The 56,049-nt window shown below is 57.7% G+C and carries 55 protein-coding genes and 1 pseudogene (1 of these 56 only partly in view); 32 read left to right on the top strand and 24 right to left on the bottom strand.

Annotated features, from left to right (window positions below):
* Positions 1–156: 156 nt before the first annotated feature.
* A complete protein-coding gene (locus AC0V6O_RS03435) occupies positions 157–1,446 on the top strand; it encodes a dipeptidase (protein WP_486141552.1) in 1,290 nt (429 codons plus the stop codon).
* A 41-nt stretch (positions 1,447–1,487) separates the two neighbouring features.
* Here the strand turns inward: AC0V6O_RS03435 and AC0V6O_RS03440 are convergent, their stop codons facing one another.
* Both AC0V6O_RS03440 and dapD read right to left on the bottom strand, forming a co-directional pair.
* Complete coding sequence (locus AC0V6O_RS03440) at positions 1,488–1,640, bottom strand: hypothetical protein (RefSeq protein WP_472640718.1); 153 nt, start codon at positions 1,638–1,640, stop codon at positions 1,488–1,490.
* A gap of 88 nt (positions 1,641–1,728) precedes the next feature.
* On the bottom strand, positions 1,729–2,565 hold the full coding sequence (gene dapD, locus AC0V6O_RS03445) for a 2,3,4,5-tetrahydropyridine-2,6-dicarboxylate N-succinyltransferase (RefSeq protein WP_486141554.1): 837 nt from the start codon (positions 2,563–2,565) through the stop codon (positions 1,729–1,731).
* A 224-nt stretch (positions 2,566–2,789) separates the two neighbouring features.
* Between dapD and AC0V6O_RS03450 the strand changes: the two genes are divergently transcribed.
* Positions 2,790–5,189 carry a S8 family peptidase gene (locus AC0V6O_RS03450; protein WP_486141556.1) on the top strand — a complete coding sequence of 800 codons (2,400 nt, stop codon included), beginning with the start codon at positions 2,790–2,792 and terminating at the stop codon, positions 5,187–5,189.
* 63 nt (positions 5,190–5,252) lie between these two features.
* On the opposite strand, the gene AC0V6O_RS03455 is transcribed toward AC0V6O_RS03450, so the two are convergent.
* The 4 genes from AC0V6O_RS03455 to AC0V6O_RS03470 all read right to left on the bottom strand — a co-directional run bounded on the left by AC0V6O_RS03455 (position 5,253) and on the right by AC0V6O_RS03470 (position 10,326).
* Complete coding sequence (locus AC0V6O_RS03455) at positions 5,253–6,344, bottom strand: phosphotransferase family protein (RefSeq protein ID WP_486141558.1); 1,092 nt, start codon at positions 6,342–6,344, stop codon at positions 5,253–5,255.
* The gene (locus AC0V6O_RS03460) at positions 6,344–7,432 is read right to left on the bottom strand and encodes a Zn-dependent alcohol dehydrogenase (protein WP_486141560.1); all 1,089 of its coding nucleotides are present in this window, start codon (positions 7,430–7,432) and stop codon (positions 6,344–6,346) included. The genes AC0V6O_RS03455 and AC0V6O_RS03460 overlap by 1 nt, the downstream gene beginning before the upstream one ends.
* A 24-nt stretch (positions 7,433–7,456) precedes the next feature.
* Positions 7,457–8,791, bottom strand: a complete 1,335-nt coding sequence (locus AC0V6O_RS03465; RefSeq protein WP_486141562.1) for an acyl-CoA dehydrogenase family protein — start codon at positions 8,789–8,791, stop codon at positions 7,457–7,459.
* A 98-nt stretch (positions 8,792–8,889) separates the two neighbouring features.
* Positions 8,890–10,326, bottom strand: coding sequence for an MFS transporter (locus AC0V6O_RS03470; protein ID WP_486141564.1), 1,437 nt, complete (start codon positions 10,324–10,326; stop codon positions 8,890–8,892).
* Positions 10,327–10,585: 259 nt separating this feature from the next.
* Between AC0V6O_RS03470 and AC0V6O_RS03475 the strand changes: the two genes are divergently transcribed.
* From AC0V6O_RS03475 to AC0V6O_RS03490, 4 genes are all read left to right on the top strand, one after another.
* Positions 10,586–11,764 carry an acyl-CoA dehydrogenase family protein gene (locus AC0V6O_RS03475; protein ID WP_486141566.1) on the top strand — a complete coding sequence of 393 codons (1,179 nt, stop codon included), beginning with the start codon at positions 10,586–10,588 and terminating at the stop codon, positions 11,762–11,764.
* Positions 11,765–11,847: 83 nt separating this feature from the next.
* Positions 11,848–12,987: an acyl-CoA dehydrogenase family protein gene (locus tag AC0V6O_RS03480; RefSeq protein WP_486141568.1), complete on the top strand. Its 1,140-nt coding sequence runs from the start codon at positions 11,848–11,850 to the stop codon at positions 12,985–12,987.
* A 26-nt stretch (positions 12,988–13,013) separates the two neighbouring features.
* Positions 13,014–13,817, top strand: coding sequence for an SDR family oxidoreductase (locus AC0V6O_RS03485; protein ID WP_486145480.1), 804 nt, complete (start codon positions 13,014–13,016; stop codon positions 13,815–13,817).
* Positions 13,818–13,907: 90 nt separating this feature from the next.
* Positions 13,908–14,552, top strand: coding sequence for a hypothetical protein (locus AC0V6O_RS03490; protein WP_486141570.1), 645 nt, complete (start codon positions 13,908–13,910; stop codon positions 14,550–14,552).
* Between the two features lie 42 nt (positions 14,553–14,594).
* Here AC0V6O_RS03490 and gmk read toward each other — a convergent pair whose 3' ends face one another.
* From gmk to AC0V6O_RS03505, 3 genes are all read right to left on the bottom strand, one after another.
* Positions 14,595–15,254 (bottom strand): guanylate kinase, encoded by a 660-nt coding sequence (gmk, locus tag AC0V6O_RS03495; RefSeq protein ID WP_472640726.1) that lies wholly within the window; start codon positions 15,252–15,254, stop codon positions 14,595–14,597.
* Between the two features lie 66 nt (positions 15,255–15,320).
* The gene (locus AC0V6O_RS03500) at positions 15,321–15,728 is read right to left on the bottom strand and encodes a hypothetical protein (RefSeq protein ID WP_486141572.1); all 408 of its coding nucleotides are present in this window, start codon (positions 15,726–15,728) and stop codon (positions 15,321–15,323) included.
* A 55-nt stretch (positions 15,729–15,783) separates the two neighbouring features.
* The gene (locus AC0V6O_RS03505; RefSeq protein WP_472640728.1) at positions 15,784–16,287 is read right to left on the bottom strand and encodes an SspB family protein; all 504 of its coding nucleotides are present in this window, start codon (positions 16,285–16,287) and stop codon (positions 15,784–15,786) included.
* Positions 16,288–16,409: 122 nt separating this feature from the next.
* Here AC0V6O_RS03505 and hisB point away from each other — a divergent pair, with 122 nt between their 5' ends.
* The 12 genes from hisB (at position 16,410) to pal (ending at position 24,677) form a co-directional block, all read left to right on the top strand.
* A complete protein-coding gene (gene hisB / locus AC0V6O_RS03510; RefSeq protein WP_486141575.1) occupies positions 16,410–17,015 on the top strand; it encodes an imidazoleglycerol-phosphate dehydratase HisB in 606 nt (201 codons plus the stop codon).
* Positions 17,008–17,634, top strand: a complete 627-nt coding sequence (gene hisH / locus AC0V6O_RS03515) for an imidazole glycerol phosphate synthase subunit HisH (protein WP_486141577.1) — start codon at positions 17,008–17,010, stop codon at positions 17,632–17,634. The genes hisB and hisH overlap by 8 nt, the downstream gene beginning before the upstream one ends.
* Positions 17,635–17,776: 142 nt before the next feature.
* The gene (gene hisA / locus AC0V6O_RS03520; RefSeq protein ID WP_486141579.1) at positions 17,777–18,505 is read left to right on the top strand and encodes a 1-(5-phosphoribosyl)-5-[(5-phosphoribosylamino)methylideneamino]imidazole-4-carboxamide isomerase; all 729 of its coding nucleotides are present in this window, start codon (positions 17,777–17,779) and stop codon (positions 18,503–18,505) included.
* Positions 18,502–19,284 (top strand): imidazole glycerol phosphate synthase subunit HisF, encoded by a 783-nt coding sequence (gene hisF / locus AC0V6O_RS03525; RefSeq protein WP_486141581.1) that lies wholly within the window; start codon positions 18,502–18,504, stop codon positions 19,282–19,284. Before hisA ends, hisF begins: the two co-directional genes overlap by 4 nt.
* A 16-nt stretch (positions 19,285–19,300) precedes the next feature.
* The gene (locus AC0V6O_RS03530; RefSeq protein ID WP_486141583.1) at positions 19,301–19,621 is read left to right on the top strand and encodes a phosphoribosyl-ATP diphosphatase; all 321 of its coding nucleotides are present in this window, start codon (positions 19,301–19,303) and stop codon (positions 19,619–19,621) included.
* Positions 19,622–19,625: 4 nt separating this feature from the next.
* Positions 19,626–20,003 carry a histidine triad nucleotide-binding protein gene (locus AC0V6O_RS03535; protein WP_486145482.1) on the top strand — a complete coding sequence of 126 codons (378 nt, stop codon included), beginning with the start codon at positions 19,626–19,628 and terminating at the stop codon, positions 20,001–20,003.
* Positions 20,004–20,103: 100 nt separating this feature from the next.
* On the top strand, positions 20,104–20,571 hold the full coding sequence (locus tag AC0V6O_RS03540; RefSeq protein WP_486141585.1) for a YbgC/FadM family acyl-CoA thioesterase: 468 nt from the start codon (positions 20,104–20,106) through the stop codon (positions 20,569–20,571).
* Positions 20,568–21,278: a protein TolQ gene (tolQ, locus tag AC0V6O_RS03545; RefSeq protein ID WP_472640735.1), complete on the top strand. Its 711-nt coding sequence runs from the start codon at positions 20,568–20,570 to the stop codon at positions 21,276–21,278. Before AC0V6O_RS03540 ends, tolQ begins: the two co-directional genes overlap by 4 nt.
* A 139-nt stretch (positions 21,279–21,417) precedes the next feature.
* Complete coding sequence (locus tag AC0V6O_RS03550) at positions 21,418–21,864, top strand: ExbD/TolR family protein (protein WP_486141587.1); 447 nt, start codon at positions 21,418–21,420, stop codon at positions 21,862–21,864.
* 12 nt (positions 21,865–21,876) lie between these two features.
* Entirely contained in the window at positions 21,877–22,683 is an 807-nt protein-coding gene (locus AC0V6O_RS03555) for an energy transducer TonB (protein WP_486141589.1), read from the top strand.
* The gene (tolB, locus tag AC0V6O_RS03560) at positions 22,683–24,089 is read left to right on the top strand and encodes a Tol-Pal system beta propeller repeat protein TolB (protein ID WP_486141591.1); all 1,407 of its coding nucleotides are present in this window, start codon (positions 22,683–22,685) and stop codon (positions 24,087–24,089) included. Before AC0V6O_RS03555 ends, tolB begins: the two co-directional genes overlap by 1 nt.
* Positions 24,090–24,149: 60 nt before the next feature.
* Positions 24,150–24,677 carry a peptidoglycan-associated lipoprotein Pal gene (pal, locus tag AC0V6O_RS03565; protein ID WP_486141593.1) on the top strand — a complete coding sequence of 176 codons (528 nt, stop codon included), beginning with the start codon at positions 24,150–24,152 and terminating at the stop codon, positions 24,675–24,677.
* Positions 24,678–24,728: 51 nt separating this feature from the next.
* On the opposite strand, the gene AC0V6O_RS03570 is transcribed toward pal, so the two are convergent.
* A complete protein-coding gene (locus AC0V6O_RS03570; RefSeq protein ID WP_486141595.1) occupies positions 24,729–24,854 on the bottom strand; it encodes a hypothetical protein in 126 nt (41 codons plus the stop codon).
* A gap of 263 nt (positions 24,855–25,117) precedes the next feature.
* On the opposite strand from AC0V6O_RS03570, the gene AC0V6O_RS03575 reads away from it, so the two are divergent.
* Complete coding sequence (locus tag AC0V6O_RS03575) at positions 25,118–25,651, top strand: J domain-containing protein (RefSeq protein ID WP_486141597.1); 534 nt, start codon at positions 25,118–25,120, stop codon at positions 25,649–25,651.
* Between the two features lie 3 nt (positions 25,652–25,654).
* A complete protein-coding gene (locus AC0V6O_RS03580; RefSeq protein ID WP_486141599.1) occupies positions 25,655–27,352 on the top strand; it encodes a serine hydrolase in 1,698 nt (565 codons plus the stop codon).
* Positions 27,353–27,357: 5 nt separating this feature from the next.
* Here the strand turns inward: AC0V6O_RS03580 and AC0V6O_RS03585 are convergent, their stop codons facing one another.
* The 3 genes from AC0V6O_RS03585 to AC0V6O_RS03595 all read right to left on the bottom strand — a co-directional run bounded on the left by AC0V6O_RS03585 (position 27,358) and on the right by AC0V6O_RS03595 (position 30,148).
* The gene (locus AC0V6O_RS03585; protein WP_486141601.1) at positions 27,358–28,152 is read right to left on the bottom strand and encodes an SDR family NAD(P)-dependent oxidoreductase; all 795 of its coding nucleotides are present in this window, start codon (positions 28,150–28,152) and stop codon (positions 27,358–27,360) included.
* A 54-nt stretch (positions 28,153–28,206) separates the two neighbouring features.
* Positions 28,207–28,707 (bottom strand): hypothetical protein, encoded by a 501-nt coding sequence (locus tag AC0V6O_RS03590; RefSeq protein ID WP_486141603.1) that lies wholly within the window; start codon positions 28,705–28,707, stop codon positions 28,207–28,209.
* Positions 28,708–28,798: 91 nt separating this feature from the next.
* Complete coding sequence (locus tag AC0V6O_RS03595; protein WP_486141605.1) at positions 28,799–30,148, bottom strand: cystathionine gamma-synthase family protein; 1,350 nt, start codon at positions 30,146–30,148, stop codon at positions 28,799–28,801.
* Between the two features lie 449 nt (positions 30,149–30,597).
* On the opposite strand from AC0V6O_RS03595, the gene AC0V6O_RS03600 reads away from it, so the two are divergent.
* Positions 30,598–31,338: a DNA/RNA non-specific endonuclease gene (locus AC0V6O_RS03600; RefSeq protein ID WP_486141607.1), complete on the top strand. Its 741-nt coding sequence runs from the start codon at positions 30,598–30,600 to the stop codon at positions 31,336–31,338.
* Positions 31,339–31,515: 177 nt separating this feature from the next.
* Here AC0V6O_RS03600 and AC0V6O_RS03605 read toward each other — a convergent pair whose 3' ends face one another.
* The 4 genes from AC0V6O_RS03605 to AC0V6O_RS03620 all read right to left on the bottom strand — a co-directional run bounded on the left by AC0V6O_RS03605 (position 31,516) and on the right by AC0V6O_RS03620 (position 37,784).
* Positions 31,516–31,848: a hypothetical protein gene (locus AC0V6O_RS03605; RefSeq protein WP_486141609.1), complete on the bottom strand. Its 333-nt coding sequence runs from the start codon at positions 31,846–31,848 to the stop codon at positions 31,516–31,518.
* A 241-nt stretch (positions 31,849–32,089) separates the two neighbouring features.
* Entirely contained in the window at positions 32,090–35,032 is a 2,943-nt protein-coding gene (locus AC0V6O_RS03610; protein ID WP_486141611.1) for a beta strand repeat-containing protein, read from the bottom strand.
* 260 nt (positions 35,033–35,292) lie between these two features.
* Positions 35,293–36,876, bottom strand: coding sequence for a bifunctional AfsR/SARP family transcriptional regulator/alpha/beta hydrolase (locus tag AC0V6O_RS03615; RefSeq protein WP_486141613.1), 1,584 nt, complete (start codon positions 36,874–36,876; stop codon positions 35,293–35,295).
* Positions 36,877–37,145: 269 nt separating this feature from the next.
* Positions 37,146–37,784 (bottom strand): TetR/AcrR family transcriptional regulator, encoded by a 639-nt coding sequence (locus tag AC0V6O_RS03620; RefSeq protein WP_486141615.1) that lies wholly within the window; start codon positions 37,782–37,784, stop codon positions 37,146–37,148.
* A 67-nt stretch (positions 37,785–37,851) separates the two neighbouring features.
* On the opposite strand from AC0V6O_RS03620, the gene AC0V6O_RS03625 reads away from it, so the two are divergent.
* The 5 genes and pseudogenes from AC0V6O_RS03625 to AC0V6O_RS03645 all read left to right on the top strand — a co-directional run bounded on the left by AC0V6O_RS03625 (position 37,852) and on the right by AC0V6O_RS03645 (position 42,617).
* The gene (locus AC0V6O_RS03625) at positions 37,852–38,901 is read left to right on the top strand and encodes a phosphotransferase family protein (RefSeq protein WP_486141617.1); all 1,050 of its coding nucleotides are present in this window, start codon (positions 37,852–37,854) and stop codon (positions 38,899–38,901) included.
* A 10-nt stretch (positions 38,902–38,911) separates the two neighbouring features.
* A complete protein-coding gene (locus tag AC0V6O_RS03630) occupies positions 38,912–39,649 on the top strand; it encodes an SDR family NAD(P)-dependent oxidoreductase (RefSeq protein WP_486145484.1) in 738 nt (245 codons plus the stop codon).
* Between the two features lie 50 nt (positions 39,650–39,699).
* Positions 39,700–40,948: pseudogene (locus AC0V6O_RS03635) on the top strand (acyl-CoA dehydrogenase family protein).
* A gap of 27 nt (positions 40,949–40,975) precedes the next feature.
* A complete protein-coding gene (locus AC0V6O_RS03640) occupies positions 40,976–41,995 on the top strand; it encodes an NADPH:quinone oxidoreductase family protein (RefSeq protein WP_486141619.1) in 1,020 nt (339 codons plus the stop codon).
* Between the two features lies 1 nt (position 41,996).
* Complete coding sequence (locus AC0V6O_RS03645) at positions 41,997–42,617, top strand: glutathione S-transferase family protein (protein ID WP_486141621.1); 621 nt, start codon at positions 41,997–41,999, stop codon at positions 42,615–42,617.
* Between the two features lie 304 nt (positions 42,618–42,921).
* On the opposite strand, the gene AC0V6O_RS03650 is transcribed toward AC0V6O_RS03645, so the two are convergent.
* The 3 genes from AC0V6O_RS03650 to pdeM form a co-directional block, all read right to left on the bottom strand.
* On the bottom strand, positions 42,922–44,451 hold the full coding sequence (locus tag AC0V6O_RS03650) for an SLC13 family permease (protein WP_486141623.1): 1,530 nt from the start codon (positions 44,449–44,451) through the stop codon (positions 42,922–42,924).
* Between the two features lie 195 nt (positions 44,452–44,646).
* Positions 44,647–45,165: a translation initiation factor IF-3 gene (gene infC, locus AC0V6O_RS03655; protein WP_472640750.1), complete on the bottom strand. Its 519-nt coding sequence runs from the start codon at positions 45,163–45,165 to the stop codon at positions 44,647–44,649.
* 98 nt (positions 45,166–45,263) lie between these two features.
* Complete coding sequence (pdeM, locus tag AC0V6O_RS03660; protein ID WP_486145486.1) at positions 45,264–45,998, bottom strand: ligase-associated DNA damage response endonuclease PdeM; 735 nt, start codon at positions 45,996–45,998, stop codon at positions 45,264–45,266.
* A gap of 151 nt (positions 45,999–46,149) precedes the next feature.
* Here pdeM and hemF point away from each other — a divergent pair, with 151 nt between their 5' ends.
* Positions 46,150–47,007 (top strand): oxygen-dependent coproporphyrinogen oxidase, encoded by an 858-nt coding sequence (gene hemF, locus AC0V6O_RS03665; protein ID WP_486141626.1) that lies wholly within the window; start codon positions 46,150–46,152, stop codon positions 47,005–47,007.
* On the opposite strand, the gene AC0V6O_RS03670 is transcribed toward hemF, so the two are convergent.
* Positions 47,008–47,586, bottom strand: coding sequence for a Crp/Fnr family transcriptional regulator (locus AC0V6O_RS03670; RefSeq protein WP_486141628.1), 579 nt, complete (start codon positions 47,584–47,586; stop codon positions 47,008–47,010). It abuts the gene before it with no gap.
* Between the two features lie 70 nt (positions 47,587–47,656).
* Here AC0V6O_RS03670 and AC0V6O_RS03675 point away from each other — a divergent pair, with 70 nt between their 5' ends.
* The gene (locus tag AC0V6O_RS03675) at positions 47,657–48,403 is read left to right on the top strand and encodes an SDR family oxidoreductase (RefSeq protein WP_486141630.1); all 747 of its coding nucleotides are present in this window, start codon (positions 47,657–47,659) and stop codon (positions 48,401–48,403) included.
* A complete protein-coding gene (locus AC0V6O_RS03680) occupies positions 48,396–48,971 on the top strand; it encodes a hypothetical protein (protein ID WP_486141632.1) in 576 nt (191 codons plus the stop codon). Before AC0V6O_RS03675 ends, AC0V6O_RS03680 begins: the two co-directional genes overlap by 8 nt.
* A 2-nt stretch (positions 48,972–48,973) precedes the next feature.
* Here AC0V6O_RS03680 and AC0V6O_RS03685 read toward each other — a convergent pair whose 3' ends face one another.
* Complete coding sequence (locus tag AC0V6O_RS03685; RefSeq protein WP_486141634.1) at positions 48,974–50,374, bottom strand: patatin-like phospholipase family protein; 1,401 nt, start codon at positions 50,372–50,374, stop codon at positions 48,974–48,976.
* A 125-nt stretch (positions 50,375–50,499) separates the two neighbouring features.
* On the opposite strand from AC0V6O_RS03685, the gene AC0V6O_RS03690 reads away from it, so the two are divergent.
* The 3 genes from AC0V6O_RS03690 to AC0V6O_RS03700 all read left to right on the top strand — a co-directional run bounded on the left by AC0V6O_RS03690 (position 50,500) and on the right by AC0V6O_RS03700 (position 54,929).
* A complete protein-coding gene (locus AC0V6O_RS03690; protein WP_472640758.1) occupies positions 50,500–52,590 on the top strand; it encodes a RelA/SpoT family protein in 2,091 nt (696 codons plus the stop codon).
* Complete coding sequence (locus tag AC0V6O_RS03695; RefSeq protein ID WP_486141637.1) at positions 52,590–52,949, top strand: VOC family protein; 360 nt, start codon at positions 52,590–52,592, stop codon at positions 52,947–52,949. Before AC0V6O_RS03690 ends, AC0V6O_RS03695 begins: the two co-directional genes overlap by 1 nt.
* A gap of 135 nt (positions 52,950–53,084) precedes the next feature.
* Complete coding sequence (locus AC0V6O_RS03700) at positions 53,085–54,929, top strand: methyl-accepting chemotaxis protein (RefSeq protein ID WP_486141639.1); 1,845 nt, start codon at positions 53,085–53,087, stop codon at positions 54,927–54,929.
* Between the two features lie 21 nt (positions 54,930–54,950).
* Here the strand turns inward: AC0V6O_RS03700 and AC0V6O_RS03705 are convergent, their stop codons facing one another.
* Both AC0V6O_RS03705 and AC0V6O_RS03710 read right to left on the bottom strand, forming a co-directional pair.
* Positions 54,951–55,271 carry a DUF1905 domain-containing protein gene (locus AC0V6O_RS03705; RefSeq protein ID WP_486141641.1) on the bottom strand — a complete coding sequence of 107 codons (321 nt, stop codon included), beginning with the start codon at positions 55,269–55,271 and terminating at the stop codon, positions 54,951–54,953.
* Positions 55,268–56,049, bottom strand: the 3' portion of a protein-coding gene (locus tag AC0V6O_RS03710) for a peptidylprolyl isomerase (protein ID WP_486141643.1). It continues 283 nt past the right edge of the window; the window shows 782 of its 1,065 coding nt (coding positions 284–1,065); the start codon falls outside the window, past its right edge — the gene reads right to left on this strand; its stop codon occupies positions 55,268–55,270. The genes AC0V6O_RS03705 and AC0V6O_RS03710 overlap by 4 nt, the downstream gene beginning before the upstream one ends.

Genomic DNA, 56,049 nt, shown 5'->3' on the forward strand with positions numbered 1-56,049 from the left:
TACGCTCTGAGGTGCCGTTTGCGCGAGGCTGCCTTTCTTGTGAATTACTGATTGGTCATTCCCCGCCGCTTCGCAGAAAGCCGCTTCCCTTCGCCCTACTGCTTGCTAAGACAATGCATAGCTGATCTGGTCCATGCTTAGGAGCTGTTATTTGTCATGAAATACGCCGCCGCCTTGCTCGCCGCTTCCCTGCTGATCTCGCCGCTTGCCGCGCAAGAAGCTGGGAGTGATGCAGCCGTGCCGGATCCTGCAGAAGCGCTTGCCACGGCTGCGCTTGAGGCTGCGCCCGTGTTTGACGGGCACAACGATGTGCCGATCCAACTGCGCTCGCGGTTCGACAACCAGATCAATGATTTTGACTTTGTCGATACCACAGGCACCGGCGCGACCCATCCAGAGGGGCGGGCGATGCATTCTGACCTGACCCGCCTGGCCGAAGGTAAAGTCGGCGCGCAATATTGGTCGGTCTATGTGCCAACCGGGATCAGTGAACCAGAAGCCGTCCAAATGACGATGGAACAGATCGACGTGATGAAGCGTCTGATCGCGCGTTATCCCGATCAATTGCAGTTTACACTGACTGCCGACCAAGCCGAAAGCGCCATGGCGGAGGGACGGATTGCTTCATTCTTGGGAATGGAAGGCGGGCATTCGATTGGCTCCAGCCTGGCAGTCCTGCGGCAAATGTATGCGCTGGGCGCGCGCTATATGACGATCACCCATTCCAAGAACACGCCGTGGGCAGACAGCGCGACCGATGCGCCTGAACATGGCGGCTTGACCGAGTTCGGCAAAGACTTGATCCGTGAGATGAACCGCATTGGGATGCTCGTCGATCTGAGCCACGTCAGCGAAGACACGATGATGGACGCGCTTGATACGACTCGCGCTCCGGTGATCTTTAGCCATTCTGGCGCGCGTGCGATTAACGGTCATGCGCGCAATGTACCCGACAGCGTGCTTGAAAGATTGCCTCAAAATGGCGGTATTGTGATGGTCGTTGGTTTGCCTGGCTTTCTCAACGAAGAACGCCGCCAGTGGTATAGCCAGCGCGAGGCAGAGCTGGCGCGGCAGGAATCGCTCAACCAGGGGCAGCCGAGCATTGTTGAGGCGGCAATGACAGAGTGGGATGCAGCCAATCCAGAACCGCAGACGCCGGTTAGCCAGATGGCCGACCACATCGATCATATCCGCTCCGTCGCGGGCGTTGAGTATATTGGTATCGGGGCGGATTTTGATGGTATGCCAACCGGGCCGATCGGTATGGAAGATAGCGCAGGCTATCCTGCGCTCTTTACTGAACTGGCCCGCCGCGGCTACTCGCAGACAGAGCTGGAACTCATCTCAAGCCTCAATGCGATGCGCGTTCTGCGCGCGGCCGAACGTTATTCGAGCAGTGTTTCAAATATGCCGCCGATTGAAACACTGATTGAGCCTGGCGAGTGATCCTGTAAGGTGCCCGCCAGGGCGAAGTGCAAAACTGGTAATTAGCCGTAGATTGCGGGAATGACCCAGACGAGGGTCATTGCGACAACCGCTGCGGCCAAGCTGATGCCCAGAACCCAGCGCATCACACCTGTCGTTTGCGCGCCGCGTGCGTCATCATCTTCGATATGAATTTCATCGCCTTCCTTATGCATAAAACTCTCCGCAAAATGAGACTATAGGTAAATTAACGGAGAGAGTCAGCAATCGTTCCGGGCTCGCTAGGCTGGCTAGGTCTACAAACTACTCGCGTAGCAGCTCATTGATGCCGGTCTTGGAGCGTGTTTGTGCATCCACCGTCTTCACGATCACCGCGCAATAGAGCGACGGGCCGGGGCTGCCATCAGCCAAAGGCTTACCCGGCAATGCGCCTGGAACAACCACAGCATAGGGTGGAACTTCGCCGCGGTGAACCTCTCCTGTGGCGCGGTCGACAATCTTGGTCGATGCGCCGAGGTAGACACCCATTGATAGCACCGCACCCTCTCCAACGCGCACGCCCTCTGCCACTTCGCTGCGTGCACCAATGAATGCGCCGTCGCCAATGATCACGGGTTCCGCCTGCAAGGGTTCCAGCACGCCGCCAATTCCAGCGCCGCCGGAAATATGCACGTTCTTGCCGATTTGCGCGCATGATCCGACGGTTGCCCAAGTGTCGATCATGGTCCCTTCGTCAACAAATGCGCCAATGTTTACAAAGCTTGGCATGAGGACAACGCCCTTGCCGATATGGCTGCCGCGTCGAACGACTGCCCCAGGGACGACGCGAAATCCAGCGTCGTTGAAACGGTTCTCGCCCCAACCTGCAAACTTGGTTGGGACTTTGTCATAGGCTGCTTCGCCGGCAGAGCCTCCCTCCATGACGTGATTGTCACGCAGGCGGAATGAGAGAAGCACTGCTTTCTTGAGCCATTGGTTGACACGCCAACTGCCATTGCCATCAGGTTCCGCCACTCGGGCTTGGCCATTGTCGAGCAATGCCAGGGCATCATTCACCGCATGACGCACATCGCTACCCGGTGTGATGTCGGCGCGTGATTCCCACGCAGCTTCGATTTGGGTGATCAACTCTTGTGACATAATTTCTCCAAAATGATTGCTCTTGAATTTGCCTTAAGCCGGAAAATTCGCCGCAGTCTTCATCGGTTTTCAAGGTTGGTGTGCTGCTAGCCCGGTGGGGTCTTAGTCACAAGGGCTCTCAACGGGGGACTGTTATTTTGGGGTCTTTGCCGCATTCGTCTTGCGTTGTCATTTGCTTTGGTTTTAAGCCCTACAGCTAGAAGGGTATATGAAGGATAATCTTGATGGAAAAGAGTCCCAATTGCCCGATCAGCTGGAAAATTGTTGTCGCTGCAACCGCTTGCGCCGCACTAAGTGCTTGCGGTGGCAGCCCAGGCGGTGCTGGCGGAGGCGGGCCAGTTTCTGCCCCGGCTCCCTCTCCTCCGCCTCCACCACCGCCCCCGCCGCCACCTCCGCCTCCGCCGCCACCACCGTCCACCACCAATTTCAATACAGCCGAATTCCGTCGCTCCGACGGACCTGAATTTCACGGGGCTATCTCAGCCTGGGAGCAGGGGTTCACCGGAGCCGGAGAGATCATTGCTGTTATCGACACCGGTCTGGACACTGACAGCCCCGAATTCGCAGGCCGAGTGAATGCAAACTCTGCTGATGTCGTCGGAAATCGTGGGGTCGATCCAGAGGATGACCACGGCACAAATGTTGCATTGGTCGCCGCGGGTGGGCGCGATGGCATCGGCGTGCTTGGAATCGCGTTTGATGCAGAAGTGCTAGCGGTTCGTGCCGACAATGTTGGCTCTTGCGGTGTAGACACGCCTTCAGATCCGTCGCTCGGGTGCTTGTTTGGCGACAGAAATATAACGGACGGCATTGATCTCGCGATCAGTTCTGGCGCTGCTGTGGTCAATATCAGCCTTGGAGGCGGGCGGGCTTCTGGTGGTTTGCTCAATGCAGTTGGGCGAGCGGCGAACGCGGGATTGGTGATTGTCGTATCGGCGGGCAATTCAGGCGATGGCTCAGACCCCGATATTGACCCGGATCAACCTGATCCCTTTGCAGCTGATTTACAGCAAGCGGGAAATGGCAATGTGATCATTGTCGGTTCGGTCGATGAAAACGGAGCGATCTCTGATTTCTCAAACCGTGCCGGTAACTTTGGCAGCTCCTTTATCAATGCGCGTGGTGAAGCTATCTGCTGTGTGTACGAGAATGGAGAGGTGTTCATTGAAAACATCAATGGGCAGGACTTTGTCACATTGTTCTCTGGGACGAGCTTCTCTGCTCCACAGGTATCCGGTGCGGTCGCATTGCTGGCGCAGGCCTTCCCAAATCTGACTGGTCCAGAGATTGTCCAAATCCTGCTTGATAGTGCACGCGATGCTGGTGCGACCGGCGTTGATGCGGTCTTCGGTTCAGGCATTCTTGATATCGGGGCTGCTTTTGCTCCAGCAGGCACGACGACATTGGGGGGAACCCAAACTAGGCTGGCGCTAGCCGACGATGTGGTGATTGGCTCGGCTGCGATGGGCGATGCGCTTAGCGGGATCAGCCTTAACGCGGTTGTGACCGACAGATTTGATAGGGCCTACACCGTTGATCTGGGAGCACGCACGCGCAATTCTGCGCAGATTCAGAGACTTCGCGGTGTGGTCGAGCGGAACGGGATCAGTCGCGGCGGCACAAGCGGCGCTTTATCGATGGCGTTCACCTTAGCAGACACTGCACGCTCGGGCGAGCTTGGCTGGACTCAGCAATTGCAACTCACACCAGAAGAAGCGCAGGGTGCACGGGTTCTGGCGGCGCGGGTTGCCGCCAAGGTCGCGCCAGATATCCAGCTTGGCTTTGCTCTATCGCAAGGAGCCGGCGGTTTGGTCGCGCAGTTACAAGGCACAGACCGTCCGGCATTTCGCATCGCACCGCAAGCAAGCGGTGATGATGGCTTTTTCCAGAACAGCGAGTTTTCCCTGGCTGCGCGCCACCAGCTTGGGCCTTGGGGACTGACTGTGTCCGCCGATCGGGGTGATGTGCTGCTTGGGGCCGATAGACAAGCAGACACTGTTCTGAGCGGAGCGCGCGAACAGAGGCCAACGCAAAGTTTTAGCCTTGCTGCGGATCGCTCCATCGCCGGCGTGGACGCGGTCGTCTCTCTCACTTGGTTGCAGGAAACAGATACATTGCTGGGGGCGCATTTCCACGACGCACTTAGTGTGAGCGGAGCCGATACGGTCTTTCTTGATACCGCATTTGGTCATGAATTTGCGCGCGGTTGGCGGATGGGCGCCGCTTACCGTCAGGGGATTACGCGGCCTCGAGGCGGCGCGCTGATCGGTGACGGTTCACAATTGACGAGTGAGGCCTGGTCGTTTGATGTGACCCGCTACGGCGTTCTCACCAATAGCGACAGTTTGGGCCTTCGTTTCAGCCAACCCTTGCGGGTCAGCGGCGGCGGGTTGAACCTCGATCTGCCAGTGGCGTATGATTATGTGACCGAGAGTGCGATTTTCGGAACACAGCGGCTCTCGCTGTCTCCGGAAGGGCGCGAGGTCATGGGTGAACTCGCTTGGCAAGGGCCGCTATCGTTCGGATATGCTTCAGCAAGTCTGTTTTATCGCCGTGATCCTGGGCATTTCGCGGCATTGCGTGACGATGCTGGCGCAGTGGTGAGCTTTAGTGCGGAGTTTTGAACGCTCAGACTGGTAAGTACGAGGGGCAAACGGCGCAGATGCCGCGAGCCTGTATTGCTGAACTTACTCAGGCATTCCCGCTTCGAGAGCGAATTGATACGCGCGCTCAACCAGTGGTGCGACCCGGTCGCTCATTGCCTTGGCATGGGCGGATGAAGCGGTGCCATCGATCACGCGTTTCTTGATGCCCTGCATAATTCCGGCAAGGCGGAACAGATTGTAAGCGAAGTACCAATCCATCGGAGGAACGGGATAGCCGGTGCGCGCAACATAACGTTCCACTGCTTCCTCTACTGTCGGAATGCCCAATGCTGGCAGATCAAGACCCAACAAACCCGCACGGCCATCATCGGAAGGCTGGAACCAGTTGAGCATCAGGTAGCTGAAATCAGCGATTGGATCGCCCAGGGTCGACAACTCCCAGTCCAGCACAGCGATGACGCGGTTCTCGGTCTTGTGAAAGATCACATTGTCGAGGCGGTAATCGCCATGAACGACACTGCTCTCGTGCTGCGGTGGGATGGTTTTCGGCAACCATTCAATCAGCCGCTCCATTTGCGGCATATGTTCTGTTTCCGATAGCTTATACTGCTTTGACCAGCGGGCGATTTGACGCGCGCAGTAATCGGTCGGCTTGCCATAATCACCAAGGCCAATTTCGTCGGGCTTGTTAAGGTGCATGTCCGCGATCGTGTCGATCAGTGCGTTGTAAAGTTCGCGGCGTTCCTCTGGCGATCGACCAGGCAGCGCACCGTTCCAGAGCGAGCGACCATCGGCCATGCTCATCACAAAGAACTTCGAACCCAGAACCTCTGGATCTTCGCACAGTCCATATGTTTTCGGAACGGGGAAACCGGTCGGGTGAAGGCCCGTCATCGCCTTATACTCGCGATCGACCGCATGGGCCGACGGCAGCAATTTGCCAAACGGCTGACGGCGCAAAACATAGTTCGCGCCAGGGGTCTCAATCTTATAGGTTGGGTTCGATTGCCCGCCCTTAAACTTGGTGTAGCTGATCGGTCCGACAAAGCCTTCGACATTGGCTTCAAACCATGCCGTCAGCTTTTCCATATCGAGCTTGTCGGCGTCCGCCACTTCAACCGTGCCGACCATTTCCTTGTCGAAATCGATTTGCGGAGCAGAATTGTCAGTCATCAGTCAAACACCACAACACTGCGCGCGGAATGGCCTGCGCGCATTTTGTCAAAACCAGCATTAATATCATCGAGTGCGATCCGCTCTGCGATGATCGTGTCGAGATCAAGCAGCCCGCGCATATAGAAATCGATCAGCCGCGGCAGGTCGACTGGGAAGTGGTTGTCGCCCATGATCGCACCTGTCAGTTTTTTGCCGCTGAGCAGATCCATTGCACCAAGCCCGACTTTGCAATCCAGTGGCATCATGCCGAGTATTATCGCTGTGCCGCCGCGCCGCAAAGACGCAACCGCCAGGTCTGCTGATGCTTGACGTCCGACCGCTTCGATGCCGAAGTCGACGCCGCCATTTGAGATCATCGTGATCTGCTTGGCAGCATCATCAGCGGTGGCATCCACCGTGTGGGTCGCCCCCAGCGCTTCAGCCAGGGCTCGCTTTTCAGGGAGTGGATCAGCAGCAATGATTTGGCCTGCGCCGGCAATCTTGGCGGCATTCACAACCGCCAGACCAACCCCGCCGCAACCAATGACCGCCACGGTTTGACCGGGTGTTAGCTTACAGGTGTTGAAGACCGTGCCAGCACCAGTGGTGACCGCACAGCCGATGACGGCGGCCCGGTCCAATGGCATATCTTTATCAATCGAGACGCATGCGTTTTCATGGATGAGCATTTGTTCAGAGAAAGCCGACAGATTGAGCATCTGATTGACGCTTTCCCCGCCAGCGCGACTGATGCGCATCGCATCGTCTTCGCCCCGCCGAGTGTCTCCACCAAGGCAAAGCGCCATACGGCCGGTAACGCAAAATTCGCAGGTCCCACAAAAGGCGCTGAGGCAGGATACGACGTGATCACCGGGTTTGACGGTGCGCACCTCGCTGCCCACGGCGCGGACAATGCCAGCCGCCTCGTGCCCCGGAATGGCGGGGAGGGGATGCGGATAGGCTCCATCAATGAAGTGCAAATCTGAATGGCACAGGCCGCAGGCCTTGGTGTCAATCAGCACTTCGTGTGGCATCGGATCTGCCAGTTCTACCTCGCCAATGACGAGGCCCTGTCCCGGCGTCTCCAGAATTGCTGCCTTTGCCATAACTCGCCTCTTCCTTTTGCTTGCTTAGCGTGTCGCGCCCATGTCGCCGGAGCTGAATCCACCAGCGTCATTTGCGGCCGCGCCGCCTTTGCGCAATGCGTTGGCAGTCGGCCCCTCTTGCGGAACGTGCTTACCAAATTCCATCCGAGCAATTGAGCGTGCGTGGACCTCATCAGGACCATCGGCGAGCCGCAAGGTGCGCTGATGGGCATAGGCCGACGCAAGACCGTAATCGTTCGAAACGCCGCCGCCGCCATGGGCCTGGATTGCGTCGTCGATGATTTGTAGAGCCATGTTAGGCGCCTGAACTTTGATCATCGCGATCTCTTGCTTGGCGGACTTGTTGCCAACCTTGTCCATCATATCAGCGGCCTTGAGGCACAGCAGACGGGTCATGTCGATATCGATGCGCGCGCGCGCAACACGCTCTTCCCAGACGGAATGTTTGTAGATCGGTTTGCCGAAGGCTTCGCGTTCTTGCAGGCGCTTGCACATTTTCTCCAGTGCTTCTTCAGCGACGCCGATCGTGCGCATGCAGTGGTGGATACGGCCAGGGCCAAGGCGACCCTGCGCAATTTCGAACCCACGTCCTTCGCCCAGCAGCATATTAGTGACCGGGACACGAACGTCCTTCATTTCCACTTCCATATGGCCATGGGGTGCATCGTCATATCCGAACACCGGTAGATGGCGGATGATGTTCACGCCTGGCGCATCGTTCGGCATGAGCAGCATGCTTTGCTGTGCGTGGCGGCCCGCAGAGAAATCGGTTTTACCCATTACAATCGAGACTTTGCAGCGCGGATCGCCCAGGCCTGAAGACCACCACTTGCGGCCATTGATGACATATTCATCGCCGTCGCGCTCAATCCGGGTTTCGATATTGGTCGCATCGGATGAAGCGGTGAAAGGCTCTGTCATCAGGAAGGCAGAGCGGATTTCACCATTCATCAGTGGACCGAGATAGGTCTCTTTTTGCTCGCGGGTACCATAACGGTGGAACACTTCCATGTTGCCGGTGTCAGGCGCGGAGCAGTTGAAGACTTCGCTGGCCCAGCCAATGCGGCCCATTTCTTCGGCGCACAGTGCATATTCGAGATTGGTGAGGCCCGGACCTTCAAATTCGAACGTGTCATCGACATGATGATGGCTCTCATTGCGCGGCGGCATGAACAGGTTCCAGATGCCAGCGTCCTTCGCCAGCTTCTTCTTATCTTCGATGATCTGGATGACCTTCCAGCGGTCGCCCTCGGCATCCTGTTCGTAATAGGTGCCCATGTTCGGACGTACATGCGTTTCGATGAAATCACGCACGCGGTCGCGCCAATAGACCTGGCGTTCGGTTGGCTGAAAATCCATGAGGTTTCCTCTCTAGTCCTTAATCGCAATCGAATCTGCTTGGCGCGACCGTGGCAGTTCGCAGCGCACCCGCCAAGCTCTCATTTGTGTCTGTCAGGTCAATTTTTCGCCGCGGCCAAGGCGTTGACGCGCGCTTCATGATCTTCCCGATTGATCGGAAACCGGCCGAGCCAATATGCCGCGATCCCCATTAGGACAGACGTGGCCAGCGCATAAAACAGGATCAGACTGCCGATGGTCGTATCAGGCACCTCGCCAGGCGCAGCATCGCGCGAAAAACTGATGAAGGACAGAACCTGGCCAGTCAGAAAGATGCCAAGCCCGGTCGCGCATTTCTGGATCAGCCAGTTGCCCGAATAGAACGCACCTTCGGCGCGCCGACCAGTGCGCTCCAAATAGGCTTCGACGATTTCTGCAATCATCGAGCTTGCGGAAATCAGGACGACTATGCCGAGCGTGTTGCCGATGATCAGCAAGCCCAGCAGCATAAGGCCGGAAAGGGCAGTGTCGAGCGGTGGCCAGATCCCGGCATAAAGCGCCATGTATGGGATTAGCGTAAATACGACTGTTCCAACTGCCGAAAGCGCGGCGCTTTTGGGTTTGCCGAAATGTTTGTGCATTGGTCCGACGATAAAGAACATCAGGATCGCCGAAAGGAAAAGCGCCAGCGGATAAATGCTAAGCGCGGTCACACCTTCTGGCAGCAACGGCATTTGCGCGGTGTCGAGCCTCCACACATATAGCGTCAGATAATTGGTGAGCGAGAAGGTCAAACCCTGGTTGACATAGGCCGCCAATCCGCCTGCGGCGAAGATCAGAAACGCCCGCTCTCGAAACGCCTCAAAGATTTCCTCGAAACATCCCTTAATTGTAAACGGCGCAGGTTTTGTCTCAGGCAGATGGGCGACCAGTTTATGCTGTCCCCAAGCCGATCCCATCACCGACAGCACAATCAGGCATCCGCCAGTCATCGCCCAGCCGACGTAACCCTCTCTGTTCAACAAACCGCCCTCTCCTGGCATAAAGACGGTGTAAGCGAGCACCATCATCAAAATGCCGCCGAGCCAGCCGGAAATATAGCGAAAGCGGAACAGGGTTGTGCGCTCGTCATAATCGCTTGTGATTTCAGGCAGCAGAGAGATGGAGGGCACTTCGCACGCAGAAAGCAGAATGCGCACGACAACCGCAATTCCCAACAAACCCATGAATGTCGGTGCCTCTCCGCCGGGCGGGGACCACATCATCACCCATGCAAAGGCAAGCGGAATCGGTGCGACGTAGAGCCAGGGCAATCGCCTACCCCATTTGGTATAGGTCCGGTCGGACAGATTGCCGAGTATTGGATCGACCACCGCATCGATCAGCAGGGCGCATAACAAAGCGAGGCTTACCAGCCCTGCATCCATGCCCATCACTTGACTGTAAAAGAACAGCAGGAAGAACTGGAACCCGGTGTCTTTTACGCCGAATGCCACCGCGCCAAAGCCGTGGATCAATTTCAGCCGCAAAGGCAGCGGCCCCTTTACAAGGCTCACGCAGACACCTCTTTCTGGCTGCTATTTCCAGCGAATCTTTGCATTGCAGCTCTCCCAAGCTCTTTACGCAAACGTAAGCGAAGCAGGCGGCGCGTCAATGCAAAGCTGGGCTTTCCACGTCGACCCAGTGACTTGACGTTACGGCATTCGCGATTGGCGCTCTGATCCTTTGAAGCCTAGCATTTGAGCGCTTGCAGCGGACGCGCAAATGACCATAACGTAAGCGTCAAGTGGGAGCGATTAGAGGAGAGTCGGCGCCATGCCTGATCTAGATACATTCCGCCAAGAAACCCGCGCGTGGCTGGAGGCAAACTGCCCGGCTGAGATGCGTGAGCCTGTTCGCGATGAAGGCGACATTTACTGGGGCGGCCGCCGGGCGACCTTCAAAAACGACGCGCAAAAGGTGTGGTTCGACGCATGTCTTGCCAAGGGCTACACAGTCCCTGCGTGGCCAAAAGAATATGGCGGTGCGGGGCTCGGGCCAGCAGAGGCCAAGGTTCTGCGTCAGGAAATGAACCGCATCAATGCGCGCCCACCGCTCTCCAGTTTTGGTATTTGGATGCTTGGCCCGGCATTGCTGCACTTCGGCACCGAAGAGCAAAAGAAGCACTTCCTGGGCGAAATTGCGCGTGGTGAAATCCGCTGGTGCCAGGGCTATTCAGAGCCGGGTTCGGGAAGCGATCTCGTCAGCCTGCAAACATTTGGCGAGGATCAGGGCGATCACTGGGTTGTGAACGGTCAGAAGGTTTGGACCAGCTATGCTGACCGAGCTGACTGGATTTTCTGCCTCGTGCGCACCGACAAAGAGAACAAGTATCAAGGCATTACCTTCATGCTGTTCGACATGGAAAGCGAAGGCTGCTCGACCAAGCCGATCAAGCTGATCAGCGGCAACTCGCCGTTCTGCGAAACCTTCATGGACAATGTGAAGGTGCCTAAGAGTTATGGCGACGGCCTCCCTGCGCAAGTGGGTGAAGTGGGTCGCGGCTGGGACGTGGCCAAATATCTGCTTGGCCATGAGCGTGAGATGATTTCCGGCGCCGATGGCGGCAACACCGGCACGATCGGTGCGGCGATGAAACGTCACGCTGGCGAGCTTGACCCGGTCCTGCGCGCGGAGCTGGCCATGTTTGACGTCGATGCATTGGCTTATGGTGCAATGGGCGAGAAATTTCTCGATGAAATCAAGGTTGGCAAGGGGCATCCCGCTCAGCCGAACATGATGAAATATGCCGGCACGGAGCTCAACAAGCGACGCCACGAGCTGATGATGTCAGCCGGCGGCTCGCGCAGTCTGGAATGGGAGAGCGAAGAAACGGGCGGCGGTAAACCCTCTCGCAACTGGCTTCGAACCAAGGCAAACTCGATTGAGGGCGGCACATCTGAAGTCATGCTGAATGTGATTTCTAAACGCATTCTCGACCTGCCTGGCTCCTAACTGAACGCTCAAGCACATATGACCAATCCGGCAAATTGCATGGGTGGTCCGCACGAATAAACGTATGAGAGGATCAAGGGACAATGCCCCTTTACCACAATGACGATCAGGCCATGCTGGCCGACAGCGCTCGCCAATTTATGGCTGAGGAAGGTAATATCGCCAAGCAGTTGCGCCATTGGCGTGACCGTGATTGCCCGGATGGTTTTGGCCACGCTCTGTGGGAGCAGTTTGGCGAAATGGGCTTCACCGGCATTCTTGTTGGCGAGGAAGACGGCGGGCTTGGCATGGGCCATGTTGAGGCTGGTATCGTTCTGGAAGAGATCGGCCGCAATCTGTCGCCTTCGCCGTTCCTGACCAGCTCAGTTTTGGCGGCCACGGCTCTTGGCCACGGGTCCAACGATCTGCGCGGGCGCTATCTGCCTGGCCTTATCGAAGGCAAGAGCGTGTTTGCCGTTGCGATTGATGAAGGTGCAAAGCACCGCCCTGAGCGGATCAAAATGCGCGCTGAAAAGTCTGGCAATGGCTTTAAGCTCTCCGGTCAGAAAGATTTCGTCATCCACGGCGCAAGCTCTGACATGATCGTTGTCGCGGCGCGCACCAGCGGCGGCGATGATGACGAAGACGGCATCACTCTGTTTGCTGTGCCTAAGGACGCAGCGAATATGAGCCATGACTCGGTCCGTCTGGTCGACAGCTCAATGGCGACCCATACCAAATTCAACGGTGTGGAGCTGGATGGTGACGCGGTCATTGGCGAAGTTGATGGCGGACGCGAAGTGCTGAACGCTATGCTGAAGGCGGGCCGGGTTGGCGCAGCGGCAGAAGGTGTTGGCGTGGCCAGCGGTGCGATGGATATGACCGTTGAGTATCTCAAACAGCGCAAGCAATTCGGGAAGCTGATCGGCGAATTTCAATCGCTGCAACACCGCGCCAGCCACCTCTATTCCGAGGTTGAGATCGCGCGCGCCTCTGTGATCAAGGCGCAGCAATTGCTTGATGGTGACAGCGAAAAGGCTGATCTGATGGCATCGGTTGCCAAGGCGAAAGTCTCACAAACCGCTGGTCTAGCCGTGCGCGAAGGCGTGCAAATGCACGGCGGCATCGGTATGACCGACGAATATGATATCGGCCTCTATATGAAGCGCGACCGTGCGCTCAGCGAATTCCTTGGTGATGCCTATTACCATGCTGGCCGTGTGGCCGAAATGAGCGGCTACTAAGCCTGCCAATTGGAGCAAGAATTATGATGGATATGAACGCCCTGTTTAGCCTTAGTGGCCGCGTTGCTCTGGTGACCGGTGGCAGCCGCGGCATTGGAAAAATGTTTGTTGAGGGGCTGCTGTCTGCGGGTTGCGCGCGGGTATACATCTCGGCGCGCAAAGTGGAGCAGATGCAGGAAACCATCGCCGAGTTTGGCGAAGACAAAGTGATCGGCATTCCTGCTGACCTCAGCCAGATGGATGGGATTCAGAGCCTTGCTGATGAGATGACGAAGCGCGAGGACAAGCTTGATATTCTGATCAACAATGCAGGCGCTGCTTGGGGCCAGCCTTATCTGGAGTTCAGCGAGGCGGGCTGGCACCGCACGATGGATCTGAACGTCAAAACGCCGTTCTTCCTCACGCAGAAGCTGCACGATTTGCTGGTTGCAGGTGGCAAGGGCGATCACCCGGCAAAGGTGATCCATGTCTCATCAATTGATGGTCAGCGGATCAATCCGTGGGAAACCTATCCGTACCAGGCATCGAAAGCGGCCGTTATTCAGCTTACCAAGCGGATGGCGGCGCGTCTGATCCAAGACAATATCATTGTCACTTCGATCGCGCCTGGCGCCTTCCCAAGCGAGATGAACAAGGCCGCCAAGAATGCGCCAGATGCATCCGCGGCCATGATCCCATCCAAACGTGTCGGCACGAAGGAAGATATGGCCGCCGCTGCTATCTATCTGTGCAGCCGCGCTGGCGATTATGTCGTCGGCGACACAGTGACGGTCGATGGCGGGGTAGTGAACGCGTCGCTGCCGAGTATGTTCAACGATCCTGCTGGCTAGTCGCGGCCTTTATGGACCCGAAGCTTGTAACCTTCGGCATGCCCCTTTCGAATTGAGATGTAAGAGATGCGCCTGCCGGAGGATTACACCATGCCCAAACATAAACGCCGCTATCAGCTTATCCAGGCGGCTTCGCTCGCGATCTTTCTAGGGCTGGGCATTGCAGCGGCTCCCTATGCCGATGCACAAGATGTTGAACCGGCCCCTGATTTTAGTGAACCTGCGCCAGAGGAGGGTGAGGCCCCTGAGGCAACTCCAGAGGTCAGTGAAGAGCTCAAAGCAGTGCTAGACCAGATGGATGAAGTGATCGGCGCGCTAGATGGAGATGCGCAGCGTACCGGCAATTCTTGGCAGTTCACCCTCCAGGAGCGGACAATCCTGGTGGTTACCGATACCAGCCAGAGCCGCATGCGAGTGATCACCCCCATCGCCGCTGTTTCGGATTTGCCAGAGGGCGCGATGCAGCGCCTGATGCAGGCGAACTTCGATACTGCTCTCGATGCGCGTTACGCGGTGGCACAAAATCTGGTGTGGAGCGCTTATATTCATCCGCTCGACACGCTGACAACGCGCGATTTCGCCTCTGGCGTGCTGCAAACACACGCATTGGCCGACACATTTGGCACCACTTTTTCAAGCGGTGCGTTGAATTATGGCGGCGGCGACAGCGGCGCAATTCTTGGCGAGCAGCTGAGGGAATTGCTAGAACAATTGGAAGACCGCAATACGATTTAAGCCTGTGCTTGCTTGGTCGTTTGCGGCCAAGCGGGAACGCATTTACCCCATCAGTTCGCGCACAAACGGGATAAGGCCCGTCTGCCGTGTGCGGCGCATGCGCTCTGCGTCCAAAATCTCGCGAACCTTGGCAAAGCATGCATCGACATCATCGTTGATCACTACATAGTCATATTCAGCCCAATGGCTGATCTCGCCGCGCGCGCGCTCCATCCGACCATCGATCACATCGCCGCTATCGGTGGCGCGCTCCTCCAGACGGCGGCGCAGCTCTTCGAGGCTTGGCGGCAGGATGAACACGCTGACCACGTCTTGTTGGTCCTTTTGGTAGAGTTGCTGCGTGCCTTGCCAATCAATGTCGAACAGAAAATCCTGCCCCTCTTTCAAAGCGTTGCGGATCAGCCCTTTGGGCGTTCCATAGCGGTGATCGAAAACCGGGGCCCATTCGTAAAAATCATCCTCTTCGACCATTTGATCGAACTTCGCGTCCGAGACGAAGTGATAGTGTACGCCGTCAATCTCTCCCTTGCGCGGCGGGCGCGTTGTGGCCGAGACGGACAAGGCGATTTCCGGATCCGCCTCCAGCAGCATGCGTGACAAAGTCGTCTTGCCCGCGCCCGACGGCGAGGAAAGAATGAACATTAAGCCGCGGCGATTGAGGTGGCCGGGATCATTATTGGTATGCTGTGGTGTGTCGCCCATGCGGCCCGATGCCGCAAACTGGACAGTTAAATCAAGTCTTGTGACCGCGCACGGGCAAGATTGGCCTTAGTCCAAGGGTTCGTTTGCACTCTCTTTTGAGCGTGCGGAGCGCTGCAGTTCGACCGATTTTCCACGATCATACAGCGTCTTGGCCAGCAACCCGCCCGCCACAATCGCAAGGCCCGGCACGGAACGCGTGGCGAGTTTGCTGGCACCGTAAAGCGCCAAAGTGGTCAAAATCCCGCGCCCGTCCAGCATGTCACGTGCGCCTTGCTCGTCCTCGCTGGTGCTAACAATGCCCTTTTCCGCTTGCTTGCGAAACAGTGTGGAGGCCCCGCGCAGCACAACATCCGCGATCAGCAGGTTTGTCGCCGGGTTGGTGCTGGGGCCGAGCACGCGAACCTCTCCGTTCTCATCATCGGATGACGAAGCGAGGACCAAGTCCCGTGATGGTTCTTTTAAACTGCTCATCATTCACTCAATGCACGGGTGTGCGCCATTGATCCGCCTTGCCCTTTGGGCAGAGCGGTTATTTCTTGCGTCCGAAATCCACTGTGACCACGTTAGAGCCATCATCTGCGCCCTCGGCTGCTTCCTCGCCATCACTTTCGATGAGGTCGTTTTCGGCGTCCTCATGCTCTTCCGGTGCCATATCGGCGACCGTCGCCTGGAATTGCAGGCCGAAATCCACGGCCGGATCGACAAATGCGGTGATCGAGGCAAATGGTACGGACAGTTTGGCCGGGATCTGATTGAATGACAGCCCCACGGAGAAACCTTCGTCGGTGACTTCCAAATCCCAAAATTTGTTTTGCAGCACGATGGTCATTTCATCCGGGAACCGTTCGTGCAGGTGCGGCGGTATCGAGACCCCAGGCGCCTCGGTTTTGAAGGTGATGTAGAAATGATGCGTGCCAGGAAGCTCGCTGCCTCCAGCGACAATTTCGCCAAGCACGCGGCCAACCACGGCGCGCAGTGCCTCTTGGACGATCTCATCATAGGGGATCAGGCTATCGGGGGTGTCTTCGGTCATTATGCTTAAAGGGTGGCGAGGCGCGCCGCGCTGGTCAAGCAAATTGGTAACTTAACTTGGCAGTTACGCCCAGTAGTGTGCGAGCGCTTGCTTCAATTTGCGGTGCGCCTATAGCGCGTTTTATGCAAAAAACAGCTCGCACAGGCACGATAGAGCGCAAAACGGCGGAAACCGAGATTGCCATTACGGTCAATCTCGATGGCACTGGCGCTTATGACATCTCCACCGGCATTGGGTTTCTCGATCATATGGTCGAGCAATTTGCCAAGCATTCCCTGATCGATGTGTCGATGAAGGTGGTGGGCGATCTGCATGTGGATCAGCACCACACGACGGAAGACAGCGCGATTGCGCTGGGTCAGGCATTGTCCGATGCGCTGGGCGATAAGGCCGGAATTGGCCGTTATGGCAGCGCCTATTCCCCTATGGATGAGACATTGGCGCGCGTTGCGCTCGACATTTCTGGCCGACCATTTCTGGTTTGGAACGCTGGCTTTACTCAGGAAAAACTGGGCGAGTGGGACACGGAACTGATCGAGCACTGGTTCCAATCGGTCGCGCAGACCGCTGGCATCACCTTGCATGTGGAGCTGCTCTATGGCAGCAACAACCACCACATTTGCGAGGCGATCTATAAGGGCTTTGCCCGCGCTATGCGGGGCGCGGTGGAGCAAGACCCACGCAAAGCGGGTATGATCCCCAGCACCAAGGGGCAGCTCGGTGGGTGAGAGGGTCGCGCTTATCGACTATGGCGCGGGCAACCTTCACTCTGTTCACAATGCTTTGAAAGCGGTTGGGGCATCGGTCGAGGTGACTGCCAACCCAAACGTGGTGCGCGCGGCGGATCGGATTGTCCTGCCCGGTGTTGGCTCGTTCAAAGCCTGCGCTGAGGGCCTGCGCGCAATTCCCGGCATGGTGGAGGCGATGACAGAGCGCGTGCAAGTGGGCGGCGCGCCCTTCTTGGGCATTTGTGTCGGCATGCAGCTACTCTGCACTCGCGGACTTGAGCATGGGACAACCGCTGGACTTGGCTGGATTCCCGGCGAAGTGCAGTTGATCGAACCGACCGACCTGGCGATCAAAGTGCCGCATATGGGCTGGAACGATGTAGCATTGCTGCCGCATGCGCGCAGCCATCATGTGGTGGAGGAGGGCGAGGCCTATTTTCTCCATTCCTACCACTTCGCCGCCGAAGACCCGCAGCACATTGCCGCTCTGACCGATCATGGTGAAGGGCTTGTGGCGGCGGTTGGCAAGGAAAATATGCTCGGCGTGCAATTCCACCCAGAAAAGAGCCAGTCTTATGGGCTGGAGACATTAGAGAGGTTCCTGCGATGGATGCCTTGAATCTTTTGTGGCTCGATAAAACTCGTAGCCTAGCCACCCGCACCCTCCACCCTTCCACTAGGATCATGACCCGGCGTGATAATCCGGGTGGAAGGGTGGAGGGCGCGGGCTGGCTGCGGCAACGCCCAAGAAAGCACCTCCAATGATTATCTTTCCTGCCATCGATCTTAAGAACGGCGAAGTCGTGCGTCTCGCCGAGGGCGATATGGACCGCGCGACCGTCTATGGCGACAATCCCTCCGCTCAGGCGCAGCTATTTGCCGAGGCTGGTGCGCAGCACCTGCATGTGGTCGATCTTGATGGCAGCTTTGCCGGGCGCACGGAAAACCGAGAGGCCGTGGAAGCCATAATCGCGGCCTTTCCCGGCCATGTGCAATTGGGCGGGGGTATCCGTGATGCGGCCGGCGTGGAAGGCTGGTTCAAGCTCGGCGTCTCGCGCGTGGTGATGGGCTCTGCCGCGCTCAAAAACCCTGAATTTGTGAAAGAGATGGCGCGCGAATGGGAAGGCGGCATCGTCGTCGCGGTCGATGCGAAAGACGGCATGGTCGCGACCGAAGGCTGGGCCGATGTCTCCGATGTGCCCGTGGTTGATCTCGCTCGCCGGTTTGAGGACGCAGGCGTCGCTAGCCTGCTGTTCACCGATATTGGCCGCGATGGCCTGCTCAAAGGCGCGAATATCGACGCAACGCTGGAACTCGCACGGCAGGTGGATATTCCTGTAATCGCCAGCGGCGGGGTGAAGGGTTTGGATGATATTCACGTGCTGTCGCTGCATGCACAAGAGGGTATCGAAGGCGTAATTACTGGCCGTGCTTTGTACGAAGGCAAGCTGGATCTTGCAGCAGCTATTGCGATGGCAGAGCGGGCATGACCGTCCGTATCCGCGTCATACCCTGCCTTGATGTGGCAGACGGCCGCGTGGTTAAAGGCGTCAATTTCGTCGATCTCAAAGACGCCGGCGATCCCGTTGAGCAAGCCCGCGCCTATGACGCGGCGGGCGCGGATGAGCTGTGTTTTCTCGACATTTCTGCCAGTCATGAAGGGCGCGGTACCTTGCTTGATATGGTTCGCCGCACGGCAGAAGTGTGCTTCATGCCATTGACCGTTGGCGGCGGGGTTCGCAGCGTCGAGGATGCACGCGAACTGCTCCTCGCGGGCGCTGACAAAGTCGCGATCAATTCTGCCGCAGTTGCCCGGCCAGAGCTGGTGAGCGAGATAGCCGCACGATTTGGCAGCCAATGCGTCGTCGCCAGCGTGGACGCGCGGCGTGTAATCCTGCCGATTGGTGAGGCGGTGCCGGAGTGGGAAATATTCACCCACGGCGGGCGCAAACCAACCGGCATTGATGCAGTCGCTTATGCCCAGAAAGTCGCTGATCTGGGCGCAGGCGAACTGCTGGTCACCAGCATGGACGGCGATGGGACCAAGGCCGGATATGATCTGGAATTGATCCGTACAATCGCGGACAAAGTCAGCGTGCCTGTGATTGCAAGCGGCGGGGTGGGCACACTCGATCATCTGGTGGAGGGCGTGACCAAAGGCCATGCGAGCGCCGTTTTGGCCGCATCAATCTTCCACTTTGGCGAGCACACCGTCTCTGAGGCGCATGAGGCGCTGAGAGCCGCTGGCTTGCCCGCACGCGGCGTTTAGGCAAAAGGATAGCGTTATGGATACGCCGAGCACTCTTGACCGCCTGGAGCAGACGATTGCAGCGCGCGCAGACGCCGCGCCGGATGCGAGCTATGTCGCCAGCCTGAATGCAAAGGGGCTGGGGAAAATCGCGCAAAAGCTGGGCGAGGAGGCAACCGAGACGATCATTGCCGCGCTGAGCGAAGGCGATGATGCGCTGGTTGGTGAGGCGGCAGATCTGCTGTTCCACCTTATGGTTCTGTTGGGTCATAAGGGCATTGCGATTGGTGATGTGATGGCCGAGCTGGACCGGCGCGAAGGTGTCTCTGGCCTCGATGAAAAAGCCTCTCGGGAGTAGTCATATGCCGATTGATGGCACCTTGCCGTATGATGATGCGAACATCTTCGCCAAAATCCTGCGCGGCGAAATCCCCTCGACCAAGGTTTATGAGGATGAGTGGGCCTTTGCCTTTGAGGACATCAATCCGCAAGCAGAGATCCACACGCTGGTGATCCCAAAAGGGCGTTATGTCAGTTGGGACGATTTTTCGGCCAAGGCGACAGACGCAGAGATTGGCGGATTTGTCCGCGCGGTTGGTACAGTCGCTCGGGCCAAGGGGCTGGTGGAACCGGGATACCGCCTACTCGCCAATATCGGCGCGCATGGTGGGCAAGAGGTTCCGCACCTGCATGTGCACATTTTCGGCGGTCAGCCGCTGGGCCGGATGATCAGTGCGTAACCAATTCTGTCGCAGATAAGACTCGTTTCACCGCCATTCATCACCGAGGGTGAAAAGCCCACTTCCCAGCGAATCCCCGCTGCGTTAGACGGTTTGCACCATGGTTAACCCCAATCCGCAGTCTTTGAATCTTCCGGGCGGCGTCTTTGATGGGCCGCGCCACCTTTATGCGGTGCGTGTCTATTACGAGGACACAGACCTGTCGGGGATCACTTATCACGCGAATTACCTGCGCTGGTTTGAGCGTGCGCGTTCTGATTTGCTGCGTATGCTCGAAATCGATCAGCGCGCCGCGATCGAAGCGGATGAGGGCGCCTATGCCGTGTCCGAGATCAATCTGAAATATCTGCGCCCGGCCAAACTTGATGATGATGTGGTGATTGTCACCACATGCACAGAACTGGGAGCGGCGAGTTGCCGCATGCATCAACTGGCAAAACGCGGCGAAGAAACCCTGTGCGAGGCGCATTTGCGCGTCGGCTTTATCTCTCTCGAAGGCCGCCCTCGACGCCAGCCTGATGCTTGGCGAGCGGCCTTTCAGAACTTCATGGACAAAGAGGCTAAATGACGATTTTCTCATCGCTTGCGGCGAGCGCCGCTGCTGCTGCGCCAACCCGGCTCGATCCGGTTGAGCTGTTTCTGGACGCCGATATTGTTGTGCAATTGGTGATGGCTGGTCTGATCCTTGCCAGCATCTGGGTATGGATGATCATTGTCTCCTTTAGTCTGCGGATCGGCGGGATGGAGCGCAAGGCGCGCGGCTATGAAGAGGATTTCTTCGAGACCAGCGACCATGAGGCGGTGCTGGGTAAACGCACTCAGAAAGAGGTCGCCTCCGCCCGGGTCGCCGCCAAAGGCCTGCGCGAATGGAAGATGTCGACCCAATCCTCCAACGTTGACCGGGATGCTGCGCGCCAGCGGATTGGCGCGGCGATGGAGAGCCAGGTTGCATTTGAAGCAGACGAGCTTGCTGCGCGGCTTAACTTCCTCGCCACGACCGGATCGGTCGCACCATTTGTTGGTCTGTTCGGCACGGTCTGGGGTATCATGAACAGCTTCTTCCAAATCGGCGCTCAGGAAAGTTCGTCGCTGGCTGTGGTCGCGCCGGGCATTTCCGAGGCGCTGTTTGCAACCGCGATTGGCCTGTTCGCGGCGATCCCGGCAGTGATTGGGTACAACCGTTTCAGCAATAGGGTGAACCGGTTTGAGGCGCGATTGCAGCGTTTTGCGGACCGCTTCCATGCGGGCCTGAGTAGGGAACTGGATAAGGCATGACGGAGCGGGGTTTGCGATTGGCGATGTTCGGCTGCGCAGCAGCCGCAAGGGCGACTGCCCGCCCGCAGCGACGCGGCCCATGGCCGCATGAGCGAGGAGTTCGCGCGCCCGGATGGGCGTGCGGAAGGAAAATAAGCTAATGGGGATGGGGCTAGCCTCTCACTCTCGCGGCGGGCGTCGTTCGCGCCGCGCGCCCATGGCGGAGATCAACGTCACGCCGTTCGTCGACGTCATGCTTGTGCTGCTCATCATCTTTATGGTCACAGCGCCGCTGCTCGCCTCTGGCGTGCCGATTGAACTGCCGGAAAGTCGTGCCAATCCGATCGATCAAACGCCGGAGCAGGTGACTATTTCGGTCGATGGCGCGGGTGTGATCTACATTGATGATGCAGCGGTCGAACCGGGTGCTTTCCCTGAGGCTTTGGCCCGGATTGACCGCGGCGGTGACGGTCAGCAGCCGTCTATTGTGCTACGCGGCGACCGCACGCTTGATTACGGCAGAGTGATGGCTGTGATGGGTGAATTGAACCGAGCGGGCTTTTCTTCGATCTCGCTGGTCACCAGCGGTTCAGTTTCGCCGCCATAGCCCGGTATAGTGATGAGCGAGCAGACCATGCAGCCAGCGCAGTTTAGCAGCGAGGAACGGATCGGCCTTCTGGTCGCTCTGGCATTGCATGTGGGCGTTGTCGCGGTGATGCTGCTGCAGCCGGTACGCGATGATGCAATGCCGGTGCCAGAGCGGATGACGGTTAGCCTGGCCAGCGAAGTGAGTCTGGAATCAACCGCGCCTGATCCTGTTGCAGACAGCAGGGCTGCGATTGCGCCGACGCTCGCAGAAGATCCCGCGCCTACGACGGCAGAGGAGCTGCCTAGCGAGGCGCAGAGCGACCCCGAACCGACGCGGCCGTCCGTGCAGCCGACAACCCGTCCGACATCCCGCCCCACCACCCGCGCGACACAAACACCGCGCACCCGGCCTTCAGCCACCCCGACCCCGCGCGGTGGCAGCCGGATTGGCAGCGATTTTCTCCCCGGTTCAGGTAGCTCAACGACCACGGACGACACCCGCATCCCGGCTTCACAGATCGGCGCGAGTGCGCAGGCGTCCTTGCGATCTGCGATCACTCGGCAATTGCGCCCTCATTGGACCGCGCCGCAAGGTGTCGATGCCGAGAAATTGGTCTCGGTCGCCTCTTGGCGGCTCAATCCGGATGGCTCGTTGAGTGGTCGGCCCAAATGCAATACCGTTGGCAGCAGCATAACCCCGTCCAATCGGCCACAAGCAAATTTGCATTGCGAACGTGTGATTCGAGCAATTCAGCTTGCGGCCCCTTTCGATCTGCCCGATCAGTTCTACAACGGGTGGAAGACCATTTCCGCATGGCGTTTCGACAGAAGGCTCTAATGATTATGAGATCGTATCTCGCACTTTCCTTGGCTCTTTTCGCAGCCCCGCTCGCCGCCCAAAACGAGGATTTGGGTGAGCCAGTGGGCGAAGGCGGCAATGTTGAAACAGCTTTCGAAGAAAACGCCTCTGAAGAAGGCGGGTTGACCGGCTCTGTCACCGATGAAAGCGATTGGCAGGATCTTGGCATTGCGATCCCCGCATTTGCCACCGATCGGGAGCGTTCGACCCCGGCCAATGCCAGCGGTACAGGCGCATTGGGCGGGGAGATCGCGCGCGTGATCACCTCTAACCTGCGCAACAATGGTATCTTCAAGCCAACCGGCCCTGACGCTTTGCCCAAGCCCAGCTTTGCCCAGATCACTGCACCATCATGGGGCAGCTGGAGCGGGCGCGGCGCGGAAATGCTGGTGAAGGGTTATGTGAGGGCGCGTGATGATGGCCGCTTGGTCGTCGGCTGCTACCTCTATGACGTTGCCCTGCAAGACGAGCTGATCCGTGAAGGCTGGGTCGTGCGTCCAGCGGATTGGCGCCGCGCTGCGCACAAATGCTCTGACCTTATCTATGCCCGTTTGACGGGAGAGAACCCGTTTTTTGACAGCCGCATCGCTTACATAGCCGAGACTGGCCCGAAGGATAAACGGGTCAAGCGGCTCGCAATTATGGACAGTGACGGCGCCAACCACCGCTTCCTGACCCTGGGCAGTGCAACTGCGCTCACGCCGCGCTATTCGCCGGATTATTCTCAGCTGCTCTATTTGTCTTATGTCGACGGCAATCCGCGCATCTATGTCTATGACATTGGCACCGGTAAGCAGAAACTGGTTGCGGATACGGGCAATCCCACACTTGCGCCGCGCTGGTCGCCGGATGGTCGCTCGATCCTCTATTCGATGGCGGTGAATGGCAACACGGATATCTACCGCGTGTCGGCCAATGGCGGGCGCAGCGTGCGGCTTACCAACACACCCGGTATTGATGTGGGCGGATCCTATTCCCCCGACGGGCAAAAGATCGTTTTTGAGAGCGATCGTTCCGGCTCGCAGCAATGCTATGTCATGAATGCCGATGGTTCTGGCCAGCGCCGCATCACCTTCTTTGGCGGTCGCTGCGCCACGCCAGAATGGAGCCCGCGCGGAGACCAGATTGCCTTCACCCGCATCGCAGGCGACTTTAATATTGCTGTCATGACGCCTGCTGGGCGTAACCTTCGGGTGCTTACCAACGGATGGCAAGATGAGGCACCAACTTGGGCACCCAATGGCCGCATCATCCAATTCTTCCGCACGGCGCGCAATTCGGGCCGGTCGGGACTGCATCAGGTTGATCTGACCGGGCGCAATGAACGGCGCCTGCCAACCCCGGTTGACGCTTCAGACCCTGCTTGGGGACCCATTCGTCCCTGAGGTATGTTATTCACCATCCGCCGGGCTCCCCGACCCGCCGGCAACCAGAGAGGATTTGCCATGACTATCCCTAATACTCGTATTATCGCGATCGCTGTGCTTTCATCGACCACCTTGCTCGGCGCCTGCGCCAAAAAGGCACCAGAGGAACTGCCACCGACCCCGCAAGCAACGGCTACGCCAACCACGAGCGGCCCCTCCACCGCTCCGTCTGGTCCAGGTGTTGGGACACAGGCGCATTTCGAACAGGCCGTTGGCAGCAATGCCGTGGTGTATTTCGACACGGACCGCTTCAACATCGACAGTACCGATGCGGCGGCCTTGCAAACACAGGCACAATATCTTGGTCAGTACTCGCAAGTAACCATCACGATTGAAGGCCATGCGGATGAGCGCGGCACACGCGAATACAACGTCGCGCTGGGCGAACGCCGGGCCAATTCAGCCAAGAATTATTTGGTCAGCCTGGGCATTGCCGCAAACCGGATCAGCACGGTCAGCTTTGGTAAGGAGCGCCCGATTGCGCTTGGATCCAACGCAGAGGCATGGGCGCAGAACCGCCGTGCGGCCAGCGTCGTAATTAACTAATTTGAAAATTGCATAGAGGTGGCTGCCCGGCTCCGCGCCGGGCCAGCGCCTTTATGGCAGCAAGTAATCCAGAGCTGGCAGGTCGAGCGAAGGAAGCTCGGCCTGGACCGGTGCGAGGACTGTGCTTGGCCCACTGCTCATCTCGCCGCCTGCCGACAATACGCACAGCGCAGCCATCGCGAATGTTGCGAATGTGCTCGAGATGGCGAGTTGTGGGCTCATAACAGTCTTGGGTCTCTTGCTTACGGTTTATCTTCGGCTGCGCTCTAGCGCTTACATATGAACGATTTATTGCGATGCAACATTGCAATACGCAACTGGTTTCAAAATCTTCCTTCATATGCGATCTACTGGCTTTGCTTTGTGCGCCAGCGCGCCTAGGTTAAGCGGATAATGGCATCGACAAACAACATTGGTCGCGCCGCTGCAGGGCAGCTGGCATGAGCGGCAAAGGACGATCAAACGACTGGGGTTTTCCGCGCTGGAGATCTTACGATTCCTCACGCGAGGCGGTGACTCAGCGCGAATGTGATCGGCATGGATGCGGCGATCCGGGGCTATGCCCGGCGCCGAAATCACCGAACAGCCCAGACCGCTGGCATTTTTGCCAAAAGCATGCGGCGGAATACAACCGCAAGTGGGACTATTTCGAAGGGCTCGACAAAGAAGAAGCCGCGAAGCGCGCGAAAGACGAACGACGCGAAAATTCAGGTTATGCTGAGGCAAGCCATTACGGCTGGACTGGCTCTGGCGATGGCAGCCGCAGCGATGATGAAATGCGCGCGTTGGAAGTGTTAGGGCTAGAGGCGGACGCCGATTTCGCGACAATCAAGAAAGCCTACCGGGCGAAGGCGAAACTGGTCCATCCTGATGTGATGCCAGGCGACGAAGAGGCTGCGCAGCAATTCCAGGCGATCCAGGTTTCCTATGAAGTGCTGCGCCAGGCGGAAGAACGGCGGGAGTGGAAGGGGTAGAATATGCGATTTGTTGGGTGGGTGCTGTGCGGGCTGATAGTTACTGGCCTTTATTTTGGGGTGGCCCCCACAGCTGAGGCGCAAGAAGTCACTGATGCGTCGGCGAAGGGGGACGCAGCAAGGGAGTTACTTGCGAAGTGGGATGATCCCGCGAACCCGGGACTTGCCGTCGCCATCGTTGCCGATGGCCAGACAGTCTTTCAAAGGGGATATGGGGCAGCCGATCTGGAGCATGATGTAGCGATTTCGGAAAAGACGGCATTTCATGCTGCATCCCTTTCGAAACAATTTACCGCCTTCGCGATCTCAACCCTTGTTGATGAGGGCAGGCTTAATCTGGACGACGATGTCCGAGAGATCCTGCCAGACCTCAGCGCTTTGCCAGAAAAGATCACTATCGCGCAGTTACTCGACCACACGAGCGGCCTGCGAGAAGTCGGCACATTGCTGCTCATGGCAGGTTGGTTGGAAGACGACATTGTAACCCAGGATCAGCAGTTCTCGATGATTGCGCGGCAGCGAGGTCTCAATTTCTCACCCGCGGAGCAGATCGAATACAGCAATACGGGCTATGCTCTTCTGGCAAAGGTCGTTGAGAAGGTCTCTGATCAAGCGTTTGATGCCTATCTGGAACAGGTGATATTTGCGCCGCTTGGCATGGATAATACGGTGGTTCAAACCAACCGGTCCGCCTTGGTGCCGAATGTTGCCTATTCCTATAACGTGTCTCGCCGCGGAACTTCAAAAAGCATTCTCAACCGCGAGATTGTCGGGTCCACTGGGGTGATCACGACGATAGCTGATCTGATGAAGTGGTCGGCGAATTTCAATTTGATGACCGTCGGAAATGAGCGCGTCTTTGCGTTAATGGAACAGCGCGGCGTCACCGCAAGCGGCGAGGTTTCTTTGCTGTCTCGCGGGCAGGAATCGCGCGTCTACAATGGCCTCGAAACATGGTCGCACGGTGGGCGTATCGCCGGGTTTAGATCGTTCCTTTTGCGCGTGCCTGATGCGAATTTTTCGGTCGCTCTGCTTAGCAATCGCAGTGACTTCGATGCAGCCGGGACGGCCTTTGCACTCACGGATATCTATTTGGCAGACAATGCCGACTTTGAAAAAACGCCGGAGCCGGAATGGAGCGAGGCAACGCAAAGCGAACTGGACAGCTATGCTGGCTATTATGAGCTATTTCCCGGAGCGGTGTTTGATATATCTAACGCCGAAGGCAAGCTGCAGTTCTCGCCCTATGGAACGGGCCAGCAACTGACGCTTGCTCAATCTGGGAAAGGGGAATTCGTTCTGAACTCAGCAAGCCAGCTCTCGATAAGGTTTGACAACGAGCCCGGTGAGCAAGCGCAGGAAGTCAAATATGTTATTGGTTTGAACGGTGAGCTGACTGCTCACAAGACGGCCGTCACGCCGGTCGATACAGAAACGCTAAATTTGCAGGAATTCACCGGGGTCTTCTTCAGCGAAGAATTGCAGACACAATATGAATTTCGTGTTGTCGAAGGCACGCTCACGGCCCTTCATTTGCGATTTGGGCCAATTGCCTTGTCTGCCTTTGCCCCGGACACGTTTACAGGGCCCGGCTCTGGCCTGCAGGAAGTCGTTTTTCAACGTGACGGCGATGGCCGAGTGACAGGCGCATTGGTATCCGCCGCTCTTGCGGAAAATGTGATTTTCGAAAAGCTGCGGTAACCAGCTTACTTCCGGTCAATCGCCGCAATTGGGTTGTCATTCCACCACGGAGTGTCGGTCCATGGCCGCGCGTCAATCTCATGCGTCCAGCAATTTTTCGGCTGCTGCGCGAGGTGCCAATATGTCTCCGCCAGTGCAGCCGGATCGATCACGCCGTCTTCGCCCTTTGACGCCTTATAGGCCTCAAACTTGTCGCCCAGCAGCTTGCCCAACGTGTCGGGCGCATCGACTGAACCATCGACCACGATATGTGCCACATGCACGCCTTGTGGACCGAACTCTGCGTTGAGCGTTTGGCACAACATACGCCGTCCGCCCATTGCCGCGGCGTGGCTGTGCTGGCCTGTGTTGCCGCGCACGGCTGCGGTCGCCGAGGTGACCAGCAGTGTACCTTTCCTTCGCTCCACCATCGCGGGGAACATCGCATGGGCGAGCCGGAACAGGCCATAGGTGCCGAGCCTCCAACCGAGCTCAAATGTGCGGTGCGGCGTGTCAGCAAGAGAGCGATTGCCGATTTGCGCGCCGAGATTGTAGAGCGCGGTGTCGATCGGGCCTATGTCGCGTTCGATCCGCTGGGTCAGTTCTTCGATTGAACCATCCTCGGCGGCGTTGAGCAGGACGCCGCTGGCCGAACCGCCCGCGTCCTGGATCTGGCTGACCAACTTTACAAGGCCTTCCTCGTCGCTGCGCCGCGCAAGGACTGTGTGATAGCCGCCAGCGGCAAAGCGCATCGCCGTGTGCCCGCCGATCCCAGCGCCCGCTCCGATTACGAGGCATACGGGTTTGCGTGTCTCACTCATGTCCCTCTCCCTAGCTGTCCATTCTACCACTGCGGGCCGAACAAGGGAACGGCGTCATTGCCTTAGGAATATTCCGCGAGACAGATTTCGGAGTTCTTTGCTTTCGATTTTGGCTGCGGAATTTGCACTGTTTGCCGCGTCGATTTTGGACTGCACCGCCGCGCGTGATTGCTCGAATTGCTGCGTCGGCGCGGCTACCGGTTGCTCATCGAGCGCAGCGAAGCGATCATTAACTTCCTCGCGATAGCTGGCGAATGCCTCCCGGGAATCGGTCAGCGCGGTATTGATCGCCGAAATTGCTTCGCTGTTCTTCTCTGATGCTTTCAGCATTGCATCGGCGGCTTCGGCTGATTGGTCCGCCACTTCCCGGACCAGCTTCACGCTCCCGCCGCCTGGCAGGCTCGCACTGACTTCATCGGCGGCAAACATGAACGCACCTATCAATGCCAGCACGATTGGGAAAACCACCCTGCCGGTGTCCTTCAAGTAACAGCCTACAGCAGCGAGTAACAACAGCCCTCCTGCAATATACAGGACTATCTCCAGCGTAAACATGGTCCGTCTCCTCAATGATGGCTTGAAGAAGTACCACGGAATTCACGCTATGAATTGCTGAAACCCGCCAATTTTCGAACCAATGCGCGCTCTATACGTGCTCCAATGCCTGTTCGAAGTCTGCGATCAGATCGTCGGCATCCTCGATCCCGATGCTGATCCGCACGAGGTTGTCTGTAATGCCCAGCGCGTCTTTGCGTTCCTGAGGGACAGACAGATGCGTCATTGCCGCCGGATGGCTTGCTAGCGTCTCTGTGCCGCCCAGGCTGACCGCGAGTTTCGCGATTGTCAGGTTGTCCAGAAAGCGGAAGCTCTCTGCCTCGCCGCCTTTGATGAACACGCTGAACGTGCTGCCTGCGCCCTTGCAATGGCGATCGTATATGTCTTGCTGGCGCGGGTCGTCGATAAAGCCAAGATAGCCGAGCCCCTCTACCTTCGGGTGTGCTTTCAGGAAGGCGCAGACCTTGGCCGCATTCTCGCCCGCGCGCTGCATCCGCAGCTCAACCGTTTCCAGGCTGCGCAGCAGCATCCAGGCGGTGTTCGGATCGACAATGCCGCCCATGGTGTTGCGCAAGGCGCGCACGGGGTCCATCCACTTCTTCGCGCCGGCGATCGAGCCAGCGACCAGGTCCGAATGGCCGCCGACATACTTGGTCAGCGAGTAGACCACGATGTCTGCGCCGTGATCGAGCGGGCGCTGCCACAATGGACCCAGGAAGGTGTTGTCGATCGCGATCGGGCAATCGCTTTCTTGCGCGCTACCGCCTGCTGCTTGAGCGCCGCCGAGGTTCGCATCGCGTGCGTCCTTCACCGCCTCGATATCGACCAGTGCGTTGGTCGGGTTGGCCGGGCTTTCGAGGTAGATCATCGCGACCTTGCCGCCGCCTGCATTGGCTTGGGCTTTTGCGCGTTTCAGCACCTCGTCGAGCTCCTCTCGGCTCGCACCCGCTGGGAAGTCGACATAGGTTACGCCGAACTTCGCTAGCACTTTCGCGACGAAGCCCTCGGATGCGGCATAGAGCGGGCCGGAGTGCACGATCACGTCGCCTTGGCCAACGCTCGCCAGCATCAGGATGCAGATTGCGGTCATCCCGCTAGAGAAGGTGAGCGCATCCTCCGCCCCGTCCCAGATCGCCAGCCGGTCCTCCAGGATCTCCTGATTTGGTCCGTTGAAGCGGGAGTAGACCAGGCCCTCTGCGCCGCCGGGGCGCTGGCCCGTGATCCCTTCGAAATGCCGCTTGCCCGCCGCCGCGTTCTCAAACGCGAAGGTGGAGGTGAGGAAGATCGGCGCCTTCAGCGATCCTTCCGACAAGGCCGGGTCAAAGCCATAACCCATCATCTGAGTCGCCGGTTTCATCTCGCGCCCACCGATCATCGTCTTGGGCTGCTTAGGTTTGCGCCGCGGGGTGGGGGTCTCAGTTGCGTCGATTGCGTCGGTCATGATGGCCGGCATCCTTCCTTAGTCACACCCCCAGGAAGGCAGGAGCTAGTCTGAGCAGTCCGAGCAGCTCCCGTCCCTAACCTCCGCAGGAACGCCTCTCCACTCGGCCCATACAATGCGCCTTGATTATCGCGCGATGGTTGCCCTTGCAACCGGTTGAGGTGCGAGTATCCGCGATCTCCTTCCCCACTCAGCTCATCGCTGATAGGACACGCTTGGAACGGCTGGAACACAGTCTTGGGCGGAAAATCCATTCGATCAAAATGCGGCCTGCAATCGATTTTTCCGATCAAAGGCGAGGGCCGGTTCATAGCCCCCTGATAATCCATTTGCTGCATGTAGGAAATTTACAATCACGCTTCCCGTCCGCATGCTAGTGTTGCACGATCATAGAGTATTACGCCGATTGATATTTGCTCAGTTCAGGCGTTTCATTGTGGGGGTGCCTAATGATCAACGATCCATTCCAAATGCAGCGAGAGCTGCGCTACGGCGCGCCGCCATGCGACCAGATCATGACGGGGCGGCATTTCACCATCGGTTATTCCTGGTATTTCCGCCAAGCCAAATGGACGCTGGAGATCATCAATCGCGACCGTGAATTGGTGAACAGTCTGGAGGATGTCGAGCGGCTCGATAATTTCCGCGCCGACACCCGCATTCCGAAGCGGTTTCGTGCGGGTCTAAAGGCCTATCAGGGCAGCGGGTTTGATCGCGGCCATCTGGTCGCCAGCGCCAATCAGGATTTGCAGGATATCCAAAACTCAGAGACGTTTCTGCTGTCCAACATGTCGCCGCAAAGGCCGATGTTCAATCGCGGCATCTGGCGCCAGCTGGAGGAGGAAATCCGCGAGCTTGATGCCCGCGATAGCACGCTGGAGACCTATGTTCTGACCTGCCCGGTGTTTTACTTTGGTGAGAAGGTGGAGCGGATCGGCAAGGATCAGGCGGACTTTGGCATCAGCGTGCCGGTGCCCCACGCCTTCATAAAAAGCGTGCTGGCAGAGAACAAACGCGGGCGCTTTCGCCTGTGGACCTTTGAGATACCGAACAAGAAACAGACCGATCCGCTGGAGAGCTTTCTGGTCAAAACCTATGATGCGGAACAGGTCGTCGGCGGGTGCTTCTGGGACCGGATTTCCGGCGGCGACCTGCACAGCGATAAAAGCCGTACCCGCAAGATGTGGTGAGGGCTTTGTGTGGCGGTGTCATTCAACCTGGCTCGTTATGGCATATAGTAAGCCGTGAGCTCTGAAATTGGGGGTGGAGCTGAACGGCAGTCAATGGGAAACGGAACCGCAAAAGCTGACGCTACTTCTCCGAGTTTTAGGCTTCTGCTAACGACCCAATAACTGACATTGGCCGAACTAAAAAAAACGACCATCCTGCAAGTAGATCGCATCTACGATTTGAAATGCCTGCTTAGCTACAGGTGTGTCTATCACGTCGTTGCGCGCCAAGGCTGTGGCAGCCAAGTTCACATGGTTGAACCTATCGGCTGCATCTATGACCATGAGAGAAGGTTTGCCGTCTTCTAGTTCGCGATGGACTAATGCGACACCGAACCGATTGTTGGCATCCGTGCCTTCGCCCCATTCGCCAAGAACAAGGTCTAGATTCGCTCCCGGCTCACTCAGGTGACCCACGGTCCAATGCATCCAGTAGGCAGCTATGGTTGGACCATCTTTGTAATGAACCATCCCCCACACGCGACGGCTTTCGTTGCCACAGCAATCGCAGTGACCGCTACTTTCGCCCATCGTTTCAACTTCGAAAGGAGATTGGTGGGCTTAGTGTTCCATATCTTGAGACATAAACTCGTCTAAGTCCGCTTTCCACTCCCAATGCCAGCCATTCCGTTTCCGACCCATTTGCGGTCATTTGGAGAGAGTGAGAATGGGTTACGAACAGGCCCGCTCCCCATTGCCAGCTTTTACCCGATCAAAACTCTCCTGCGATGCCCGCTCGCACGCTGGTTGAGTTGCCGCCTGCATAGGTAACGCCAGCGGTGATGGCGAAGTCACCTTCGAACCGGTGCATCAGGCCCGCTGAAAAGCCAACTTCACCGCGGTACGTCGCGACATTGCTGGCATAGCTGGTCTTGCCCGCTGCACTTGGGAAGTGCGGGCTGGCTTGCGCTGCGATGGAAGCAATGCCCCGCTGCGCATCACGGTCGATTGTGCTGGTGAGGTCGAACAAAGTGTTCACCCTTCCTGACAGCGCATCGAACTGGGCGGTTCCCACTTGTGAAATGGTGTTGAGGGCGCGGCGGACATTGTCGACCGAGGCGGCGGTTGCAACCGCTTGGCGGCCCAGCGTGCCATTGGCATCCACCGTCACTGCATCTACGGGTCCAACCTGCGCCGCTGTACTGGCATCAATGTCGCCAATGCGAACTGAACTGCCCGCACCGCCCAGGGCAACCTGATTGGCGGCGGTCGTCGTCGCCTGAAAGCCCACTGCGGTGGAGAAGTTCTCCGAGGCGGTGGAGTTAGAACCCACCGCTGTGCTGTTGGACCCTGTGGCCGAGGCCAAAACGCCCACAGCAGTTGAGCGGTTGCCCGCGGTGCTGGCAAGAAACCCAACCGCAGTGTTACCCGCACCCGCCGCGCTGCCTTGAGAGCCAACCACAACCGACTGACCGCCAGTTGCATTGGCAAGCTCACCAATCGCAGTGGAGTTGATCACCGCAGAAGCACGCACGCCAATCGCAACCGCATCGGTACCCCCAGCATTGGCTCTATTACCCAGCGCCGTTGCGTTCACGCCCAGCGCCTGAGCATCCGAACCAAACGCACTCGCACGGTCAAAGCTCGCCTGCGCGCCGCGGCCGTCAGCATCATTGCCATCACCGCCCACGGCAACCGCACCGATCCCCGTCGCATCAGCCCGCGCGCCCAGCGCCAGCGCATCCTGCGCCAGAGCATTGGCATTGTTGCCAAAGGCCGCTGCCCGAAGGCCAGTGGCATTGGCCAGCACACCAGTGGCAATGGCATTGGCTTGGTCGGCTATCGCACCGCGACCTTGCGCAACTGCGCCATCCGCGGAAGCAACCGCATCCGCACCAAGGGCCACGGTTCCTACACCGCTTGCATCCGCATCGACGCCCACGGCGGTAGCGCCCTCAAGCTGTGCGCGGGATCGCCTGCCCACGGCCACCGCATCCAGGCCATTACTAAAGGCTCCTGCGCCAAACGCGATTGCACCGTCTGTTGTCGTCTCAGCGCTCGCACCAAGCGCGATGGCGTCAGCCCCCGCTGCCAAGGCACCAAAGCCTTCGCCAGATTCTAAAGACCGACCGCCAATCGCAATTGAAGCAGCTCCTCGCGCATCAGCACCATCGCCGCCAGCAAAGCTGCTTGCACCGGTAGCATCCGCAAATCGTCCAATTGCGGTCGCCCCTTCGTCCCTCGCATTGGTACGGAAACCAATCGCAACAGCTGCATCGCCACCAAAAGCGAAAGCAGAGGTTCCAATCGCAATGGCATTCGCTTCCAACGCGTTTGCAGCGCCGTCACCACCATCATCCGTTCCAATCGCGATTGCATTGGCGGCACTGGCAATGGCGCCCGTACCCAAAGCTGTGGCGCGCTCGGCTGTGGCCTGGGCTGTCGCACCAATTGCCGTTGCGCCAGTGGCCGTTGCCTGTGCACCAGGGGCTACTTCTGAACCCAAGTTGCCGCCAATCGCGGTGGCGCCCGTTGCGCTGGCGGATGAGCTAAAGCCCGCCGCTAAAGACGTCCCGCCAGTTGCATCGGCTCCTGCCCCAAAGGCGGAAGCTCCATCTCCTGTAGCACTGCTGCTCAAACCGACACTTGACGCAAATGTCCCGGAAGCAGATGAGTTTTCGCCGAGCGCTACGGCTGCTGAGCCTTCTGCAGCTGCATCATGCCCGATCGCAATCGCTCCTCCTGCGGTTGTGCTTGCAGTGCGTCCGATTGCAATCGAATCGTCTGACAAAGCATTGGCATCCGCGCCCAGCGCGACCGCCGCACGGCCGGTTGCCTGCGCGCCCGTGCCGCCTTCGCCGTTCTCGTCGCCGCCGATTGCAATTGAGCCAACACCGCTCGCATTGGTGTTATTACCAAGCGCGACTGCGGAGTTTGCAGTCGCAGCAGCTTCGCTGCCAATTGCGGTGCTTAAAGAAGAGTCTGCGAAGGCCACATCGCCAATTGCGATAGAGCCGAATCCACCCGCTTCGGATTCTGAACCAAGAGCGACCGACTCGTCACCGATCGCAGAAGCGTTTTCGCCAAGAGCGCTTGCAGCATCACCGCTGGCCCTCGCACCCGAGCCGACTGCGGTCGAAATATCTCCACTGGCGTTCGCTCGGCTTCCAACTGCCGTGGTGCCGAACATGCTCGCAACAGCGTCCGAACCAATCGCAGTGGCGTTTATATCGGTCGCCTGCGCGCCCAAGTTGTCTGCGTCGTTGCTGTTGCCGCCAATGGCGGTTGCGCCATTCTGCGTAGCATTCGTAGCCACGCCAATTGCCGTAGAACCAGACCCAGAGGCGACGCTGTTAACGCCGAATGCATTCGAATTGTCGCCGCTCGCGTTTGCCGAAACGCCTACTGCAGTGGTTTGTACACTTGTAGCTCGGCTGATAGTGCCGACTGCCGTGGAATTTCCCCCAGTGGAAACTGAGTCTGCGCCAATCGCTGTTCCCCTGAGTGACGATGCATCGGCGCCTACTCCGCAAGCGAGCGTGTCATCATCACCATTGTCGTCGGTGGCACCGCCAGCGGTATCGACATTTGTATCGGCATTGCCATCACCATTGGTGTCGAGCAGGCAGGTTTCGGCCTGCGCAGGTGCGGGTTGGAAAGTCAGCGCAGCCAAAGTTGCTGTGGCAGCTGTTGAAAGCAGAAGTGTCTTTTTCATGTTTGGTGTCCCTGTCTTGATGTTCTTCACAAAACAGACGAGGCGCTTTGCTGCCCTGAAAGCAGCGGCCCAATGAGGCGTGACCGATTGGAAGGGTCGTACGATAACCAATCAGCCACACCTCACCGGCAGGGCGCCTCGTCTTCAAGGACTTCGCTAAAGTGCGACCGTTGTAACGAGCGTTGTAAAAAGCGTTGTAAGACCGTTGTAATTTGCGTTTCGACCCACTTTTTTGCGAAAAATCGGCCTTTTTGGGGTTTTCAGCCAGATTTCAGGAAATCTTGGACCAGCTCAACGAATCGGGTCGAAGCCGGTTCTCGGCCCAATAACAGGTGATTCTGGCTCTCGACGCTGGCCAGCTGCGCACCCGGAATCCGCGATGCGATGGAGCGCCCTGTCGCAAACGGGATGCGCATATCCCCGCGGCTGTGGACGACGAGAGTGGGACACTGAACCTTCGCCAAGTCATCCCGCACATCGATGGTCGAGAACGCCTCCAGAAACCGCACGGCATTTTCTGCCGATGTGGTGAGGCGTTGAAACTCGTCAAACCAGTCGAGCTCTTCCGGGCTCGCATCGGGCATAAAGGTGCGCGAGAAAACGTGGCGATAAGCTGGATTGTCCATGCCCCACCCAGTTTCGGTCAGAACCATCACGGCCTCGCGTTCGCGCACTTGATCGGGGGTCGCGTCAAATCGCCACCCCTGATCATAGGCGCCAAACAGGATCAGCTGTGACACACGCTCTGGATGCAGAGCGGCATAGCGGATCGACACGGCAGCCCCTTGGCTGATGCCCAGCAAGGGGAAGCGCTCCAGCCCCGCCGCATCCACAACGTGCTCCAAGTCTTCAACAAACTTGTCGAAGGTGATCTCGTCGACATCCCAGTCTGACAGGCCGCACCCTCGCTCATCATAACGGAAGAAATTGTGCGACTTGGATAGCTCTTTGAACAGCGGGCTCCACACCGGCGCATCCCAATCAAGCTCCAAATGGTTCAGCCAATTGGCCGCCTTCACCAATGGCGGATTGTCCGCATCGCCCACGCTTGCCCAGGCGATCGAGACATCATCATCACCATTGACGAAGCGAATTTGCTGCTCTTCAGGCGCAAGCAAATCGCGCGGTGTTATCAGAGGCTTGTCGGGCTCCTCGGTGATCTCAAAAGCGGGCGGATCAATGCCTGCCTCCCCGAAGATCTTGCGCAGATGGCTCGCGAGCCCTGTCGCCGCCGCGCGGCCAGCGGCATGGTATTTGGTTTCAAATGCAGTTTGGGCCGCCCCGCGCGAATAAGGCGTCTGCCGCATCCAACGCTCAGCCCATTTGTCCCGCGTTTGCCAAGCCAAGTCCTCGTCTCGAGCAAAACGTTTGGCCACGCCTGCGCGCAGCCTCACGTAATCCTGCCGGTAGCCCTCTAGCCAAGTCATAAATTCAGGTTGATTGGGCAACTCGCAATCGACCAGCGGCAGCCCAGACGCTGCCTTCCAAACCTCGTCCGCTTCTTTTTCAGTCTGGTAGCCGCGATTGGCGAGATCGTTCAGCTGGTCTCTGTCAAACAGCGCTTGGCTGCTGTCGAACCAGATCGTATTTCGATTGGAATTAACCGGTTCATACCCGTCAGCGTTCACCAGTGTTCTGAGTTTTGAAAGCGACCAGCGAAGCCCGGCCAAGGGATCATCGGTGTTGTCCCAGAACAGCTCGCACAGATCGCGCCGCGAATGCCGTTTGCCTGTGATCGCGAGATAAGCGAGCAGGGCGCGGGACTTGCGGGAAGATGGAAGCTCGAGAAGCTCTTCACCGCGCCGGATCTCAAACGGTCCGAATGTCTGAATCTCAAGCGTCATGGCTTACTGCAACCCTGATTTGCGACCCACACTTACGTCAATAGCAACCAGGGACAGGGGTCAAGCGGATAGGGTAGTTCTTTACGCTGGTATTCGCGCCATCGACTGAGCAACAAACGATCTACGCGAGTTAACGTCCGCGATCGACCCCCATAATCAGTCGGTGCAGATAAATTGACGCATTTTGGTAACCGACTGACAGCTAGATCGGTTTCCAGGTTAATAGCGGCCTTTCTGCCAACGACCCAATTTCAGCCGTTGTCCCGTTTTTACTCCATTTCCAGCATGCAGGTAATCGTAGCTGCGAAATGCGCTAGCGTTGATTTGTCGCTCCAAGTTGGGTGAGCACGGCTCTTATCATCTAGCCTTGTCTCGCGCGCGCTAAGCACCCCGCCAAGATAGGATTCCAGAAAGACAAAGCGCTGGTTTTGGATGGTTCGGCTTTTTGTTGGCATCAGCACGCGCAGATGTTTGAGACAGCGTTGATAACCTGAGTTCCAGCGCCCTTCCAGAGCATCGTCAAACAGGTCGCGGTGCGACATGGTGAGCATACGGAGAAAGCGGTTGTATGTATCCGTCTCGCCGCGTGCTGCCAAATTGACGGACGGATAGATCAGGATATCGACGATCTGGGAAATGCTCACATCGCCGCCGTCTGCTTCCAAAACATCAAGTTGGTCGTTTCGGCGATCATCAATGACTTTAGCACCATCCACGATAAGCTCGCGGATCAGCGCCTCCTTCGAACCAAAGTGATAACCGACAGCCGCAGGGTTCTTTTGCCCTGCGGCCGCGGCGATGTCACGCACAGTAACGCCGTCGATGCCTCGATTGGCAAAGAGGCCCTGTGCCTCGGCCTTGAGCCTCTCAACCGAAGGGCTGCGCACTTTCGAAGACAGTTTGCTCATATCAGCCGCATATAGACCACAGGCAATTGCAGCTTGCAATAATGCAGATGATTAATACATTTGAATTATGACGAATCGATCAAGCGAAGAGTCGATACCGGTCGATCTAGAGGCTTTAACGGCTTGGATGGACGGTATTGGACTGGAAAGCGGACCGCTTGATAACCCGCAGCTTTTAGCGGGAGGGACACAAAATATCCTTCTTCGCTTTGACCGTGGCGGACAAGAGTTTGTGCTACGCAGACCGCCTCTCCACCTGCGCAAGAATTCCAATGACACAATGAAACGCGAGGCACGTGTCTTAGAAGCGCTAACGGGAACCAGGGTGCCGCATCCTCAATTCATCGCTAGCTGCGAGAATGAGGACGTGCTTGGCGCTTGCTTCTATCTTATGGCCCCGGTTGACGGCTTCAATCCAGCCAATGGGTTGCCGCAGCTTCACGCCAGCGACCCGGCGATCCGCGAGCGTATGGGATATTCCTACATCGAAGGAATGGCAGCCTTAGGAGCGGTTGATTACAAGGCGGTGGGTTTAGAAGGATTTGGTAAGCCTGACGGGTTTCTAAAGCGGCAATCGGGCCGGTGGATGAAGCAGCTCGAAAGCTATGCCGCATTTGACGAATGGACTGGCTTTAAGGAGCTGCCCGACGTCGAAAAAATCGTCATGTGGCTTGAGGACAACCTACCTCAGGAATTCGCGCCCGGCATCATTCACGGCGATTGCCATTTAGCAAACACGATGTTCGCGCATGATAGCGCCGAACTTGCCGCATTTGTCGATTGGGAGTTGGCCACCATTGGCGACCCGTTGATCGACCTTGGGTGGGTTATGGCAACTTGGGCGGATGACCACACACCAACCGTCGGTAATATCGAACCTTGGGAAGGCTTCCCAGATCTCGATGAACTCGTTGCACACTATGGCAAACACACGGTCCGCAGTTTGGACGCGGTCGCTTGGTACGGTGTGCTCGCGTGTTTCAAATTGGGAGCAATATTGGAGGGAACCCATGCCCGCGCGAGCGCTGGCAAGGCCTCCAAAGAAACCGGCGATCGCCTGCATGCAATGACAATTTCACTGTTCGATCGCGCGCACCGATTGATCGCGAAGAATTGAGAGAGAACCAATTATGAATGATTTGGACTTTTCGGGAAGGCGGGTGCTGGTTGTGGGCGGCTCCAGCGGGATCGGGAACGGCATCGCTCACGGCTTTAGAGCGCGCGGGGCCGAGGTGCATGTTTGGGGCACGCGCGCCGCAGCAGATGATTACTCGGCTGAAGAAGGCTCTGATCTGGAAGGCCTGCATTATGCGAAGGTCAATGTCGCTGACTTCGACGAATTGGATGCCTACGAGCCGCCCTTCGACAGTCTGGACGTGCTCGTCCAGTCTCAGGGCTTCGTCCGGTATAAGCAGGCGGAATATGCCAAGCCCGGCTGGGATGAGGTGATGGGTATCAACATCGACTCTGTCATGCATACGGCGACCAAATTCAAGCCAATGCTAAGCGAAGCCAAAGGCTCAATTGTGATTGTCAGTTCGGTTTCTGGCTTGAAGGCGAATATAGGCAACCCAGCTTATGCCGCCTCCAAAGCCGCTGCAATCAGCCTCACGAAAACGCTCGGTCAATCTTGGGCGCGTGACGGGATAAGGGTGAACGGACTTGCTCCAGGATTGGTGCCAACAAAGTTGACGGCCATCACCACGCAGAATGAGCAGCGCGCGGAGGCCTCTTTGCGCTCGATCCCGCTGCGCCGAATGGGCACTCCGGAAGATATGGCTGGCGCGGCCATGTTCCTTGCATCGCCGCTTGCCTCGTACGTGCAGGGGCACACTCTCATCGCAGATGGCGGACTTACGCTGTAATGACCTGCCCCAAACCCAGCCCGGTAATCACAATTTAGGACACCCATAGTATGCTCTTTGAATATAGCGAAAAAACGCAAGGCCTGATCGCCAGATTGCAAGCCTTTATCGATGCCAATATCCTGCCTGTGGATCACGAGATCCATGCATGGAACCACGATCCTGCCAATCGCTGGAAGCCTTGGCACTGGCCTTGAACCGCTCAAAGAAAAAGCAAAAGCAGCTGGCCTATGGAATCTGTTCCTGCCTGAGGAATATGGCGAATACAGCCCTGGCCTCACGAACCTCGAATATGCGCCCTTGGCTGAGATCATGGGCCGCAATGCTTGGTGCAGCGAGGTCTTTAACTGCTCCGCGCCCGACACCGGCAATATGGAGGTTTTCGCCAAATTCGGCACCGATGCCCAGAAACAACAATGGCTGCTGCCCCTGCTCGCAGGTGAAATTCGGTCGGTATATATGATGACCGAACCTGACCACGCCTGCTCAGATGCGACCAATGTCCGCACTGAAATTCGCAGCGACGGCGATGACTATGTCATCAATGGCAAGAAATGGTGGATTTCAGGCATCATGGACCCGCGGGTTAAAGTCTTGCTGCTCATGGGGCAGACCAATCCGGAAAACCCCCGCCATTCGCAGCAATCAACGGTCATCATTCCGCGTGATACGCCCGGCGTAGAGGTTATCCGCGCACAGACCGTGTTCGGTGATGTCCATTCTCCCGGCGGGCATTGCGAAGTGCATTTGAAGGATGTGCGCATTCCCAAAGAGAACATAATTCTTGGCGAAGGGCGCGGCTTTGAAATCGCGCAAGGGCGCCTTGGCCCTGGCCGCATTCACCACTGCATGCGTTCGATCGGATCAGCCCAACTTGCGCTTGAATTGATGTGTCAACGCGCGACCGAGCGCAAAACCTTTGGCCGGATGCTTTCGGATCGCTCCAGCATTCGGATGGAAATCGCGAAGAGCTATTGCGATATCGAGCAGGCTCGCCTCCTCACGTTGAAGGCTGCTGATGCGATTGATCGTCAAGGTGCCAAGAACGCCAAAGATCTGATCGGAGCGATCAAAGTAGTGGCCCCGCAAATGGCGCAAACAGTGGCAGATCGCGCGATCCAAATCTTCGGCGGCATGGGTGTGAGCGATGATGTGCCCTTGGCCAATATTCTTGCCACGCAGCGCTTCATCCGTCTCGCCGATGGCCCTGACGAAGTGCACGCATCCCAACTGGGTAAGTTCAAGATCGGGCAATACGCAAAGCCCGGCACTGGCTGGAACGACGTCCCCACCGATTGAGCCGCAAGCCAAAAGAGAGAGTGCAAAATGCGTAGATGGGTAGTTGAATCGTTCGGAGAGCCGAAAGATGTTTGGACGCTTGAGGACGTCGAAAGCCTGGTGCCCGGCCCCGGTCAGGTCAAAGTCAACGTCGAAGCCTGCGGCTTGGGCCTGCCCGATGTCTTGATGAGCCACGACAACTACCCTTTGACGCCGCCGCTTTCTTTCACGCCATCGCAAGAGGCAGCGGGCGAGGTGATCGCCACCGGTGAAGGTGTCGATGAAGCGCTAATCGGTACCCGCGTGGTTGGTCCTACTCTTTTCCAAGCCCAAGCCGGAGGATTGGCTGAAGAATGCTTGATGCGGGCAAGTGGCACCGACGATGGCGTGTTATCTGGTCTATTGCCAATCCCCGATGAAATGAGCGGGGTAGAGGCAGCAGGTCTTTACATACCCTACCAAACGGCATGGGTCGCTCTCGTCCGGCGCGCGAAAATCACAAAAGATGACGTCGTGCTGGTGCTCGGTGCATCCGGCAGCTCGGGCAATGCAGCGGTTCAATTGGCAAAGGCCAAGGGCGCGCGCGTTATCGCCGTTGCGGGCGGCCCGCAAAAGGCCGCTTTCTGCAAAAGCATCGGCGCAGATGATGTCATCGACAGACGTGAGCAAGACATAACCGAGGCAGCTCTTGAGCTTACAGGCGGCAAAGGCGCCTCGGTCATCTTCGATCCCGTTGGAGGAAAAGCCGCACGCGCTGCTTTCAATGCAATGGCTTTCGAAGGGCGGTTTGTTGTGATCGGTTATGCCAGCGGTGAATGGGCGCGCATCGCTCTAGAAGAAACCCTTTTGAAAAACATTTCACTACTGGGTGCAATGCCTGTCGGATGGACCGCAAATCAGGTGCTTGGGGCCCATCAAGATTTGATCCAGCACTGGCAGGAGGGCGCAATTGATCTCTCAAGCAGCCAGCTCTTTGAGTTCGAAGATGCGATGACAGCGGCGACGCATATCGCGGACGGAAAAGTCGAAGGCAAAGTCATTGTCCGGCTGAAAGAAAGGCAATCATAGGATGCCCGGCCCCTTGATCTTGTTTCACACGCCGAAATCGCGCTCGCTCCGGCCTCTTTGGTTACTCGAAGAGATGGGACTCGAGTTCGAGCTGAAGACGATTGGCTATGACGCAGAGTATTTTGCGTCCGATGCTTACCGAGAGATCAATCCCATGGGCAAGGTGCCCGCCTTCTATGATGGCGATCACCTTGTTTTGGAATCGACCGTTATTCTCGAATACATTCTGGCTAAGCACGGTCCATCTCCCCTTAGCGTAACGCCCGAAGAGGGGGATTTTGGGCACTATTTGACTTGGCTCCACATGGCCGAAAGCGGCCTATCGCACTATCTCGCTGTCTATCTCGGTCAGATGATGGGCATTGAAAAATATGCAGTTTCCGAAGGCTTTGAAGCTTATGTGAAGTATCAAGCTGAGAAGGCTTTTGAGATGCTCAATGACCATCTTAGCGCAAGGTCATTCATCGCCTCAGACCGGTTCACGGCCGCTGATATTTCCCTTGGATACAGCCTGTTTCTGGCAAACGCGCTTTGTGGACTGCCCCTGCCAGATCGCGTGCAATCTTACTTTGAGCGTTTGCAGGATCGCCCAGCTTGGAGAAAGGCCGTTTCGGTCAAATAGGATTATTTCTTGTGGCGTTGTCGGACTGACTGCAACTCGCCTCTGACCAAGGCAAGACTTGTAGATGGGCGAGCCCAAGCCTGCTTTTGAGGCCGTCCGCTTACACCCCCAGTTTGTGACGTATCGGAGCAATGCGAATTCCATCCGCTTTTGGGAAAGCAGGCAACAAGTTCTAGCGTCCGTGTTTCGGTCTAAGCGCCCATAACGAGCACCGTCACTTCGATTATTTTGCACGCCATCAGGTGTGTGATTTCCTTGCTTATCCGACCCGAAGGTCGCGTAGTTGCGGGTGGCTACGAAAGCGTTAGAACAAGAAAGCAATTCCCCACACCATCCCGACGATCAGGAATATCCCGGCGATATCGAGCACCAGGCCTGCGCCCACCATTCGCTCGATCTTGATCCGTCCGGTTGACCACGCAATCGCGTTTGGCCCGGTTCCGGCGGGCAGCATAAAGCCCCAGCTGGCCGCCAGCGCGGCGGGCATCGCGAGCAGCAGCGGGTCCGCGCCCAGAGCCACCACCAGCGCCGCGATCACCGGGATGATGCCGGTTGCAGTCGCAACATTGCTGGCAAATTCGGTGATCACCACGATCATCGCCACCACGCATAGGGCCACCACAATCAGCGGCAGGTTTTCCAGCGGCAACAACGCCTCGCCCAGCCATGTTGCTAGGCCAGAGGCCTGCATCCCGCCAGCCAGCGCCAATCCGCCGCCAAACATCATGATCACGCCCCATGGCGCGCGGTCGGCCTCTTTCCAATTCAGCAGCGCGCGCCCCGTGCCATCGGGCAGCAGGAACAGCGCAAAGCTGGCCAGGATCGCAATCGTGCCATTGGTCCATGACCCTTCCGGCAAATACGGTTTGACCAGCGGTAATGTCATCCACGCAAGGAAGGTGAGGACGGCGACCGGGATCAGCCGTTTTTCCGGTATGGTCCAGGCAGTGCCCGTCTCGATCGCATCGCGCGCGGCGGCGACATCAAACGGGTGCTGTGACACTTTTTGAAACTTGGCAATGATCAGCGCGGCGAGCGGTACGCCGACGATCACAATGGGCAGGCCAAACAGGGTCCACTGGGCAAAGGTGATTTCCACCCCGATCATCGTGTCGAGCAGGCCGACGGCAATCGCGTTGGTGGGCGATCCGACGATCGTGCCAAGCCCGCCAATGCTAGCGGCAAAGGCAATACCCATCGGCAGGGCGCCGGAGAGGCCTTCTTTGTCGAGTGCGGTTTCGGTATCCGCCGAAACCTGGGGCTGGACCTCCCGCTCCCTCCGCCCTTCCACCCGGATCGTATCCGAAACTGTTCCGGGTGGAAGGGCGGAGGGAGCGGGAGGCGCGGCGGCGCGGGCAACCGCGCCTCCAGAAAGAACCGCCAGCGCCATGGGCATCATAATCAAGCTGGTCGAGGTGTTGGAAATCAGCATTGAGAGCAGCGCGGCGGAGATCATAAACGCCAGCAGCAGCTGCGTCTGTCCACCGCCTTTGCCGACCACGCGCAGGATCGCCAGACTCAGGCGCTTGTGCAGCCCGGTGCGTTCAATCGCCAGCGCCAGAAACGCGCCGCCCAAGATCAGGAACAGGATCGGCGAATAGTACGTGCTGGCCGTCTCGCGTGCGGTCGACACCCCGCCAAAGGGCAGAATCACAAACGGCAGCAGCGCCGTCACCGTCAGCGGCACCGCCTCGGTCATCCACCAGGCGGCCATCCACACCACCAGGCCCGCGACCAGCCACGCTTCGCCCGGCATGCCGGCGGGCGGGGCGGTGATCGCGGTGATGGCAAAGACCAGCGGGCCAAGGATCAGGCCAATCATGCGCGCGCTCATACTGGCTATCGGTCCCCGTACTGCGGCCGCGCGCTGGAATGCTCACGGCGATCTCGCATTACTCGCGCGCAAAGCCTGCAAGTGCAAGCGGGATCAGAGAAATGCGGTGTGCCGGGGGGAAGGTAAGCTGGAGAAACAAAAGGCGAGCGCTCTTTCGAGGGCCCGCCTTTGCGTGTCTGTATCGAGTGTTCGTGCCTATTTCGGGGCGAGCACCATCAGCATTTGCCGGCCTTCTAGGCGCGGGAATGCTTCGACCTTGGCAATTTCTTCGACGTCAGCCTGCACCTTTTTGAGCAAGTCCATGCCCAGATGTTGGTGCGCCATTTCACGCCCGCGAAAACGCAAAGTGACCTTCACCTTGTCGCCGTTCTCGATGAACTTGTTCACATTGCGCATCTTCACGTCATAATCATGCGTGTCGATGTTGGGGCGCATTTTGACTTCTTTAATATCCTGTGTTTTCTGAGTCTTACGCGCAGCATTGGCCTTTTTCTGAGCCTCATACCGATACTTACCGACATCCAGGAATTTGCACACGGGCGGGTCTGCATTGGGCGAAACCTCAACCAAGTTGAGACCAACTTCATTGGCCTGCTCGGTGGCTTCAGCCGTGATCATAACGCCGAGATTCTCGCCGTTTTCGTCGATCACGCGGACCTTGGGAACTTGAATGAAATTATCGTAGCGAGGGCCGCTTTTGATTGGCGGGGCCATCGAACGCCGAGGTGGACGGGCTATGTGTGTTCTCCTGTAATAGCCAAAGTGTGCAGCGCGCTATGTAAGAGCAAATACAGGCGAATGCCAGATGAGTCTTACGCCGCAGCGCGATATAATGGGAAGTGTGCCAATTTCCCCTTTGCAGGCAGCACAGCGTCGATCTGGCTTGCGGGTTTCAGCGCATCCAAAATCACCGGATCGCTCGCGTCCATACCGCCGGTGTAAGCGCCAAAGGCGGGCAGGATCATTCGGTCCGCGCTCGCTTCTCCGCGGCTCACCACGCCGCAGGGGCGGACGATATGGCGGCCGCGCACCCTTAGGCGCATCTTGGGGTGATAATGTCCGGACAGCTCCGGCTGCGTCTCGCCTGCCTTCGCCTCATGCCTCAGAACAATCCCGCGGACCTCCAGCTCCTCGGTCAATTGCGCGCCAAACGCGTTGATGAATTCCTTGGGCAAATTCTCGTCGTGATTGCCGGTGATCCACACCCAATCGAGCGCGCGGATCAGCGATTCCAGCATGCCAGCGGCGTAATCATCCAGCCGGTGTGTGCCATCATCATCGTGGAAATTATCACCCAGAGTGATCACTCGCCGCGCGCCGGTCGCCTTCACGCTATCTGCCAGCCGTTCAAGCGTCTCGCGGCTGTCATAAGGCGGCAGCATCTGCCCGTGCTGCGCATAGAAGCTGCCCTTTTCCAGGTGCAGGTCCGCGACCAGCAAGGCGCGCTCGCGCGGCCAATACAGCGCATTGTTCTTCAGCAGCACCATTTCCTCACCGGCAAATTGCATTGCGGCAAAATCAGATGGTGCGAACGAAAGGTGAACCATGCGTTTCATCTGGCGGGCCTAGCGCGATAATGCAACCGCGATGATTGCATTCGCTGTGCCTATTTGATTTACGTCAAAGCGGGTGGACAGCGGCGTTGTCATCGCGCAGTTGACGCGGTGTAGGTGACAGAGCGGCAAGAGAGCGAGATTTATGAGCGAGAGGCAATCCAACACAGAGCAAGCACGCATGTGGTTTGAAAGCCTGCGCGACCAGATTTGCGCTGAGTTTGAAGCGATCGAGCGTGAAGCCGGATCCGATGCAAGCTTTGCCTACACACCGTGGGAACGGGAAGAGGAAGGCAATTCTGACCCCGGCGGCGGCACGCAAGGCCTGATGAAGGGTACAGTGTTTGAGAAGGTTGGCGTCAATGTCTCCACCGTGCGCGGCAGCTTCAGCAAGGAGTTTGCGGGCCAGGTGAACGGCGCGAGCGCGGAGAACCCCGGATTTTCTGCGACCGGCATTTCGCTGGTGGCGCATATGACCAATCCGCGCGTGCCCGCCGTGCATATGAACACACGCTTCCTCACCACGGGTAAGGCCTGGTTTGGCGGCGGGGCGGATCTCAACCCGCCAATCCCCAATGAGGAAGACACCGAGGCATTCCACGCCAGCCTGCGCGCCGCATGCATGGCCCACAATCCGACCTATTATGAGAAGTACAAGAAATGGGCGGATGACTATTTCTACATTCCGCACCGCGATAAACACCGCGGCGTTGGCGGGATTTTCTACGATCATCTGGAATGCGAGGACAAGGCGGCGTTTGACCGTAATTTCGCCTTCACTCAGGACGTCGGCAAAGCCTTCCTTGACATCTATCCCAAGCTGGTGCGCGCCCGCATGAACAGCGAATTTAGCGACGAGGACGTCGCCCGTCAGCTCGAATATCGCGGGCTCTATGCCGAGTTTAACCTCGTCTATGATCGCGGGACATTGTTTGGCCTGAAGACCGGCGGGAATATCGATGCGATCCTGATGAGCCTGCCGCCCAGAGCCACTTGGAGCTGATCAAGCTGGGATCTTGCGATCCTGCTTTAGCCGCTTTCTGATCCGGCTAAGGGCTACCGGCGTCACGCGCAGGAACGATGCAATTTCACGCTGTTCCAAGCGGTGGGCCAGTTCCGGCTCACTGTTCAAGAAATTCAAATACCGGTCTTCTGCGGATAGGCAGAGGAGGTCCTCTTCGCGTTTGCGTTTGCGCTCAAACAGCCAGTTTTGAAATTCGCCCAGGGCACCTGCCAGCTGCTCATCCCGCTGCAATTGCTGGCTCAACCAGACGAGTGAAATGTGCCCAATCGTGCAATTCTCCAGGGCGCTCGCACCAAATTGCGTGAACTGCGCACTTGCTGAGGTGGGGCCAAACACGCCCGCATCGATGATGTAGCTTTTGGTCCATTGGTCGCCCTCGGCCACCAAATAATACAGCTTTATCAGTCCGCCTTTGAGAACGCAGATCGGGGGCATTTCCGATTGCGGTGCGAAAACGTCAGATCCGAGGGAATATTCGCGCAATCGCCATTCATCCGCCTCGATCGCGCGGGTTTCAAGCAATGCGGCAAGGCGCGTTCCAGGATTTTTCTGTTCCAATAAACCTCGATCAATCGGTTTGCACACAAAGCCTGCCAAAGGTTACGCAACTTGGAAAGAGGAAGAACTGATGAATTTTCAAAATCGAACCATTTGCATCACGGGTGCGAGCCGGGGAATTGGCCGGGCAATGAGCGACCAGTTGGCCGAGCGGGGGGCGGCGGCAATCATATGTGCCGGGCGCTCTCGTGGTGACTTGCCAGACAAGATTGGCGAGACGTTGATAAGCTTCATCGAATGCGATTTGTCGCAGTCTGGCGGTGCGGCCAATCTGGCGCAGATTTTGATCGCTGAGCACCCGGAATGCTCGGTGCTCATCAACAATGCGGGCATGCAGGTGATGAACGATTGCGTCGCGCCCGATGCTGGCGAGCATGCAGGCGTTATCGCGCAAGAGATTGAGCTCAATTTTGCCAGTCCCATTCTGCTTGGCCTGCATGTCATGCCAATGTTGCTTCGCCACAAGGAAGCGGCGATCTGCAATGTTACATCCGGCCTTGCATTAGCGCCGAAGCAATCTGCACCAGTCTATTGCGCGACGAAGGCAGGGCTGGGCTCGTTTTCGCGTGCGCTGCGTTATCAGGCGGCAGCTCGCGCAAAAAACCTGAAGATATTTGAGGCGCTGCCGCCGCTGGTTGACACCGCCATGACGGAGGGGCGAGGGCGCGGAAAATTGACTGCCAGTGAATGTGCCGCCCAAATCATTACTGGGATGGAGCGCGATAAGCCGGTGATCGATGTCGGCAAGACCCGTCTTTTGCGTGCGATCATGCGGCTGTCACCGTCGCTCGGCTATCGGATTTTGAGCCGTGGGTGAGGGGACGCGCAAACCGCTCGCTTTGAGATTGGGTGCCTGGGCAGCGGCGCGAGCACATAAACCGTGGCTGCCGCCAGCCGTTTCGGTTTTTCCTGCGGCGGATTTCCTTATCCCGATCATGCCCAACCAATTGCTGTTGGCTGGATTGTCGATGCTGGCCCCGGCGCGCTGGTGGATATTCACCCTTGTTTTCGCTGCTGGTACAGCGCTGGGTGCGGGGGCCGTCGCCTTGGCGCTGCAAAGTTTGGGAATGGACCACAGTCTGTTTCTTGCTGCCGATGAAACAAATGGTCCACTAGCGCAGGCGACCGATCAATTCAGGCGATATGGCCTGTGGTTTCTGGCTGGTATGGCCATGCTGCCATGGACACCGCGCCTAACCGTTGTCGCTTGCGCGCTGCTCGGCTTTGGCCCCTTTGCGCTGCTTGCGGTGGTGTTCACCGCCAGATTGGTTCCGTGCACTGCGCTGGCTTTGATCGGGGCATATGGTCTGCCATTGGCTGCGCGGGTCCCACTGATTGGTAGTATCCGTGATAGGATCGGAGCCGCAATTGGTGCGCGTGGCTAGCGCTAGCTTTTGCCCCAACCAGCCACACTCACCTTTTCCTCCCCATAGGAAATGAGGCAGCGCATATAGCGCTTGTGAAATTCGATCGGATCGTCGATTTCGATGTCGACCTCTTGCCATTCTGGGCAGGTCAGGAACTCTTCAAACCCATCGCCCGCCGGCATGCCATAGACGAAGTCGTTCACGTCCTTCTCGATCCGCAGGAAGTTGAAGCAGCCGGCTTCTTCGCACGCGTTAGCCTCCACCGCTAGGGCGGAGAAGCGGTAGACCTCGTTGACCAGAATATGCTCCGAAGTGAGCGCGAGATCGAGGATGTTCCAATCCTTATGCGCGCCGTCCTTGCCGCCCATTGGTTTGTCTTTGGTGCACAGGCTCTTGTCCTTTTTCGGGCAGTGGCGCTTAGAGAGATCGAGCGTTCCGTCGATCACCGCATAGACAACCGGGGCGAGCGATTGGACTGGTGTCGGGACGTCATCCTCTTGCTCGGCTGCTATCTCTTCCTCCAGTTCATAGGCATCGGTTAGCCCATTCTGGCGGCGGAAGAACGCCTCCAACACGCTGTCTGAAAAGAGTCCGAAACGGGTGCCGCCATCGATATACATGGTGTTGTCGATAAAGGCGGGCGGGGCGGCGATTGGCGAGGATGAGCTGGCGATGATTGCGCTGACATAGCAATCCTGGATCGCCGATTGGTCCGCTTCCTCTGCATTGACATAGCGGGTGGCCATATCGCCCAGATCAAACGCCACGGCATCGCCGGTGTCGGCATCGGTCGCGCCGACATAGAGACGCGCGCCAGCGGCGTAGCGGGTGGCTACCTTGGCCAGTACATCGCCGTCTATGAAGCTTTTAAGCCGGGCGCGCAGCGGCTCCAAATTGGCGAACGACCCATGCTCAACCAGGCTGGCGAAATTTGCCGGGCCTGGATTGCCATGGTCCGGCTTGGCATAGACAGTGATAAGTTCGCTTTCGGAATTGATCGTGTAGCCTTCAACCGCGCCCTCTGCATCGTTCACAAAGGCAAAGGTGGCCAGGATTGAGCCGGTGCTGATCCCGGTGACGACTTGAAAGTCTGGCAGATCGCCTGTGCCGCCCCATCCGGCCAGAATGCCTGCGCCAAATGCGCCATGCTCGCTGCCGCCTGACAGTGCGAGCAGGCTGGCCGTTTCGCCTTGTCGCAGGCGGTCATGAGCGCGCAGGCTGGCCTCAATCTCTCCGGCCAGCGGGGATGGCGTGCGTTCGGCAAGGTCAGCCGGGCGTGATACTGGCACGCCTACACTCATACGGATCGTCTTGAAATCGCACATCTGATTGGCTGGTGTGATCGGCGCCTTTTGACAGCCAGCGGCGGCGGCCGCGCCCAATACCAGCGCCGTGGCGCTCAGTTTTACTGCGATGCTCATACGTCAATTCCCTCAATCTCGTCACTGTGCCAGGGCCTTATGACGCTAAGAGTTTGATATTTACTTGCTCGGTTGCGGAATTGTTTTGCAATATTGGGCGTTTTCGCCGCATCATAGAAACCGGTATGCTGAGGCAATATGAACTGGTGGAACGGGTCAAAGAATATGACCCAGAGGCGGATGAGGCAGCGCTCAACCGTGCCTATGTCTACACCGTTCAGAAACACGGCACGCAAAAGCGCGCAAGCGGCGATCCCTATTTCTCTCATCCGGTCGAGGTTGCCGGTTTGATGACCGATCTTCAGCTGGATCAGGAAACGATCATCACCGCGTTGTTGCATGACACGGTTGAAGACACGCTCGCCACGATTGAGGATATTGAGAAAAACTTTGGCACCGACGTTGCGCGGCTGGTCGATGGCGTGACCAAGCTGTCCAAGATCGAGGCCATGCCAGAAAACGAACGGGCGGCGGAGAACCTGCGCAAATTCCTGCTCGCGATGAGCGAGGACATCCGAGTTCTGCTGGTCAAGCTGGCGGACCGGCTGCACAATATGCGCACGCTGCACTTCATCAAAAAACCTGAGAAGCGCCAGCGGATCGCACGCGAGACGATGGATATTTATGCGCCGCTGGCCGAGCGGATTGGCATGTATGAGTATATGCGCGAGATGCAGGCGCTGGCGTTTGAGCAATTGGAGCCAGAGGCCTTTACGACCATCACCAACCGGCTGGAGCAATTGCGCAGCCAGGATGGCGGACAGGTTGATGCAATCGCGTTGAAAGTGAAGCAGGTGCTGGCCGAGGCAGGCCTTCAGGTCGAGGTGATGGGGCGCGAAAAGCATCCCTATTCGATCTGGAAAAAGATGGCGGAGCGCCATGTCAGTTTCGAGCAGGTCACTGATATTATGGCATTTCGTGTGATCTGCGAGAGCGAGACGGATTGTTACGCCGCGATGGGCGTGCTGCACACCACGTGGCAATTTCTGCCCGGCCGTTTCAAGGATTACATCTCAACGCCAAAGTCGAACGGCTATCGTTCGCTCCACACCTCGTTGATGTATGAAAATTCAATGCGGGTGGAGGTGCAAATCCGCACCCGTGAGATGCACAGCCGCAATGAATTCGGTTTGGCGTCGCATTGGGCCTACAAACAGAGCGACAGCGCCGATGGCCAAGTGGCTTGGCTGCGCGATCTGATCGAGATTGTCGATGCCAGCCATGATGCGGAGGAGTTGCTCGAGCATACCCGCATGGCGATCTATCAGGATCGGATTTTCGCCTTCACGCCCAAGGGCGCTTTGTTCCAATTGCCCAAGGGTGCAAGCTCGGTCGACTTTGCCTTTGCAGTGCACACCGATCTGGGCGCGCAAACGGTCGGCGCGAAGATTAATGGTCGGCACATGCCGCTGCGCACCACGTTGAATAATGGTGATGTGGTGGAGATTATCAAAGGCAAGAATGCGGAACCACAGCTATCCTGGCTTGGCTTTGTGGTGACGGGCAAGGCGCGTGCGTCGATCCGCCGCTCTGTGCGCCTCAAAGAACGCGCAGAGGTGGCGGCCATTGGCAGCAAATTGTTCGATGAAATTGCCGCAAAAGTGCCCGCCAGGATTGGCAAGAAAGCCATACGCGAAGCGGTGAAACGCCTCCAAATGGAGGAGCCGGAAGATCTGATGTTCGCGATTGGTGCGGCCAAAATCACCGACCGCGAAGTGATGGAGGCGTTGGTCCCCGGATCGACCGCCGATTTCGAAGATGACGCAGAATGGTCCAAGCGCGAGCGGGTGATCTCGATCCGCGGGTTGACGCCAGAGGTTGGTTATACGCTGGCAACCTGCTGTCATCCGGTGCCGGGCGACCGGATCGTCGGCTTACGCCGCAAAGACGAGCGGGTGGAAGTGCATGCGATTGATTGCCTGGAGCTTGCCAGCGGGATCGATGCCGATTGGCTCGATCTGTCCTGGGGCAAGCGTTCGGTTGGCGCCGTTGGCCGCCTGAGAGTGACGCTGTATGACCGGCCCGGCACTCTGGCGGAAATGGCTGGGATCTTCGCGCAGAACAAGACGAATGTGACCAGCCTAAATCAGGTCCAGCTTGACCATCCTTTCACCACCTATGAGATCGATTCAGAGGTGCAGGATCTCGCCCACCTTACGCGAATATTGAGCGCGCTGCGCGCGAGTGACGCAGTGGCACAGGCAGAGCGAATTTAGTGGGAATAGTCGGTATTGATCACGTTCAACTGGCCATTCCGGCTGGTGGAGAGGATCAAGCGCGTGCATTTTTCGTCGGCTTGCTGGGCATGCGCGAGGTGCCAAAGCCAGCTAACCTATCAAGCAGTGGATGTTGGTTTGAGGCGGGCGGAGTGAGCCTGCATATCGGAGTCGATCCGGATTTCTCTCCAGCGCGAAAAGCTCATCCCGCTATGCTGGTTGACGATCTTGCGGGCCTTCGGGAAAAACTGATGGAAGCGGGCATGGATACGCGCGATGACAAGCCGGTTGAAGGCTACTCACGCTTTTTCACCAGCGACCCTTTCGGCAATCGGATTGAGCTGATGCAGCGCGGTTGATCAGCGCCTCAATTGTTGGCTTCTCGCGGGCTTTGATGGTTAAATTGGCGTTTACCACTCCTTAAACCCGCCCTCGTATTACCCCTCATGTAAGAAACCACAAACGCCCGCAAGCGGCGGCATGAGGAAAATACATTGAGCTTTTCAGCGCATGATTTCGTGCCCGCCACCGGCGAGGAACTGACCGCAGATGACGCGGATCTGAGCGCAGGTGAAGATCGCCGCACGCGCTGGCTCGATCGTTTTTCCCTGGTCGGAAATCTGCGGATCGCGATTTTCAGCAACGCGGCCATGGTGCTGATCGTTGCCTTCATTATCCTGAGCGGATTTGCCTACATTGGCAATCAAGGCGAACGGCAAACTGTGCTTGCCTCTGCAGAGGTACGCAGTGGCCATGCTGCGCTGGCGCTGGGCGATGCCTATGTGTCATTGCGCGATGTGACCGAGCGCGGCGAACAGGCAGGGTATGAGCGCGCCTCTGATAAGCTCGAAGACGCTGCTGAGGATATTGCAACAGCGCTCAACTATGGCGGCGAAATGATGCCAACTGACATTCGCCTATCGCTTGAGGATTACCGTGAGCGGATTGAGAATGCGGATGCACGCCTTGACGCGATTGCGGCCGGTGCTGGCGCTGATACGTCCGCAACCCGTGAAGTCGAACAAGAGGTGGGCACACTCTACAGCGAGATGCGTGTCTATGTTGATGACCTTCACGTGTTTGTCAGCGGAAAGGCTGGCGATCTGCTGAACATTGTCGGTAAGACAATCCTTGCCTTTATGGCCCTATTGGCCGTCACCGTAATTGGTTCCTTCTTTGGCGGCCGCGTTATCATTCGCAATGTGGTGCGCATGGTGCGCAGCATTACCGATGCGATGGAGCGTATTGCGAGCGGTGATGACCAGACCGAGATTCCCCACGCCCAGCGTGAAGATGAAATTGGCGCTATGGCCCGCGCGCTTGCGGTGTTCCGCCAGGATGCTCTGGAGCTAAGCCAACTAACCGCTGAACGCGCCAGTGCCGCAGAACGCGAGCTTGCTCAGCAGCAAACGCTCGCACAGGAATCGAACCGTCTGCGCACCGATAAAGGTGAGCTGTTAGAAAGGCTTGCTGGAGGTTTTGAAGTTTCCATCGGAGAGGTGATTGATGCCGTTGGCGCAGCCTCTGCGCAGCTCAAAGAAACCTCGGAAAGCATGGTGAGGCTTGCGGAGAGCTCAGCTGAGCAATCGCAAGAGGCCTCCACCTCTATGCAGGAAACCACCCGCAATGTGACGGCGGCGGCGGCCGCAACGGATGAGTTTGCACTGTCGATTGCAGAGATCAGCAAGCAAGCCGGCGCTTCTGCCACTTTGGCGCGCGAGGCCAGCGAGTTGGTGACCGCAGCCAACCTTAAGATGACAAATCTGTCGAGTGCGGCCGATGAGATTGGCAGCATCGTCGAGATGATCCAGACCATTGCTCAACGCACCAATCTGCTCGCGCTTAACGCTTCTATTGAGGCTGCACGCGGCGGCGAGGCGGGACGCGGGTTTGCCGTTGTCGCCTCCGAAGTGAAAGAGCTGGCGACCCAGACCAGTAATGCGACCAACAGCGTGACTGAGAAGATCGGCGCGATGCAAAGCTCCACCCAGTCGAGCGTGGCAGATCTCAATTCTATGGTTACGCAGATCAACGAGCTTGAACGCGCCTCGGTCGTGATTGCGACCGCCGTCGATCAGCAGTCAATTTCTGGCGAAGATCTGGCGCGCAATATCGACACCGTTGCCAATGGCACTTCGCAAGTGGATGCGCAGCTGGGTAATTTGCGTGAGGCGTCGCTGGCGACCGGATCCGCCTCTGCCCAGGTTTTGGCATCCGCCAGCGAGCTTGACATTCACGCCGATGCACTGCGCGAAAAAGCCACGAGTTTCCTCGGGGACGTGCGCCGCAGCGCGAGCGATCTGAATTCTCAGGATACAGAGCTTAAGGTGGTGGGCTAAGCGCGCTGGACCCCTCGGCGCTCAGATTAGCGCCAGAGTGACCTGAACTTGGCTGCCTTCCGCCAGCCCCTCAGCCTTCCGTACAGGCGCCTTCACAGGCAGCAACCAGGTGCCATCATCGCTGGGAAAGCACGAGGTCGTCCAGATCGTTTCGCCGATCTTGGCCTCCACCTTTTGCGAACGGAACCCGCGTTTTCGCCCTAGCTCGAGACGCCGCATTGCCTCATTGGCGGCGATGGTCTCCCCCGCCTCGCCATTAATCGTGATAAAGTGCCAGCTGACCCCGTTGGAGGCAGTCCACAGCCACAACGGGCCTGTTTGCGTGATCTGCGCCTCGCTCATTCGCCAGCAGAGATTGGCCGCACTGGTACCGGGATGTTGCAGATGTCCGCGCCGCCAGCGGGGACGATAAAGAACGGATCGCGTCGATTCGCGCGCGCCTCGGCATATTGGGCGAAGGTCTCACCTTCCGTGGAGAGATATTCGAATTGAGGACGCTCCTCTTGCGGCAGATCGGATGCGACGCGAACCGATAGGATCGGTGTGCGCTTATCGGCTTCCTCTGCGGTGTAGAAGCCCAGAGCGCCGCTGCCGCGTGGCAACGAGGAGAGGTGCTCCATGCCGGAAATGATCCGGCCCACCAGCGCGATATTGCGATCAAGGTGGCGCGGCGCATGGCCGATCACAGTGTAAAGCTCCGCGCCTGAGCCAGTGTCCGGCGAGTACCCGCGGCCCACGCCGACCATGCCGTAGCAATGGGCGGGCGCGAAAGACCCATCGAAGAGGCTCGTGATCAACTTGAACGAGTATGGAAAGCCGTGATTGAACGCGGCGTAAACCCCAATTGGGACGTCGGCTATTCTCAGGTCGCCCGCTTCGTATCCCACCAAAGGGAGGCGGTCAGGATATTCCGAATTGAATCTACTGACCCAGCTTTCATGCAATTTTCGCATTACGTTGTTGGGTTTTGTGACAACATACTCACCCTCATCCATCACGCTCAGCTCCTCGGGCAGCGGTTTTGTCTCGCCTTCGCCTTCGGGATTGTCGTAATTGGGATCGCCCCATTGCACGACGTAATTGTCCTGCACGCGGTTGACGGTGATATCGTCATACCACT

This window comes from Erythrobacter sp. JB2-19 (genome assembly GCF_057365005.1).

Coding starts and splice junctions, on each gene's coding strand:
- AC0V6O_RS03435 (WP_486141552.1), top strand. CDS start 157: ATGAAATACGCCGCCGCCTTGCTCGCCGCTTCCCTGCTGATCTCGCCG.
- AC0V6O_RS03440 (WP_472640718.1), bottom strand. CDS start 1,640: ATGCATAAGGAAGGCGATGAAATTCATATCGAAGATGATGACGCACGC.
- dapD (WP_486141554.1), bottom strand. CDS start 2,565: ATGTCACAAGAGTTGATCACCCAAATCGAAGCTGCGTGGGAATCACGC.
- AC0V6O_RS03450 (WP_486141556.1), top strand. CDS start 2,790: ATGGAAAAGAGTCCCAATTGCCCGATCAGCTGGAAAATTGTTGTCGCT.
- AC0V6O_RS03455 (WP_486141558.1), bottom strand. CDS start 6,344: ATGACTGACAATTCTGCTCCGCAAATCGATTTCGACAAGGAAATGGTC.
- AC0V6O_RS03460 (WP_486141560.1), bottom strand. CDS start 7,432: ATGGCAAAGGCAGCAATTCTGGAGACGCCGGGACAGGGCCTCGTCATT.
- AC0V6O_RS03465 (WP_486141562.1), bottom strand. CDS start 8,791: ATGGATTTTCAGCCAACCGAACGCCAGGTCTATTGGCGCGACCGCGTG.
- AC0V6O_RS03475 (WP_486141566.1), top strand. CDS start 10,586: ATGCCTGATCTAGATACATTCCGCCAAGAAACCCGCGCGTGGCTGGAG.
- AC0V6O_RS03480 (WP_486141568.1), top strand. CDS start 11,848: ATGCCCCTTTACCACAATGACGATCAGGCCATGCTGGCCGACAGCGCT.
- AC0V6O_RS03485 (WP_486145480.1), top strand. CDS start 13,014: ATGGATATGAACGCCCTGTTTAGCCTTAGTGGCCGCGTTGCTCTGGTG.
- AC0V6O_RS03490 (WP_486141570.1), top strand. CDS start 13,908: ATGCCCAAACATAAACGCCGCTATCAGCTTATCCAGGCGGCTTCGCTC.
- gmk (WP_472640726.1), bottom strand. CDS start 15,254: ATGGGCGACACACCACAGCATACCAATAATGATCCCGGCCACCTCAAT.
- AC0V6O_RS03500 (WP_486141572.1), bottom strand. CDS start 15,728: ATGATGAGCAGTTTAAAAGAACCATCACGGGACTTGGTCCTCGCTTCG.
- AC0V6O_RS03505 (WP_472640728.1), bottom strand. CDS start 16,287: ATGACCGAAGACACCCCCGATAGCCTGATCCCCTATGATGAGATCGTC.
- hisB (WP_486141575.1), top strand. CDS start 16,410: ATGCAAAAAACAGCTCGCACAGGCACGATAGAGCGCAAAACGGCGGAA.
- hisA (WP_486141579.1), top strand. CDS start 17,777: ATGATTATCTTTCCTGCCATCGATCTTAAGAACGGCGAAGTCGTGCGT.
- hisF (WP_486141581.1), top strand. CDS start 18,502: ATGACCGTCCGTATCCGCGTCATACCCTGCCTTGATGTGGCAGACGGC.
- AC0V6O_RS03530 (WP_486141583.1), top strand. CDS start 19,301: ATGGATACGCCGAGCACTCTTGACCGCCTGGAGCAGACGATTGCAGCG.
- AC0V6O_RS03535 (WP_486145482.1), top strand. CDS start 19,626: ATGCCGATTGATGGCACCTTGCCGTATGATGATGCGAACATCTTCGCC.
- AC0V6O_RS03540 (WP_486141585.1), top strand. CDS start 20,104: ATGGTTAACCCCAATCCGCAGTCTTTGAATCTTCCGGGCGGCGTCTTT.
- tolQ (WP_472640735.1), top strand. CDS start 20,568: ATGACGATTTTCTCATCGCTTGCGGCGAGCGCCGCTGCTGCTGCGCCA.
- AC0V6O_RS03550 (WP_486141587.1), top strand. CDS start 21,418: ATGGGGATGGGGCTAGCCTCTCACTCTCGCGGCGGGCGTCGTTCGCGC.
- AC0V6O_RS03555 (WP_486141589.1), top strand. CDS start 21,877: ATGAGCGAGCAGACCATGCAGCCAGCGCAGTTTAGCAGCGAGGAACGG.
- tolB (WP_486141591.1), top strand. CDS start 22,683: ATGATTATGAGATCGTATCTCGCACTTTCCTTGGCTCTTTTCGCAGCC.
- pal (WP_486141593.1), top strand. CDS start 24,150: ATGACTATCCCTAATACTCGTATTATCGCGATCGCTGTGCTTTCATCG.
- AC0V6O_RS03570 (WP_486141595.1), bottom strand. CDS start 24,854: ATGGCTGCGCTGTGCGTATTGTCGGCAGGCGGCGAGATGAGCAGTGGG.
- AC0V6O_RS03575 (WP_486141597.1), top strand. CDS start 25,118: ATGAGCGGCAAAGGACGATCAAACGACTGGGGTTTTCCGCGCTGGAGA.
- AC0V6O_RS03580 (WP_486141599.1), top strand. CDS start 25,655: ATGCGATTTGTTGGGTGGGTGCTGTGCGGGCTGATAGTTACTGGCCTT.
- AC0V6O_RS03585 (WP_486141601.1), bottom strand. CDS start 28,152: ATGAGTGAGACACGCAAACCCGTATGCCTCGTAATCGGAGCGGGCGCT.
- AC0V6O_RS03590 (WP_486141603.1), bottom strand. CDS start 28,707: ATGTTTACGCTGGAGATAGTCCTGTATATTGCAGGAGGGCTGTTGTTA.
- AC0V6O_RS03595 (WP_486141605.1), bottom strand. CDS start 30,148: ATGACCGACGCAATCGACGCAACTGAGACCCCCACCCCGCGGCGCAAA.
- AC0V6O_RS03600 (WP_486141607.1), top strand. CDS start 30,598: ATGATCAACGATCCATTCCAAATGCAGCGAGAGCTGCGCTACGGCGCG.
- AC0V6O_RS03605 (WP_486141609.1), bottom strand. CDS start 31,848: ATGGTTCATTACAAAGATGGTCCAACCATAGCTGCCTACTGGATGCAT.
- AC0V6O_RS03610 (WP_486141611.1), bottom strand. CDS start 35,032: ATGAAAAAGACACTTCTGCTTTCAACAGCTGCCACAGCAACTTTGGCT.
- AC0V6O_RS03615 (WP_486141613.1), bottom strand. CDS start 36,876: ATGACGCTTGAGATTCAGACATTCGGACCGTTTGAGATCCGGCGCGGT.
- AC0V6O_RS03620 (WP_486141615.1), bottom strand. CDS start 37,784: ATGAGCAAACTGTCTTCGAAAGTGCGCAGCCCTTCGGTTGAGAGGCTC.
- AC0V6O_RS03625 (WP_486141617.1), top strand. CDS start 37,852: ATGACGAATCGATCAAGCGAAGAGTCGATACCGGTCGATCTAGAGGCT.
- AC0V6O_RS03640 (WP_486141619.1), top strand. CDS start 40,976: ATGCGTAGATGGGTAGTTGAATCGTTCGGAGAGCCGAAAGATGTTTGG.
- AC0V6O_RS03645 (WP_486141621.1), top strand. CDS start 41,997: ATGCCCGGCCCCTTGATCTTGTTTCACACGCCGAAATCGCGCTCGCTC.
- AC0V6O_RS03650 (WP_486141623.1), bottom strand. CDS start 44,451: ATGAGCGCGCGCATGATTGGCCTGATCCTTGGCCCGCTGGTCTTTGCC.
- infC (WP_472640750.1), bottom strand. CDS start 45,165: ATGGCCCCGCCAATCAAAAGCGGCCCTCGCTACGATAATTTCATTCAA.
- pdeM (WP_486145486.1), bottom strand. CDS start 45,998: ATGGTTCACCTTTCGTTCGCACCATCTGATTTTGCCGCAATGCAATTT.
- hemF (WP_486141626.1), top strand. CDS start 46,150: ATGAGCGAGAGGCAATCCAACACAGAGCAAGCACGCATGTGGTTTGAA.
- AC0V6O_RS03675 (WP_486141630.1), top strand. CDS start 47,657: ATGAATTTTCAAAATCGAACCATTTGCATCACGGGTGCGAGCCGGGGA.
- AC0V6O_RS03685 (WP_486141634.1), bottom strand. CDS start 50,374: ATGAGCATCGCAGTAAAACTGAGCGCCACGGCGCTGGTATTGGGCGCG.
- AC0V6O_RS03690 (WP_472640758.1), top strand. CDS start 50,500: ATGCTGAGGCAATATGAACTGGTGGAACGGGTCAAAGAATATGACCCA.
- AC0V6O_RS03705 (WP_486141641.1), bottom strand. CDS start 55,271: ATGAGCGAGGCGCAGATCACGCAAACAGGCCCGTTGTGGCTGTGGACT.